This window comes from Frankia nepalensis (assembly GCF_016786325.1).
Taxonomy (GTDB): Bacteria; Actinomycetota; Actinomycetes; order Frankiales; family Frankiaceae; genus Pseudofrankia; species Pseudofrankia nepalensis.
In genome coordinates this window covers 1-57671 of record NZ_JADWYU010000204.1, presented here as the reverse complement: position 1 = coordinate 57671, position 57671 = coordinate 1, and the positions used below count along the sequence as shown (strand labels likewise).

The following is a 57671-nucleotide window of genomic DNA, read 5'->3' as shown; positions in this document are numbered from 1 at the left end:
CGGTGGAGCTGACCAGCGAGATTCCGCCCCGGCCACGGGCCACCATCTTCGGCGCGAAAAGGTTCAGCAGGATGAGTGGCGTCGCGCAGTTCGCCTGCACCGACTGCAGCTGTAACTGCAGCGGATGGGTCAGGAACAGCCCGATAGGCGCCACCGTCGCGTTGTAGATGAACAGCCCGACCTCCAGGTCGTCGGTCGCGGCCGCCACGATCTCGCCGATCTTCGGGTCGGTCAGGTCGGCGGCGAGCTCACGGACCTCGACCCCGTGCGCCGCGCGCACCTCGGCGGCCGTGGCGGCCAGAGCCTCGGCGCCGCGGGCGTTCATGACGACATTCAGCCCGCGCGACGCCGCCTCGAGTGAAAGCGCCCGGCCGATACCCATCGAAGCGCCGGCGATGAAGGCCCACGGCCCATACCTGTCCTGGAACATTCTCTGGTTCCCTCTCTGTATGTCGCTGTTACCCGCCGGGCAGCGCTCGGCCGGAGCCGGCGCCCGGCGGTAGGCCCGGCGGTCTCCGTGCCCGGGCACTGGATCGCTCAACCGGCGACCGCCGGTCGCTTGGCGCCCGGCGCCACGGTGCGCGCCAGAATCCCCAGGGTGGCCCGAAGAGCTGATTCCGGGATCACCGGGAAGGTGATGAATTGCTTGAGCTCGTCGCTGATCCCGGACCAGTCGTAGTACTGGGTGACCAGTGTGCCTCCCTGGATGGGCTCCAGCCGGTACCCGTAGACGTGGCCGAATCGCTGGTCCGCGGCCATTCCGACGGTCCACGCGATCTCACGGTCCTGCTCGTAGGTCAGGAAGGTGACTGTCACCTGGTACTCACCGAGATCGACGTCGCGAAGGGCATCTCGATCCATGTGCATCACAAAGGTGTCACCGGCCGCCCGGGCCGGCGATCCGGACGCCGCCATCAGCATCCCTGATGCGTCGATGGCCACGTGTCCGGTCGGGTCGCACAGCAGGGCGAAGATCGTCGCGGGATCGGCGGCGATCGCCCTCGAGACCTCGACGCGCTCCGAGAAGCCCTGTTCCGCCATGGGGGCACACTCCTTCCTCCGGGGCTCGAGTCGAGCCCGACTCTTGGTCTGGGGGAACTCGCGCAGCGAACGGCAGTTGCTCCCCGGGCGACTGCCAGGCGCCGTGACAGATCAAAGGCGTCCGCGCCTACGCGCCGCTGCCGGTCGAACGGCCCTGGCGGGAGCGCAGCAGTGCCAGGGCGGCGTCATACAGCGTGGAGGCGTCGACGAAGATATGGCGAGGCGATGACCGGTAGGTCGGCGTAGGTCACGATGCCGGCGGGCGCGGCGCAGACCGCTGGAATCGCGTTGACGACGGGGACCGCGGTGATCCGCATGCCGATGCCGTGCATCGTTTCTTTGGTGAGGTTCGCCAGGTCGGCGTCGGTGGGCCAGATATCGAGCTTGATCCGGATGTTGGGATCGCCCGAGACCTCGACGCTGTAGCCGTGCTCCACGGTCCAGGCCGGATCGACGAGGGTGCTCGCGAGCCAGCGCTGCCGGAGCTGCACGGCGTCGTGACCATCGACGACGCCTGTCCAGTGAACGTCCATCGCCGCGACATGGTTCTTCTGGATCACCATGCTGGTGAGGGTCAGGTCCTCGGTCGCGTGGGCGAACTCGACGTCACAACGCAGCTCGTCGAACGAGGTGCCGACCAGCTGGCCAAGCACCTCGACGGCCTCGGCGAAGACGGCGGTGCCAGCCCGGACGGCGTCCGCGTGGCCGGCGTCGCCGCGCGGGCGGCCCCAGCCCATGGCCTCGAAGTTCGCGTCGGCGACGAACTCGCTCACGTCCACGGACTCGCTGACGATGACCTTGCGTATGCCGGCGCTGATGCCGGTGGCGACGCCGGCGAGGAGCTGGGCGAATCCGGGGTTCATCCCGCTGCCGAACAGTGAGGCGTTCCCGGCCTCGGCCGCCCCTTGAAGCTCGGCTCGCGCCGTCGCGTCGAGGGTCGAACCGGTCATCAGCTCGGCCGTCGTCACGACGTTGACGCCGGCACGCAGGATTCTCGCCAGTTCCGCGACATCCAGGTGAAGGGGCGAGTAGATGACGCAGTCGAGGTCGAGGCCGAGCAGCTCGTCCACATCCGCGGTGGCCGTGATCCCGAGGCGGCGACCGAGACCGCACAGCTCCCCGACATCGACGCCGACCTTCTGGGGCGACCGGGCGAACGCACCGACGAGCGCGAGGTCCCGGCGGTCGAGGACGACGCGCGCTGCCTGGCGGATCACGTTTCCCGTGGTCCAGACGGCGACCCGGAGCGCCGGTCTCGCGGTGTTCACAGCGCCGTCCAACGTCCCCATGGTTCGCCGCGCCTCTCGTCGTGCCGCCGTTCGTCGTGGACGGGAGAACCATAAAGTCGTTTATGATCCGAGGCAAGAGTTGCACAGCCCGTATCCAGGTGAGGGTCTCCATGTCTCTGCGCGTGATCCAGTTCTCGACCGGCAACGTCGGGCGTCATGCCCTGCGCTCGATCATCCGGCGGCCTGGACTTGAGCTGGTCGGAGTGCACGCCAACAGCCCCGGCAAGGTTGGTCGCGACGCGGCGGAGCTGTGCGGCCTCGACACCGCGACCGGCGTCGTCGCCACGGACGACGTCGACGCGCTGGTGGCGTTAAAGGCCGACTGCGTCGTCTACACGTCGCAGGCCGAGAGCCGGCCCGACGCCGCGCTGCGGGAGATCACGGCGTTCCTGGCGGCCGGCACCAACGTGGTCGGTACGTCGCTGGTGTGGCTCATCTACCCGCCGCACGCCGACGCCTGGCTGCGTGAGCCGATCGAGGCCGCGTGCGAGACCGGTGGCACCACCATGTACGTGAACGGAATCGACCCCGGGTTCTCCGGGGACCTCCTGCCCCTGGCCGCGTTGAGCCTGTCCGAACGGGCCGACGAGATCCTGGTGCAGGAGATCTGCGACTACGGCTCGTACGACGATGCCGAGTTCACCGGCGCGAGCTTCGGGTTCGGCACGACACCCGACCGGGTGCCGCCGCTGTTCCTGCCCGGCGTGCTCGCGTCGATCTGGGGCGGCCCGGTCCGGCTGCTGGCCGACAGGCTCGGGGTGGTGGTGGACGAGCTGCGCGAGCGCCACGAGGCCTGGACCGCCACCCAGACCATCGACTGCACGATGATGACCGTCGCCCCGGGCGAGGTGGCGGCCGTCCGCTTCGCGGTCGAAGGCGTCGTCGGCGGACGCGCGGCCATCATCATGGAGCACGTGAACCGACTGACCTCCGCCGCGGCGCCGGACTGGCCCACCCCACCTGGCGGCCGGCCCGGCGTGCACCGGGTCGTGATCAAGGGCGTTCCCGGTGTCGAGATCAACACCCACGTCGGCGACGAGTACACCGACCACAACGAGGCCGGCGTCATCGCGACGGCGGCCAAGGCGGTGAACGCGATCCCGGCCGTGTGCGCGGCACCGCCAGGGCTTACGCACCTGTCCGCCCTCCCGGTGGCACAGGTGCAGGGCCTCATGCCGTGACCTCGGGCGCCACCGGTCGTCGCAGGTCCATCGCGCCGACCCGGCCTACCAGCGGGGCTCAGGCCCGGGCCGAGCGGACACGCGCCATGATCATGGAGGAGACCGTGCGGTGCGTGGTCGAGGAGGGCTTCGCCGCGGCCAGCGCCAAGCACATCGCCGAGCGAGCCGGCGTGACGTGGGGCGTCATCCAGTACCACTTCGGAGACCGCGACGGGCTACTGGCGGCCGTCGTCGACTCGTCCTTCGAGGAGCTGCGAACGCGCATGGCCGCGGTGGGCATCGCGCCGGGATCCCCGCGAGACCAGGTCAGCGCGCTCGTCGAGGCCGCCTGGGCCGCGTTCTCCACACCGGCATCCCGCGCCAGCCTCGAGATCCTCGTCGCGACCCGGGCCAACCGACTCGCCGAAACCTCAGGGCAACTCGCGCTGATGGCGGCCGAGCTCGCCCGACTCGGCCGAGACCTGATCGCGCACCGGCGACACCACACCGACGCCCAGGCCATCGGCGACCTGCTCTGGGCGGCACTTCGCGGACTTGTCTTCATCCAGATGGTCGTCGACGAACCGGTCGACACGGCCCGGGAGCGCGCGGCGCTCATCGACCTGCTCGTCGCGCGCCTCGACACGCACCCGTCAGACGCAGTCCACCCACCCACCGAAGGCTGACACCCGACCAAGCCTCCATCGGAGGTCGTACAGATCAGCCCAGTCTGGCTTGTGCCATGCCAGAGGTCGGTTTCGGGGCGTTGACCCGCGACTTCGCTGTCCGCCACGGCGGCGCATGATCGCGGTGCGGGCTGTCCGCGAACGCCGGTGGCCGTGCTACGAGGCTCGCGCGGTTCGGGATGTCCCCGCCAGGGCGGCGCTCAGCCGGCCGGCCACCTCGAGGAGCTGGTTGCCGAGCTCGACCACCCGGGCACCCGGCAGCGGCGCGGGCAAGCAGCTCAGGCTGAGCAGCAGAACCGGTTGGCCCCCTGGGCCGGGTACCGCGATGTTGATCGAGGTCGCGTCGTACTCGCGGTCGGGCTCGAGGTCCCCGACCAGGTAGTGGTCGTCACCCGTCAGTTCCTCCGCGAGCCGCTCCAACAGTTCGGGCAGGCCAAGGCGGCTGGCGAGGCGACGCAGCTGTTCCATGGGCTCGGGCGCCAGCTCGACGGCATAGCCCCGCGCCCGGACCGAGGCCAACGCCGCGGCGTAGCTCTCGCGGTGCGCGGCCGGCGCCTGCGCCAGCCAGCGGTCGGTGTCGTCGCTGGCGACGGCGGCGGCGCCGAACGGAGGACGAAACGGGACCGTGGAGCCGACCCGCAGGCCCCCCACGGGAGCCCGTGGATGGCGAACCTCGTCGACGACGGTCAGCTGGTCCCGGGTGATCGTAAACGCCAGGCAGTTCGCACCGGCGGCGGCGCTGAGGTCGGCCATGGCCGACCGGGCGAAGGCGAGCGCGGGAAAGCCGTCGTTGGCCACCCGACCAACCGCGACCAGGCCTGGGCCGAGGCAGTAGCGCTTGCGGACCGGGTCACGCAGCAACCAGCCCGCCGAGGTGAGGGCACTGAGCATCGAGTGACAGGTGGACTTGTTCACGCCCAAGCCGCGGGTGACTTCCGCCAGGGTCACGCCCTCGGCTGGCCGCAGCGCGATCAGCTCGATGAGCGCAACGACTCTGTCGGTCTGCGGCGAGGGACGGGCCATGGCTGCACTGTTGCCGGACTGGTTGCATATTTCAACCCTTGTGGCGCATCTTTCAACCGTGCGAGTCTGCCGCCATGCACGATCTGGTGATCCGGGGTGGGAGAACGCATGAGCCCTGAGTCCTCTGACCGCCCCGGGCGCACAGGCACCGCGGCCGGGCTGCTCGACGGGCGGGCTGGCACCGTCCGCACCTACTGCCGGCTCTGCGAGGCCGGCTGCGGAACGGTCGCCACGGTCGAGCGCGGCCACCTCGTCCGCCTGCGGCCGGACCACGATCACGCCGTCACGCGCGGCTTCGCGTGCAACAAGGGGCTTCGTGCCATCGACCTGCACCACGATCCGGACCGGCTGCGGGTACCGCTACGCCGGGAAGGCGACCGCTTCGTCCCCGTCTCGTGGGACGAGGCACTGGAGGAGATCGCCTCGCGGCTGCGGGACGTCATGTCCACGCATGGCCCGAGGGCCGCGGGCATCTACATCGGAAACCCGGTCGCGTTCAACGCCCTGGGCAGCGCTGCGTCGGGGCACTTCGCGGGCGCGCTGGGAACGGACCGGGTCTTCTCCGCCGCCACGCAGGACTGTTCCAACAAGTACGCGGTCGCCGAGCTGCTCTACGGCTCGCCAACCGCGAACCCGATCCCCGATCTCAGGCGCACCGAGCTGCTTCTCGTGATCGGCTCCAACCCGCGGGTCAGCAAGTCGTCGTTCATCAGCGTCGCCAACCCGGTCGTGGAGCTCCGGCGAATCCGTGACCGCGGCGGCCGGGTCGTCTTCGTGAACCCCGTCGACGTCGAACCCGACATCGGCCCGACGTTACAGATCCGGCCGGACAGCGACCCCTACCTGCTGGCCGCGCTCCTGCACGAGATCCACCGCACGGTGGGCTTCCGGCCGGGCGCCGCGCAGGGAGCGGTCACAGGTGCCGCGGAGGTCGCCGCCTTCGTCGCTGCGTACTCACCCGACGCGGTGGCCGACGTCGTGGGTCTGCCCGCCGAGGTCATCGCACAGCTCGCCCGGGACTTCGCGGCCGCCGAGGCCGCGGCGATCCACGTGTCCACCGGCCTGAACATGGGCAGGCAGGGCGCGCTCGCCTACTGGCTGGTCCAGATGCTGCTCCTGCTGACGGGAAACCTCGACCGGCCCGGCGGGAACTATTTCCCCGCCCGCGGGATCGGGGCACGCTTCGGACCCGTCGACAGAACCTCGGCCTCGTTCCACACGACACGATGGGGTGACTTCCGGCGCGCGATGGGCCTGCTCCCCGCCGCCCTGCTCCCAGAGTTCATCGGCGCGGCGGAGGAGCCGTTGCGGGCGCTGGTCGTCATCGCGGGAAACCCGGCGCTCAGCGTCGGCGGAGGCCCCCAGCTCACCGAGTCACTGAGATCGCTCGACCTGCTCGTCACGATCGACCTCTACCGCAACGCCACCGGTGAGCTCGCCGACTTCGTGCTCCCGGCCACCGACCAGTTCGAGCGGCCGGATCTCAACACCTTCGTCCAGGGCATTCAGGTGGAGCCCTACCTGCAGTGGACCCCGGCCGTGGTCGAGGCGGAGGCGCAGCAGCGCGAGGAGTGGCGCATTCTCGGCCAGCTGCTCCAGGCGATGGGCCGCAAGGCCCTCGTCGACCCGGCCGCGACCGACGCACTGCCCCTGCTGTTCGACCGGGCGCTCGCCCCGAAGGGCCTCGCCGTGTCCGCGCTACGCGCGGCGGGCGGCGTCGTGCCGTTGCGCGAACACGGACCCGAACGCTCTCGGGAACGGCTCGGGGCCGACAGCCCGCTCGAGTGCGTGCCTGAGGCGCTCGGCTCCACTCTCGCCCGGGGACATGCCCTGTTCGAGGACCTCCGCGCCGAGGAGCCCGGGCGCTTCAAGCTCATCACGAGACGAACCCAGGACGCGCTGAACTCGGCGATGGGAAACCTGCCGACGAAGCGCCCGGGCGACTGGCCGAACCCGCTCTGGATGAACCCGCAGGATGGTGCCCGCCTCGGTCTCACCCCTGGGTCACGAGCCTCGGTCAGCAACGAGTGGGGCGCGCTCGCCGCCGAGGTGCGGTTCGATCCGCGGCTGCGTCCCGGAGTGGTGGCGATGACCCACGGGTTCGGCAATGCCGAGACGACCGGCATGCCGGTGGCACGGCGGCGTGGCGGTGCGAACGTGAACGTCCTGACCCCGCGTGGACCAGGGGCCTTCGACCCCGTGAGCTGCATGTCCCAGATCACCGGGATTCCCGTTGACGTGCGCGCGGAGCCGGGCATTGCCCCATCGCCGGTCCGCTAGCGTTCCTCCGGCCAACACCAGGGAGCTGACCATGTCCGACACAACGGTGAGAGCAACCCCGAAGGAGATCGTCGCCGCGTTCCAGGAAGCGATGTACACACGTGACTGGGACCGCGCGCGCACGTTCTTCGGCGAGGATTCCGTCTACTGGGACGTGCCAACGGGACCGACCGTGGCGGCCAAAGGCCCGGAGGACATCATCGCCCGCGCCACGTCCGTCCTCGACGCCCTCGTCTTCTACGGCAACGACCACATCCGGACGGCCGCCGAAGGCGACACGGTCATGACCGAGCACCAGGAGATCTGGCGGTTCGCCACCGGGGACGAGATCGTGCTTCCCTGCGTCTCGGTACATGTCGTACGCGACGGCGTGATCGCCATCTGGAAGGACTACTGGGACCTCCAGGCCCTCATGACGAAGGCGCCCGCGTCCTGGGTCGCGAGCCTCGGCAAGGATCAGTCCTGGTTGTACGACGCCACGGGTGTCCGTTGACGCAACCAGGCGCGTCAGCGCTGTGATCCCTCGCCGCCCGAACCGTCAGCAGCCGCTTGGGCGCGACCTGGCCGGCACGGGAGACCCCGCCGCATGGAACCGGGAAGAACGAGCACAGCTATCAACGTCTGGAACGAGATCCTGCGGCTGACGCGACGCGGAGTCGTACGGCCGGTCATCGGTCAAAGCAGCACGCTCGCCGACGTCCCCGACTGGCTCGACGCCGTGGAGAACCGCCGGACCAAGGGCCGCACCGTCGTGACGCTGTGACGCGGGCGCCCGACCCACCACGACGTCCGCGGCCACTTCCGCACCGTCGCACCGTACAAGGAGCTGACCATGCCCGACACCCCGTCCGAGGCGAGCCCCGAGGTGCTCGTGGCGGCGTTCTGGGAAACGCTCTTCGCCCGCGACTGGGAGCGCCTCCACGTCTTCTTCGGCGACGACTCCCTGTACTGGGACGTGCCCGCGGGGCCCACCCTGGCGGCCAAGGGGGCGAAAGGAATCGTCGCTCGCGCGAAGTCCGTCCTCGACAGCCTCGCCGCCTTTGAGAATGATCATCTCAGGAGAGCCGTCGAAGGCGACACGGTGATGACGGAGCATCACGAGATCTGGCGCTTCGCCTCGGGCGAGGAGATTGTGCTGCCTTGCCTGTCGGTACAGGTCGTGCACGACGGCGTGATCACCCTCTGGAAGGACTACTGGGACATGCAGGCGCTGATGGCCCAGGCGCCCGCGGCGTGGCGCGAGGGTCTTGCTGGCGGCGACTTCTCCTGGATCTTCGACGCCAGCGGCATTCGTTAGTGCCGCGACCGCCAATGTCCGCCCGCTCCGCATGATCGCCGATTGTGCCCCGACGGGGTCGTGATGAGGCCCTGTTCACGACCCCCGGAGGGCAGAAACGGCGATCATGTCCGGCGTCGATACGGGGCGAACCTTGGCGGGGCCGGCACTGGCGGCCAGCCAGGGCGTCTGGTCGCCGGTCCGCGGTCCCGCCTCCTGGACGGCGCCCGGTGTTCCTCCGCCGCGCGTCGCCGAGGAAACCGGCCCCCGGTGTTCCTGGCGTGCGCCACCGGCCGCGGTGCGCCTACGACGAGGCGCGGAAGATCGGCGCCCGTTTCTCGAAGGCGGCGGTGACCGCCTCGACCTGATTAGGGGTGCCGACCAGCGCGCCGCTCTCCTGTCGTTCGAGCGCCATCTGTTCGGTCGGTGTGCGGTGGGCGGTGCCGCTCAGGAGTCGTTTCACCGCGCGTATGGCATCGGGGCTCATGCTCGCGATCTGCGTGGCGAGCTCACGGGCGGCGGAAAGCGGATCGGGCGCCGACCTCGTCGCCAGCCCGAGTTCTACGGCCTCCACACCGCCGACGACACGCCCTGTCCAGGCGAGCTCCATCGCGACGTCGGGTCTGACCAACTGGGCGAGGGCGAGACTTCCGCCCATGTCCGGGACCAGTCCCCAGCGGATCTCCAGGACGGCCATCGAGGCATCGGGCGCGACGATCCGCACGTCGGCGCCGAGGGCGAGCTGAAGGCCACCGCCGAGACACGGCCCGTGAATCGCCGCGATGACCGGCACCGGGAGCCGCGACCAGGCCGAGACCGCGAGCTGGCCGATGTTCATGCCCTTACCAGCCGCGAGAACCCTCTCTGCCAGCGCCGAGCTGGCCGCGCGGTCGCCCGCCATGGTCTGGAACGCCGCCATGTCCAACCCGGCACAGAACCCTCGGCCCGCGCCGGAAAGGACCACGGCCCTTACCGCGGGCTGCTCGCCGATCGCCGCGCAGGCGTCGACGAGGGCCTGATACATCGGCCCGTCAAGCGCGTTCAGCTTCTCCGGCCGGTTCAGGCGGACATCCGCGACACCGTCCTGGATCTCGACCAGAACACGCTCCGCCACGACGTACCCTTCGCATATATCAGTATCGACGTCGATGTCGACTATACTGTGTCACGTTTCCGTCGTCATGGGCTCGGCGCTCCGAGCGCGCGGACGACGTCCGGTGTTCCGCCTGCCGCCGAACGGCGGTCGGACTCGGCTGGTCGGACGTGAGTCCGACGCTCTATCCGACCTTCAGGTTTGAAGGTCTTGAGGGCTTTGGCGCCGCTGGCGACGACGGCTGCGCCAGGGAGCATGCCGGCGCCGGGGAGGGCGGCTTGGGCCCATTGGCCGTTGAGGGCATAGCCCACGGCCTGGGCACTGCCACAGACGGTGCCGACGACGCAGGGGACCTCATCGGATTCGGAGCAGTCATCGCTCTTGGAGAGTCCCTCCGCTGGAGGCGCTAGACAAACAGCCAGGCGACGATCGCCTGGTCACGCGCTCCGCATACGAGATGAGGAAGTCCCGACCTGACGCCGCCTCGCCGGCAGCACGTCGCCTTGCGAGGCGCCGTTGGCAGTACCTCGAGCGTGCCTTACGGTGCCTGAGCACTCGGGACCACCGGAGAGCCCGCCGAGAGGGCTGGCGCCTCGGCTGCCCCACGGTGTCGGGTGCGACGGCCGGCGGCGTGGACGGCGGCCGCGGCGACCATCGCGGCCGCACCGCCGAACCACATCCCGGCGCGGGCGTCGGCCAGCTCCGCGAGAAGGCCGACCAGCAGCGAACCGAGCGGCGTCGTACCCATCAGGATGGTCGAGTAGACGGCCATCAACCGCCCCCGGAAGGCAGGATCGCTGCCGAGCTGAATGCGGTGGTTCGCCGCCTGAGAGAAGAAGATCGCCCCGAAGCCGGTGGCGAACAGCCCTGCCGCGGCCGCGGCGAAGTTCGGTGCCCACCCGGTCACCAGCATCACCAGGCCGAATCCGAACGCCGAGCCGTTCACCAGACCGGCCGCCGGTCGACTGCGCCGCCCCGTCGTCGCCAGTGCCGCGGCCAGCGACCCGGCGGCGAAGGCGGCGGTGAGCAGCCCGAACATCGCCGCGTCGGCATGGAACACCGTCTTGGCCAGCAGCGGCAGCGTGAGCTGGAAGTTCATCGCGCACAGGCCGACGGCGGCGACCAGCACCAGGGGCAGGACCAGGTCCCCGCGGGCAACGACATACCGCAGTCCGTCCCTGACCCGGGCGCCGGTGGCCGATCGCGCGACCCGGTGCAGCTCCTCGGGCCGCATCCTGCGCAGCCCCACCACGGTCGCCAGGTAGCTCACCGCGTTGATCACCATCACCGGGCCGGTGTCGAACGCGGCGATCAGCACGCCCGCGAGCGCCGGCCCGGCCACCCGGGCGACGTTGAAATAGGCCGCGCTCAACGCCGAGGCGTTCGGCAGCAGGTCGGGGCCGACGATCTCGCTGACGAAGGCCAGGCGGGTGGGGATCTCGACCGCGTTCACCACGCCCAACGCCAGCGCGAACAGCTGGATGTGCCACAGCGCCACGCCACCGGTGAGCACCAGCGCCGCCAACGCCAGCGCCAGCGCGCCCGAGACGAGGTTGGCGACGGTGAGCAGCAGCCGCTTGTCGTACCGGTCGGCGAGCCGGCCCCCGATCAGGGTGAGCAGCAACGACGGAGTGAACTGCAACGCGGTCACCACCCCGAGCGCGCTCGCCGAGTCGTCCGTCAGCTCGAGCACCAGCCAGTCCTGCGCGACGACCATCATCCAGGTCCCGCAGACCGACAGGACCTGGCCAGAGGCGAAGAGCCGGAAGTTGCGGACAGACAGCGAACGGAACGGCCTCACGGTCATCCTCCGCCAGCGGTGGTCGATGCGGCCCCCTCACCGAACCACCGACGGTCCCTCGACTCTCCCCCCGCCGAACACAGGTGAGCCATGCCACTGCACCGCCGCTCGCCCTGTGGGTAAACCGCCCCGAAGCGACCGCGCTCACCGACTCCCGGTCGGCTCGCCGACCAGCCAGGGACCGTTTCGAGATCCGAGCACCCCCTCAGCCAGCTCGAGATCCAGACCACCGGCTGTCGCACGAACGGCTGCGGCTTGTCGACGAGGCGATACATCTGGCGTCGGCGTTCCAGCTTGCGGGCTACCGCCATGTGATCGCTACCCTGTGGCCGATCGGCGACCAGCATGCCGTCGCCGTCGCTGACGACATCTACGCTGCACTGGCGACGACCGGGGACGCAGCCGCCGCCGTCCACACGGCCGTGCGCGAACTCCGCGACCGTTGGGCTGCCGCGCCTTCGACGTGGGCGTCTCATATCCACGTCGGGCCCTGACCGCCATGCCTTACGAACACGACGGCCATCAAGGGACACGGAATGCAACTCGAGGATATGAACCCAGCTGGCGGTGAGGCCGGTGTGGTGGAGGCAGCGCGGGCGATCCGCCCCTACCTGGCCGATCTGATCGGCCCGCGGGCCGCGGCCGATCTTGATCGTCAACTCGCCGACGCGCTGGACGACCAGCGCGATATGCCCGGGCAGGTCCGCCAACTGCGGGATCTGCTCGACACCCGCGACACCACCCGCTGGTTTCTGACGGAGGTCCTCGCTGACTCGCCGGACTTCCGGCCGCCCTACGAGCAGACCCGCTACCAGCGCACCCCGCGCGGCGCCGACCCGATCGGGAATCCCGGTGCCATCCGGGCGGACCGTTACGCCTGCCCGCATGGTGACTACGTCTGGTACCGCCCCGACGTCGCGACCCCGGTGCCCGCCTGCCCGACTCACCACGTCGCGCTGGACCGGTCCTAGCCGTGCTGGGCTCGTTCTGGGAAGCGGTCGGGAACAAACTCGCCGACCGGGTCGCCGCGGTCTCCCTTCCCGCGCTCATCTTCTGGCTCGCGGGACTCGCCGCCTGGACCTGGCACGCCGGCGGCCTGCACACCCTGACCAGGCACACCGACTGGCTGAACAAACAGACCGGCCTCGTGCAAGGCGCCGTCATCCTCACCGCACTCCTCAGCATCGGCGCCTCCGGCATCCTCATCCACCAGGCCGCGACCCCGCTGCTGCGACTGCTGGAGGGCTACTGGCCCGCCTGGACCAACCCGCTGCGCCACCGCCTCGCCACCCGGCACGCCACCCGCGCCGCAACCGAGGAAACCGCCTGGCAGACCGCCTACGCCGCCGCATTCCCCACCCCACCCGCCACACCGAGCGTCGAGCAGATCGCCACCTACAACCGGCTCGAACAACGCCGCCGCCGACACCCACCGGCCGCCACCCCGGGCTACTTCCTGCCCACCCCGATCGGAAACATCCTGCGCGCCGCCGAACGCCGCCCCCACGACAAATACGGCCTCGACGCCATCATCTGCTGGCCCCGCCTGTGGCCCCTGCTCCCCGACACCCTCCGCCAGGACCTCCTCGCCGCCCGCGCCTCCCTCGACACCGCCGCCACCACCACCCTCTGGGCCCTGCTCTACTGCGCCTTCGCACCCCTCACCCTCTGGGCCATCCCCATCGGCCTCACCATCGCCACCCTCACCCTCACCCTCGCCATCCCCACCCGCGCACAAGCCTTCGGCGACCTCCTCGAAGCCGCCTACGACACCCACCGCGCCCTCCTCTACACCCACCTCCGCTGGCCCCCACCTACCGACCCCCAAGACGAACATGAGCAAGGCCGCCAGCTCACCACCTACCTCCTCCGCGGCTCCGACAACACCACACCCACCTTCACCCCACCGACCTAGCCGATTTTTCGGTGTTCAGAAAGATGGTGATCAAGATCTCTCGGGACGCGGCCCCGGTCACATTGGGTTAACTGACATGGGAGACGAGGTTGTCGCGTAAACGTGGAATCTCCGCCCCAAGTCCACGAGTGAGACTGCGAACTCCTACCTTCATCCCGCCCCTAGCCGCACCAATCCCTTCCTCACATGCCGACGTGGATATGGGATGCCCAGACCGAGGGGTGGCGGGCCCAGAGGCCGCGGAGCTGGCGGGTGGCGGTGTGGACGGCGGCGGCGGCGTCCCCGGTCGTGGCGAGGGTGGTGTAGATGTCGTTGGCGATGTCGACGGCGTGCCGGTCGCTGATCGGCCAGAGTGTGGCGATCACGTGCCGGTAGCCGGCGAGCTGGAACGCCGAGGCCAGATGGATTGCCTCGTCGGTCAGCCGCCTGCCTGGCCGGGCCGTTTCGCAGGCGGAAAGGAACGCCAGTTCCGCGTCGCGCAGGCGCAGCCGGGCCACGTCGAGGACGGTCAGCGGCCGGGTCTGGTGGTCGGCGAGCAACAGCTGGCTGGCGGACGGGTCGGCCAGGTTGACGGTGCCGTGGCAGGCGAAATGCGCCCATCGGGCGGTCGGTAGCCGGCCGAGCACCGCTTGCCTGGTTGCCTGCGGGCCGGTGAGCAGGTCGACCTGGCCGGAGAAGCGCGCCTGCAGGCTGGCGGTTTCGACCTGGGCACCGGGTAGGTCGGCGGCGTCGGGGGTGTGGGGCATGGCTACCGCGACCAGCCGGCCATCATCCTGGAGGCTGACACGGCTGCCGCCCGGTAGCGGGCTGGCGCGGCGGGCGTGGGCCAAAGCTCGGATGGTGGGGGTATAGGAGGCGATCGCCCTGTCCAGGACGGTCGCCGGGGACGGGTCGAACCGGGTGTGGTGATGGCCGGCGGCGTGCACCGGCAGAAACGACAGGAGCCCCGAGGTGCACCACCACAACCGTGGCCACCGGCCGCCATCGCGTGGCGGGCCGACGACGTCCAGACGGTCGAGCACCGGGCCGGCGAGGACATCCCACAACCAGCCGACGATCTCACCTAACCGCCCCTGCAGCGCCGGGGTGGTGTCGTCCAGCGCGCCGAGGAGGGCGATCACCTGGTCGTGCACTGCCTGCGGCGTCAGCCCGGCCAGCGGCACCGCCTCCACCCCTCCGCCTGTCAGCAGCAGCGCGTACGAACCGAACTCCGAGACCGCCACGACTACCACCGGGCCGTCCGTCGCCGTCGCCAACAGTTCCGTGACCGGCGGTGGATGGAGAAACCCCTCGAACCCGGCCAGCCCGCGAATCCGGGCGATCAGATCGTCGAACGCCGCGCCTGCCGCCCGGCGTTCCGCGCCGGTCGCGGCCGCATCCTCACCGACCTGGGACTGCGTCAGCCCGGGCAGGTCGTCGGCCTGGTCCAAGGCGGTACACAGGCCGATGAACGATGCCGCCAGGTCGGGATGCTGCTCGGCAAGAGCGGTCACATCGGTGCGGGTGTCCAACGCCTGACCCAGCAGCACCCCCCGACCCTGCTCGAACAACTCCACCGCCCGGCCGATCAGCCCCGCCCGCACGCAGCAGGCCGCCGCGTCCGCGCCCAGATTCCCGAGCTCGGCCAGCAGATGCTCCTGATCGCCGCGCTTCAGGCTGCGCGGCGCGACCTGCCCCAGCAGCTCGGTCGCCGCGGCATACCCCGCCACGGCTTCCAGCCACCGCCCTCCGCGTGCCGCGACCAGCCCCCAGCCATGCGCCGCACCTGCCCGTACCCGCGGCGCCACTCCGCCCATCCCAACCGCCGCCCGGTAGTCGCTGATCGCGGCGTCCAGGTCCGCCGGCTCACCGTCGCGATCGAATCGGCTACCCAGGGCGTTGCCAAGGTTGGCCAGCATCGCGGCGCGGGCCGGGTAGTCGACGGGAGTGGCGTCCACCGCGGCCTGCCCAGCCACAATCGCCGCGTCCAAGTCCGCCAGCTCCCCGACCCGTTCGAACCGGACGTGCAGGGCACCACCGAGGTTGGACAGCATCGCGGCGCGATCGGGGTGATCGACGGGGGTGGCGTCCACCGCGGCCTGCCCGGCCACAATCGCCGCGTCCAGGTCGGCCAGTTCCTCGCTCCGTTCGAACCGGCTACTCAGGGCGCTGCCAAGGTTGGCCAGCATCGCGGCGCGGGCCGGGTAGTCGACGGGAGTGGCGTCCACCGCGGCCTGCCCAGCCACAATCGCCGCGTCCAAGTCCGCCAGCTCCCCGACCCGTTCGAACCGGACGTGCAGGGCACCACCGAGGTTGGACAGCATCGCGGCGCGATCGGGGTGATCGACGGGGGTGGCGTCCACCGCGGCCTGCCCGGCCACAATCGCCGCGTCCAGGTCGGCCAGTTCCCCGATCCGTTCGAATCGGAGGTGCAGGGCGTTACCGAGGTTGGACAGGTACACGGCCTGGTCAGGGTGGCCAACGGGGGTAGCGTCCACCGCGGCCTGTCCCGCCGCAATCGCAGCCTCCAGGTCCGCCAGCTCCCCGAGCCGTTCGAACCGGACGCGCAGGGCGTCACCGAGGTTGGACAACCGCCCGGCGCGGACGGGCTGGTCAACGGGCGTGGCATCCACCGCGGCCTGTCCCGCCGCAATCGCGGCCTCCAGGTCCGCCAGCTCGCCGCCCCACCCGAACCGTCTGTTCAGAGCGTTGCCGAGGTTGGACAGCATCCCAGCGCGGCCGGGATGGTCAACGGGAACGGTGTCCACCGCGGCCTGTCCCGCCGCAATCGCGGCCTCCAGGTCCGCCAGCCTCCCGACCTGCTCGAACCGGGCGCGCAGGACGTTGCCAAGGTTAGACAGGTCCACGGCGCGGACGGGCTGGTCAACGGGCGTGGCATCCACCGCGGCCTGCACGGCACCGATCGCATCATTCAGGTCCGCCGGTCTCCCATCGCGCTCATACCGGAGGCTCAAGGCGGCGCCGAGGTTGGACAACCGCCCGGCACGGTCGGGGCAATCAACAGGAGTGGCATCCACAGCCTGCCGGAGCAGGTCGATCGCCTCGTTCAGCGTCGACGGGTTGCCGGTCAGCATCGTCTTGCCTAGCAGGTAGACAGCGCGGCCAGCCTTCCAATCGACCGCAAACGTTTCCAGCCGTGACCGCACCTGCCCGAGCAGACGCTCCCGCATCCTCCGCCCCCGTAACGCCCGTCGGGCCGCACTGTCGCGACAGCCACCGCTCCCCTGACGCTGACAGCATGAACAGTCACTCTCACGACGCAGCAGTCATACCAAGCGCCCGCCGAGAATACGCGAGCACCACCGCGCCACCTGATAGAACAGCGAAACCGCAGGTCACGCCCCGAATCGAGTTTTGGCACGCTGCACCCACTCCGGCCGCGCCCGCCGCGGCGACAGCTGGCTACGCGCAGCGCTCGGGGAAGCCGCCTCCTCAGCCGCCCGGTCGAAGTCCACCTACCTGTCCGCTCACTACCGGGAAGTCCTGCTCCCCGTTGCTGGTGACCACGACGATCGGGAACTGGCGGGCACGCACCACCCCACCGCGCGCGAGCGCCGTGCCTCCCCAGTCCGCGGGTAGGCCCAGGCCGCTCCGTCTCACGCACCCGGATGAGCTCGAGCAGGTCGAACTCGGCGTCCTCGAACAGAGTCAGCAGGTCGTTGGGCAGGTCGTAGTCGCTCTTGTCGAACTCGTCGACCAGCAGGCCCGCCATGTACCGCGAGGTGCCGCGTGCCAACCAGAAGCGCCACCACCGAGAGATCCACCGCCGACGCCACAAGGAACGCGACATACGTCGGCCCCAGACGGATACCGGACGTCGCCGCGTTCCCTCTCCCTCAAATGACGGAAATTCACTACCAAATGTGCGACAAAGCCCCGACCTCATCGACACGGTGTCGCCACCTGTGCGCGGTGGTACTCGACTTCAGCGACAGATGGTGCTCGGCCCCATCGGCATAGCCAGTCGCTAGATTGCGGGGAGAGGACCACAGCTACTAGACCAGCGGGCGGAGGGGTGCGATGACTTCGGACATTGACTATGCAGCGCTGTTCGCCGCCACGGCCACCCCGTACCTGGTACTGGACCCGGATCTGATAATCGTGGGCGTAAACCAGGCCTACCTGGCGCTGACCGGGCGGACTCGGCAGGACCTCGTCGGACGGCACATCTTCGAAGCTTTTCCTGACAATCCTGGTGACCCGAACGCCGACGGAGTGCGGAGGTTGACCGCCTCTCTGCGCTGGGTGCTGGATACCAGGCGGCGGGACACGATGGCGTTGCTGAAATACGACATCCCGGTCCTGGGACATCCGGGTATGTTCGAGGAGCGCTGGTGGTCGCCGGTCAACACTCCGGTACTCGCGCCGGACGGCTCGGTGAGGTGGATCCTTCACCGCTCCGAGGACGTGACCGCGTTCGTCGAGGCCCACCGCGCCCAGCGCCTGACGACTGACCAGGACGAGCGGGACCAGATGCGGGCCCTCCAGGCGGAACTGTACGCACGAGCGGTGGAGTCGCAGCAGCGCAACGAGGAACTCCGCGAAGCTCACGCCCGCGCCCACGAGGTCGCGCTCACTCTCCAGGAAGTCATGCTCCGTACCCCGGACCTGCCCGCCCACCGCGATGTCGCCGTCCGCTACCTGCCCGCGTCGACCTCACTCAATGTCTGCGGCGACTGGTACGAGATCGTCGACCTCCCGCACGACAACACCGCGGTCGCCGTCGGCGACGTCGTCGGCCACGGGCTGGGGGCCGCCGCGGTCATGGGCATGCTCCGTAGCGCCCTGAGCACCGCCATCCGCGCCATCCCAAGCCCCGCGCCGGCACTGGAGATTCTCGGGCTCTATGCCCGGTCCATCGAAGGCGCGCTCGGCACGACCGTGGTCTCGGTCCTGATCGACAGACGCAGCCACCTGATCATCTACAGCAACGCCGGACACCCGCCACCCGTGCTCGCCCACACCGGACGCGGCTCCTACGAACTCCTGGACCAGGCCACCGACCCGCCGCTGTGCGTGCGCCCGCTGCCTGTCCCCCGGCCCCAGGCCAGCGGGACCTACGCACCGGGCGACGTCCTCGTGCTCTACACCGACGGACTGATCGAACGCCGAGGAGAGGACATCGACAGCGGCCTGGGCCGCCTGACCGACGCCGTCACCGAGTGCCGCGAGCTGGACGTCGAGGTCCTGGCCGACACCCTGCTCACCCGCCTCGACGTCAGCAACGGCGGCCCCGACGACATCGCCCTGGTCGTCGTCAGGCTCTGAAGATGCTCGCGATGGACCTTGAGGTCCTGGTCGTCGTGGTGAGCCAGCTCAACTTGTGCTGAGGCGGCACCTGGTTCCCCCGCGGGCCGACTACGGCTGTGCCGCGAGCTTCCGTCGGTGCGCGGCCGGGCCGGCGGGCTGGTTCGGGCGGCCCGCGGAGGCTCCCTCACAGCCTTACGATAGCCAGCCAGGAACGGCAGCCGGACCTGCCGGCATCACCAGTGCTGCGCGGGGGCGTCGCGGCCACAGCACCGGCACCTCGCCGAGCCCGTCCCCTGACCACCCGGCCGACCACGAGTACAAAGGACCAGGGAGCAACCCCGTGCCCCCGACTGGCGAAGGCCCGTGCTCGCCGCCCCCGCCCGCGACCGGCTGTTATTCGTGCGCGCAGAACGGGGCCGACCCCGCGACGCTCCCGCCCAGAGAACGGATCCTCGTCGCGGACGGCTGGCGGGTCGCCCACGCGCTCACCGCGGCCATGCCCGGCTGGCTCGTCGTCGTCTCCCGCCGCCACATCCTGTCGCTGGCGGACCTCACGCCCGCCGAGGCAGCCGAGCTCGGAGTGGTGACCTGGCGGCTGAGCAACGCGCTCGCCGCGGCGCTCGGCTGCCAGAAGACCTACGTCGCGTGCTTCTGCGAGGCCACCGGCTTCGAGCATCTCCATATCCATGTGATCCCACGGGCCCCGGACCTGCCCCCAGACGAACGCGGCCCCGCCGTGTTCACTCATCTACAGCGACCAGCCCATCACCGGGTCCCCACCGCGGAGATGGACCGCCTCGCCGGCCTCCTGGCTCGCCACCTCCCAACCCCTGACGCACCGACACCGACGGGACCATCAGAACCTCACTGACCAGCGGTCCTGGCTCTCGACCCGCCGACCGCGGCGCCGGCTGGGCCAGACCGCGGGCCGTCCCGCGACGACCTCTGAAGGGTGGACGGTCTGCTCGGACCAGATCCACTGGTCCGCGGGGTTCCACCGCGGCCTGGTGGTGTGCCCGAGGCCGACATCCTCGACATCGAGGAGAACCTCGCCCTTACGCTGGCGGTTCCAGACCTGCCGGATTTCGGTCAGGTGACCCGGTAGAAGTCCAGCACCACCCGCCGTGCCTCGCGCTGGCCGACGGCGAGCGCGAGCGTCCTGTTGAGGTGCAGCCAGGCTCGCGCGCCGGTGGTGAAGCGCACGGTGGTGCGAAAGAAGTACTCCTCCGCTGGCACCGCCTCACCACGCGCCAGGCGTGCCATCACCTCGGGCGGACCGTACCGCAGGCCGTCGCTGCGGACCTCGACCAGCGCGCCGTCGTCGAGCCGGAGGACATAGTGCGCGGAGATGTCCAGCGCGCCGTCGGACCGCGCGATCTGCCAGTCGACGCCGCCCTCGACCAGCGCGCCGTTGAGTTCCGGCCCGCGGACGCTTCCGTCGCCCAGCGACACGTACCGGCGCTCGCCGTAGGTGGCCGGCCCGAGCGAGACGACCGGCCCGACGTTGCAGCACACCTGCGCCATCGGCACCAGCGAGGGCGGGGGCGGCATCGTCACGGGCCGGTCGTCCACCGGATGTTTCACCTCCTCCAGTCCGGGCGGTCTCAGTCCTCGATGGGCGAGGCGCCGGCTGTCTGGTACTCGGCGGGCTGACCCTTCGCGTCCAGGGTGGTGATCAGACCGCCGCGGACGCAGATCGCGGGCTCCGCCGGGCTGGCCTTGCCGTTGCAGCGGAATTGCAGTCCGCCCGCGCCGGGCAGTTCCTTCTCCGGCATCGCCCTGATGGTGGAGACGATGGCCTCCGAGGTGATGGCGTCCGGCGAGATCCCCTCGGTGGCCGCCTGGAAGCCGGCGAGCGCGATGAACATGCTGACTCCGGCGGCGGTGCTGGTGTCGATGTCTTTTCCGTAGGTCTCCGCGACGGCGTTGTACAGGCGGGTCGAGGGGTTGTCGGTTCCGATCGGCGTCGCGGCGGCCATCGCGATCCCCTCGAGCACGTCTCCTGGTACCGCCTTACGGGTCGCGTCGGTGATGCACTGCGCGATCACCGTGATCTTCCCCTGGTAGCCGACCGCCCGCAGGCCGTTCAGCGCGCTGATGCAGAACGCGTCATTCCCCACGATCTGCACGACACCGGCGCCGCTGGCGGCCACGTTCTGCATCTGGGGCGTCATGTCGGCGGTGCCCGGCGGGACCCGGACGACGTCGAGCTCGACGCCGGCCTCCTCGAACACGGGCGGCGCGATCGTGTCATAGAGGCTCAGCGCGGCGGGCACGTCGATCACGACGGCGGCCACCTTGTCCGTGCCGGCGTCCTTGGCGAGCTCGATGGGCAGCTCGACACGACCAAACAGCGGGTCACCGAGAGTGAAGGTCGAGGCGGCGTCGGCCAGCAGGGTGGCACTGCTCGCGCCGAAGAGCATCACCGGCATCTTGGCGTCGTGCAGCGTCTTCCACACGTCGTCCGTCGCCGTCAGCTCGGGCAGGACGACGGCGACGACGTCTTCCTCGATCATGCGGTTCGCGCAGTCGACGCTCTTGCTCGGGTCGGCCTGGGCCTCGCACGTGACCAGCTGGATGGGCCGGCCGCCGATGCCGGAGCGGTGCTCGTTCAGGTACGCGGCGGTGGCGTCAGCCACGGCGAACTGCACGGACATGTCCCCGAAGGCCCCCTTGCCGTCCGAGATCACCCCGATCCGGACCGGCTCGCCCTGGGCTGGGGCCTTCGGCCCGAGCACCCCGGCCGCGTTCGAGGCGCTGGCCGTCGGCGGGTCCTCGGCGCCGTCGCCGTCACCGCCTCCGCATCCGGCGGTCGCGAGAAGACTCGCGGCGGCCAGGGCGGCCAGGGCGGCCAGGGCGGCCAGGCGCGTACGCGCGGGCCGATGCCACGTCCGCCTGGGCGATAACTTGTCGAGCAGGATTCCTGAGTGTCGCTCGCGCGTCGTCCGCATCGGCGGTGGGGCCGCCGCGATAGCGGTGATTTCGGGATCGGGCCGGTGAGCCATCGGGTACTCCTGGAATGTCAGGGGAATGTCACGGGAAGACGAGACACGTCGGGCGCTGGAAAGGCGGAATTTCGCGTCCTGGCGGCCGCAATGGTGTCAGGACCGCGCTCAGGCCGCGTTGTGTCGGCCAGTTCTCGGGATATGGCCATCGGGTCGTCTTGGCGGCCGCGGCCATGGCCGCCTTCGACTCGGTGCTACGGGACGAGCAGGGGCAGGGCGGAGAAGACGTGGTCCCGCCACAGCGCCCGGGATTTCTCCTCTGGATAGGGGGTGACGGTCGGGGGCGCGTCGAAGACCTGGGTGAGTCGCCGTTCGGGGTCGTAGGCGGGCCAGCCCGGGTCGCCCGTGCTGGCGAAGTCGGTCCAGGCGCCGCGGATCCGGGCGGCCAGCGTTCTCGCTTCGGCGGGCGGCTCGGGGCCGAGGAGCAGGGGGCCGAGGTGCGCGGCGAAGGTGCCGAACACCAGCGGGCCGTCGAGGCCGTGGCAGGCGCCCAGCACCCCGTCGCCGCCGGGGGCCGGCCAGGTCAGCTCGTAGAGGTGGGCGCGGCCGCCGCCGGCGTTCTGCGCGTCGGCCAGGTGCAGGGTGGGCATGCGGAACAGCCAGTCGGTCTGGACGAGCTCGTGCAGCTGCCCGGCCGAGGCGTCCGGGAAGGCCGCGCGGTAGGCCCGCTCACCGTCGGGACCAGGGCCGAAGGCGCGCAGCGCGACCGCCGCGTCGTCCTGTCCGACGTGGCCGTGCTGACCGGCGAGGACGGTGAACAGCCGGCACTCGTCGCGGTTGTGCCCGATGATCAGCTCGACGTCCCGCGCCGACCCGGCGGCCAGCGCCTCCCAGGGAGCGACTGGGAGCACGTCACCGTCGACGACCGGGGCGAACGGCGAGATCGTGTGGGCCACCGGTCCCCACCGGTCCGCGTGCTCGCGCATCTTGGTGGTCACGACAGCGCCGGCGTCCACCAGCTGGTAGGGATCCACCAAGGACAGGTCCTCGACCGTCGCCCGCTGTCCCGCGGCCGCGGCGATGGCGGCCGCGATGTCGGCCGCCAGCGCGTCCGAGAAGAAGATGCCGGCCGGGCTCTGCAGGATCGCCCGCCGGAACAGGCCCGCCGCGCGCGGCATCGCCAGCAGCGCGGCGATGGACCCCGCCCCCGCCGACTCACCGAAGACCGTGACCCGCTCGGGGTCACCACCAAAGGCCGCGATGTTGTCACGCACCCATTCGAGCGCCGCGACCTGGTCGAGCAGCCCACGGTTCGCCGGCGCGCCCGCGATATGCGCGAACCCCTCGATGCCAACGCGATAGTTGAAGGAGACCACGACGACGTCGCCGTCCGCGGCGATCTGGTGGGCGTCGTAGCCCGGGCTGCCCGAGAAACCGAGCTTGTACGCCCCGCCGTAGATCCACACCATGACCGGGCGCCGGGCCGCCGGGTCCGGCTCCGGCGACCAGACGTTGACCGTCAACCAGCCGTCGCCCGCCGACGCCTCCAGAACACCGCTCCGCCCGGGAATCCCCACATCCTGGGGAGGCGGCGGGCCGAAGGCGAACGCCTCCCGCGCGCCGTCCCACGCGGGGACCGGCCGCGGCGCCGCGAACCGGTCCTCCCCCACCGGCGGCCGCGCGAACGGAACACCCCGGAAGACGGCCAGCCCGCCCTCCCAACGGCCGCGCACCGCTCCGGGGGCGATGCGCGCCTGCACCTCGCCTGAGCGCCCCACCCCGGAGGTCTCCTCTAAGTTCATCGAACCGTCCTCTCGGTTTGATCACCAGCACCAGAAAGCCTGACCACTCCTGCCACGTATCGGTCCACGCGGGACCGACGGCGCCGCATCCCCTTCCGCGGCGGCGAGCGCACCGCGTCGCGACCAGTGAGCACGGCCGCCGCACGGAGTTCAGCCCACGCGCCGGGACCGTCGCTGGACGTCACGGGACCGCCTCGCCACCGGCCGCGTGCCTCGCGAGCAGCGCGTCCACGACGACGGACACCATCCGGGTGAGCCGGTCGGCGAACTCCTCCGGATCGAGCGGATCATCCCCGTCGATCAGCCAGGAATAGACGAAGGCGTGCCCGCCGCCGGTCAGGTACGTCGCCAGGTCGTCGACCGTGCGCGCGTCCAGCGTCCCGCCGAAAGCCTCGTGGAAAAGCCGCCGGTTGAACGGGACGAGCAGGCCCTCCAACGCCCTGCTCAGCGCGAACGCGGTCGACCCCGTCATCACCGCCCGGTAGAACCCGCGGTACTCCGCGAAATGCCGCGCCAGCGCCAGCGACCGGGCCCGGCCCGGGACCGTGGCCGCGGGATCTCCGAGCCGCGGCATCAGATCACGCCGGGCGAGATCCAGCGCCGCCTCGAGCAGGAGCGCGTCCCGGTCCCCGAACTGCTGATAGAGCACCTGCCTGCTCACGTCCGCCGCCTCGGCGAGCTCCGAGATCGGCACCGCGGCCGTGCCCCGCTCCGTCACCAGCTCGATCGCCGCCCGCAACAGCGCGGCCCGCGAACGACGCACCCGGCGGTCCCGGACCTCGACCGACGGCGGCAGGCTGAACGTCACGCGACAGATAATGGACAGCTGTACGTTAATTATCAAGCGTCGGGAGGCGAGGACTCAGGATCGCGCGCCGCGACCCACCACGACGGAAGCGGACGGCCCGCCCTACCGCGCCGACGCGGCGTCAGGCCAGCAGCCCAGGCCCTGGGCGCCAGGGTGCCGGCGGCGGTCCGATCGCTTGTTCCGAGCTTGCTGCGGACGCCGCGCAGCCAGGCACTTACTCGTGCCGGTCACGGAGGGCGATCCAGGAGAGGTCAAGGGCGTCACGAAAGGCCGCGACCTCGTCGGCCGCGAGGTCCGACACCATCCGCCGGGCGATCTCGTCGGCGGCGTCGGCGTACTTGCCGAGGAGCCGTCGGCCGTCGTCGGTGATGTACACGAGGCGCTCCCGTTTGCTCTCCGGGTTGGCGGCGCGTCTGATCAGTCCGCGATCCGCCAGCGCTCGCAGCATGTCGGCCATCGCCTGTGGGGTGACGAAGGAGTCCCGCGCGAGCTTGGCGGCCGAGACGCCGTCCCGGTGGTCCAGCACCGTGAGCGCCGTGTACTGCGGCGTTGTCACGCCGGAGCCCAGGAGCATGACGTCCAGGTGCGACCGGATCACCAGTTCGAGGCGCTTGACCGCGTACAGCAGGGACGGGCTCTTCCGCGGCTCGCTCCCGGTCATGACGGGCTCCGTCTACCAAGATTGACAGGAAACCTGATGGTATCGCACCATGCAACCATCAAGGTTCCTGATGGTTTCGGTCGAGGCAAGGAGACGCTCGATGAGCCTCACCGCGCGGGAGGAGGCCTCGTCGCTGATCGTCGAGCGACGAGGCCCGGTCGCTGTGGTGACCCTGAACCGGAGCCACAAGCGCAACGCCCTGGACGACCGGACGATCCAGGAACTCGGGTCGTTCTTCGGGACGCCGCCGACCTGGGCGAAGGTGGCGGTCATCGCCGCCGCTGGCAGGCACTTCTCGGCGGGCCTGGACCTCAACGCGCTCACCGACGGCGACGCCGTCGCCGGGCTCCACCACTCCCGCATGTGGCATGACGCCTTCCGAAGCATCGAGTCCGGCGCCATCCCCGTGATCGCGGTGCTGAAGGGCGCCGTGATCGGCGGTGGGCTGGAGCTCGCGGCCTCGGCTCATCTACGCGTCGCGGAGGACACCGCGTTCTTCGCGCTGCCCGAAGCGCAGCGTGGTCTCTTCGTCGGCGGCGGCGCCTCGGTCCGGGTCCCGAGGCTGATCGGCGCTCACCGCGTGGTCGACATGATGCTGACCGGCCGGGTGCTGGACGCGGACGAAGGCGCCCAGGCCGGACTCGCGCACTACCGCGTATCCGAGGGGGCCGGCCTCGACAAGGCGTTCGAGCTCGCGGAGAAGATCGCCACGAACTCGCCGGTCAGCAACTTCGCCGTGATCCACGCCCTTCCCCGGATCGCCGAGGCATCGCCGGAGACCGGGCTGCTGCTGGAGTCGCTGATGTCCGCGGTCGCGCAGAGCAGCCAGGACGCGAAGGACCGCATGACGGCGTTCCTCGACGGGCGGGCCGCGAAGGTCGTCGCGGGGGGCGACCGATGACCGCGCCTGCCGGCCCCGAACTGCTCTACGACCCGCACCCCGACCAGGTGGCGAAGGCACGGGTCCGCGGCTTCCTTTCCTGGCTGGCCGCGACAGGCCGCGCGGACGTCTCGTCCTGGGAGGATCTTCGCCGGTGGTCGGTCGCCGACCTCGCGGGGTTCTGGGAAGCCGTCTGGCGGTACTTCGACGTCAAGGCCCACGCGCCGTACACCGAGGTGCTGGCCGATCGCGTCATGCCGGGAGCCCGGTGGTTTCCCGGCGCCACACTCAACTACGCGGAGCACTGCTTCGGCGCCCCGGACGACGCCGCCACGACGGCGGTCCTGGCGTACTCCCAGACCCGTGATCCGGTCGAGCTGACCTTCGGCGAGCTCGCCGAGCAGGTCCGCCGTGTCCGCGAAGGCCTGCGACGCCTCGGGGTGGGACGCGGCGACCGCGTCGCCGGCTATCTGCCCAACTGCCCCGAGGCCTTGATCGCGTTTCTCGCCACCGCCAGCCTGGGGGCCATCTGGGCCGGATGCGCGCCCGAGTTCGGTCCCCAAAGCGTGATCGACAGGTTTGACCAGATCGGACCGAAGGTGCTGCTGGCCGTCGCCGGCTACACCTACGGCGCCAAACAGATCGACAAACGTTCCGAGCTCGTCGAGATCCGCGCCGCCCTGGCGACGGTCGAGCATGTGGTGCATGTTCCCTACGGACCGCTGGTACTCGACGGCACGGTGGACTGGTCCGCACTGGCGGCTCCGACCGACGAGCAGCTCTCCTTCGAGCCCGTGCCGTTCGCGCACCCGCTCTGCGTCCTGTTCTCCTCCGGGACGACGGGCAAGCCGAAGGCGATCGTCCACGGGCACGGTGGCCTCCTGCTCGAGCACCTGAAGAACCATTCCTTCCACTGGAATCTCGGCCCCGGCGACCGGCTGCTCTGGTTCACCACGACCGCCTGGATGATGTGGAACACCCTCGTCTCGGCGCTGTTGGTCCGTAGCGCGATCGTGATGATCGACGGCAACCCGCTGTACCCCGACCCGCGGGAGCAGTGGCGGCTCGCCCAGGAGACCGGCGCGACCCTGATGGGCGCCAGCCCCGGTTACCTGATGAGCTGCCGCAAGGCGGGCCTGCGCCCCGCCGAGGAGTTCGGCCTTTCCAGGCTCCAGCAGATCGGCGTCGCCGGGAGCCCCTTCCCGCCCGAGGGCTTCCGGTGGGTCGCCGAGCAGTTCGGCGGCCGGGTGCTTCTCAACGTCGGCAGCGGCGGCACCGACGTCTGCACCGGCCTGGTCCAGGCCTCCCCGCTGCAGCCGGTCTGGGCCGGCGAGATGTCCGGCGCGAGCCTCGGCGTCGACGCCCGGGCCTTCGACGAGGAGGGCAACGACCTCGTGGGAGAGGTCGGTGAGCTGGTCATCACCGCCCCGATGCCGTCGATGCCGGTCGGGTTCTGGGGCGACGAGGACGGCGGCGGGCTGCGGGCGGCCTACTTCGCCCAGTACCCCGGCGTGTTCCGGTTCGGGGACTGGTGCAGGTTCTCGACTGTCGGGTCATGCGTCATCACTGGCCGTTCCGACGCGACCCTCAACCGCGGCGGTGTGCGGCTCGGGACCGGCGAGTTCTACCGCGTGCTGGAAGACGTGACCGAGATCGTCGACAGCGTGATCGTTTACCTGGAGGACCCCGCCGGCGGCACGGGTGAGCTGATCCTGTTCGTGGTACCCGCCGCGGGTGTCGTCGTCGACGAGGCGCTCCGGCACCGGCTGGCAAAGGAGATCCGCGCCGCGCTCTCGCCGCGCCACGTCCCCGACACGATCGTGCCGGTGGTGGCGGTGCCGTACTCCCGCACGGGCAAGAAGCTGGAGGTGCCGGTCAAGCGGATCCTGCGCGGCGCCGCGCCCACCGACGTCGCGTCACCGGGCGCGCTGCTCGATCCCGGCGCGCTCGACGCCTTCGCCGCGTACGCGCGCGAACGCGGGACCTCGTGACGGCGGCACCCCCGCCCGTCGCCGTGGTGGGAACCGGCGTGATCGGCGCGGGGTGGACCGCGCTGTTCCTGGCAAGGGGCCACGACGTGGTCGCCTACGATCCCGCGCCTGGCGCGGAGCCGGCCCTGCGCGGCGCGGTCGGTGAGGCGTGGCCCGCGCTGACCCGTCTCGGGCTGGCGCGGGGCGCGTCCATCGATCGGCTCACCTTCACGGCGAGCGCCGGCGAGGCGGCGGCGGTCGCCATGTTCGTCCAGGAGAACGGCCCCGAGCGCCGCGACCTCAAGCAACGGCTGCTCGCCGAGCTGGACGAGGCGGCGGTGCCCGAGACCCCGATCGCGAGCAGTTCCTCGGGACTGATGCCGTCCCAGTTGCAGGCGATGTGCGGGCGTCACCCGGAACGCGTGCTGGTCGGGCATCCGTTCCATCCCGCCCACCTCATCCCCCTCGTCGAGGTCGTCCCCGGGGAACGCACGGACGACCGGGTCGTCCGCGCGGCGATGGCGCTCTACACCGCGATCGGGAAACGCCCCATCCTGGTGCGCCAGGAGCTGCCCGGTCACGTCACCAACCGGCTGCAGGCCGCGCTGTGGCGCGAGGCCTATTCGCTGGTCGAGCGGGGTGTGGCCACCGTCGCGGACATCGACACCGCGATCTCCCACGGCCCCGGCCTGCGCTGGGCGCTGCTCGGGCCGCTGCTCAACCAGCATCTGTCCGGCGGCGCCGGGGGCCTGGCGCACGTCCTGGAGCACCTCGGTCCGCCCACGCAGGAGTGGATGGACGACCTCGGCCAGCCGCGGCTGACCCCCGCGCTCGCGGACCTTCTCATCCGCGGCGTCGACGACGCGCTGGCCGGAGTCGACCAGCGGCGCCTGGTCACCGAGCGCGACGCGCTGCTGGTCGACCTTCTTCAACGCAAGGCGCAAGGGACCGTACTGCCGTAACCGGAGGAAACACGGAGATGGCCATCCGCTACACCCCCCGCATCGACGTCGAGCGCATCGTGGCGCTGGACGTGCACGCCCACGTCGAGTGCGACGCCCACGGCCACCTCTCCCTCGACCAGGAGCTGATGGACGCCTCCGCCAGGTACTTCCGCGCCGACCACCCACGCACCCCGACCATCGACCAGCTCGCTGACTACTACCGCGAACGCTCGATGGCCGCGGTCGTCTTCACCGTCGACGCCACGACCAACCTCAACCGTCCCGCCCTGTCGAGCGAGGAGATCGCCGAGAAGGCCGCGGAACACGCCGACGTCCTCATTCCCTTCGGATCGGTCGACCCGCTCCAGGGAAAGGCCGCGGTGGTCCAGGCCCGGCGGTTGGCGGAGGAATACGGCGTCCGCGGCTTCAAGTTCCACCCCAGCCTGCAGGGCTTCGCGCCCGACGAGCCGGCGCACTATCCGCTCTGGGAAGCCCTGGCCGAGCTCGGCACGGTCGCGCTCTTCCACACCGGCCAGACCGGGATCGGGGCCGGACTGCCCGGTGGACGCGGCATCAAGCTGCGCTTTTCCGACCCGATGCTCCTCGACGACGTCGCCGCCGACTTCCCGAGCCTGACGCTCATCCTTGCGCACCCCTCGGTCCCGTGGGTCGACTCCTCGATCTCGATCGCCACACACAAGGAAAACGTCTACATCGATCTCTCCGGCTGGTCCCCCAAGTACTTCCCACCCCAGCTCGTCCGCCAGGCCAACAGCCTGCTCAGGCACAAGGTCCTCTTCGGCTCGGACTTCCCCGTCCTGGCACCCGACCGCTGGCTGGCCGACTTCGAGAAGCTGGATCTCAGACCGGACGTGGTGCCGCTCGTGCTCAAGGAGAACGCGGTGCGGGTGCTTGGCCTGGTCGGTTAGAAACCCGCGGGCCGCAAGAAGAAGCCCAAGGGGCGCGAGCGCGCGTCGCGGCGACCAACTGGTCCGCCCGGACCCGAATGCGGGTGGCATGGACCGCCGGCGATGGCAGATCATGTCACCCCTGTCATGACTTGACAGTCCTCGGGTGATCCTTTACGGTTCCATTTCATCCACGTTTCGTCCGCGAGTGGCAACGGCCGCACCGACCACCCCGCGCCGGTCGTCGCTGCTCAGGAAAAGCAGCACGATCAAGGAGTGCGATCGGATGAAGAAACGGCGCCGCATTGTCTTATCTGTGGTGGTCACATCGTTGGCGACAGCCCTTGCCACGGTGCCGGTCACGGTGTTCGGCACGGCCGCGGCGACCGCCGCGACGCCGAGTCCGACCGTGACCGGTCCGGTCGCCGGCGGGACTCCGTCGGAGGTCATGTTCTCGACCACCTTCGACCTGGCCACCATCGCCTACCAGGAGAAGGAGTTCTTCCTCTCGGGCACCGCGAGCAGCTACACGTCCGCCAGCCCCCTGACCAGCGACGGCAAGTGGACCGTGACGCCGAACGGCACCGCGCCGTACACGACGCGGGCGGTGGTCCGGCGGCCCGCCAACCCGAAGAAGTTCAACGGCAGTGTCATCGTCGAGTGGCTCAACGTAAGCGGCGGCGTTGACGCCGCGCCGGACTGGACGATGAGCCACACCGAGCTGGTCCGGGAAGGCTACGTCTGGGTCGGCGTCTCGGCCCAGTGGATCGGCGTCAACACCGCCAAGGGCAACAGCCCGGCCATTCCGGGGAACGCCGCGCGCTACGCGCCGCTGTCCCATCCCGGTGACAGTTATTCGTACGACATCTATTCGCAGGTCGGCCAGGCGCTGCGCACCAACTCCGCGCAGCTGCTCGGCGGCCTGAAGCCGCGCAAGCTGATCTCCATCGGCGAGTCGCAGTCGGCGGCCCGCCTGATCACCTACATCGACGCGGTGCACCCGCTTGCCCAGGTCTACGACGGGTACCTCGTGCACAGCCGCGCCGCCACCGGCTCGGCCCTCTCGCAGGTGGCGCCGCCCGCCGCGACACCCATCGTGCCAGCCCCCGCGGCGACCCTGATCCGCGACGACCTCAACGTCCCCGTCTTCGTCTTCCAGGCCGAGACGGATGTCGCCTTCAGCAACCTCGCCGGCCGCCAGCCGGACACGAAGCGATTCCGCTCGTGGGAGGTCGCGGGCACGGCGCACTTCGACGACTACGGGCTGGAGATCGGGCGCACGGACATCGGTGACGGGCAGGGCGCGATCCGCGGCCTGGCATCCATGCAGAATCCGCCCACCAACACCTCAGCCGGCGCGTGCGACCTGCCGGTCAACACCGGGGGCGCGCACTGGGTGCTCGACGCGGCCATCCACTGGCTCAACCAGTGGGTCACGAACCGCGTGGAACCGCCGCGCGCGCAGCCCCTGCAGACGACGGGCGTCTCGCCCGTGGTGTTCGCCAAGGACGCCAACGGCAACACGCTCGGCGGCGTGCGGTCCCCGCATGTCGACGCCCCCATCGCGGCGCTCGGCGGGGTCGGGAACACGCCCGCGCTCTGCGTGCTGTTCGGAACGACCGTGCCGTTCACCGCCGAAAAGATCGCCAGCCTCTACAAGAACCACGGCGGTTTCGTCGCGCAGTGGGGCAGGGCCACCGCCGCCGGCGTCGTCCGCGGCTTCCTGCGCCCCGCGGACGGGGTGGAGCTGGTGAACGCCGCGGCGCGTTCACAGATCGGAGGGTAGGAGACGCGACGTGCTGGCCCGGACGCGTCGGCGCGTCCGGGGCCAGCACGTCCTTCCGAAGGCCCTGTGGCTACGGCGGAGCATGCGCCTGCTGACACCGGGCAGGACCGTCGCTGGTGCCGTCGTCGCTGATCCGTCCAAGGATCGTGTCCGCGCCACCACCGGCCTCGAGGGCCTGGACGATAGGTGGCGAGCCCGCGGTCCACCCATGCGATCGTCGATCCTCCCCGGCCGGCGCAGTATGCGATCGCCGATCGCGTACTGTCAAGCTGGCGTTTCGCCTGGCGAGGTGGAGCGGAGATCACTCGCGGAGAGCACCGCGGCCGGATTCACCGAGTCGAACCTCGCGGGCAGCCGCCCCTCGAACATGTTCGGTGGCTCGACCAGGTGGTCGTCGACGCTGATCAGGATGAGGTCTTCAACGTTCATACCGAGCCTCCGCTCACAGACAGGATTGCCACAGCCGGGCGTCCGCCTCGGGCCTTGCCGGAACCGGTGGTGCTGGGGGGTGAGGGCCAGAGCGGTGGCCGCCCCGGCCGTGGGCGGAAATGCCGCGTCCGCCCGGGTGGCCGGCTCAGTTGTCAGCGCCGCCGGGCCGAGCGGTGGTGACGGCGAAGCCGGCAATGTATTCCGGGATTGGGCGGTAGTAGCGATAGGTGGCCTCGTAGGGTCCCGCCGCGTCCAGCGCGGAGTAGGCAGCGATCCAGGCGCGGATCTCGTGCGCGCCGCTCCCGTGCTGACCGATCTCGTCGTTGCTCCAGCCGTCCAGCTCTGTGAGCGCGCCGCTGGTGACCAGGGAGAGGAACTCGGTGTCCCATGCGGGGCTCAGTGGCCGGCGCTCGCTGGAACCGTCGGCGAGACGTAGGCCTTCGGCGATGGCGCCCGTATGTTTGCGCGCCGCCTCCTCGATCGTCAGGGGACGACCGGACACGAGACGTTCGGCCATGGCCGCGGGCGCGCTGTCGAGGGTGGGCACCGGAGGGTCGTGCGAAAGCCCACCGGAGCCGACCAGCAGCACTCGCTCGTCACGTCGTCCGAAGAACCGTCCGATGGCGGCTCCGAGCTGGCGGGTTCGTGCCAACGGTCCGAGGGGGGCGGCGGCCGCGTTGATGAACACCGGGATGACCGGCCGGGCGTCGAGCGCGCCGAACAGTTCACGCAGCGGCTGCGCGCTGGAGTGGTCGAGCTTCATCCGATGGGAGATCGACAGGTCGACACCGTCCGCGAGCACGGCCTGCGCGCAGGCCTGCGCGAGGCCGGTCGGCACGTGGAGGGTGCCGGCCAAGCTGCCGTAGTCCCCTACCGTCGTGGCCGCCATCCCGACGCAGAACGGCGGCATGAGGCGATAGAAGAAACCGTTGAAGTGATCGGGTGCGAAGACGACGACGACATCGGGGGCAAAGTCCTCGGCGAACGCGCGGGCGGCGGACAGCGCCGCCCGAACGTCGGCCTCGAGCTCGGGGCTTTGCTCGGTGATATCGAGTAGCGGACTATGGGACATGCAGCAGAGCGCCAATGGCATCGCAACCTCCGATTATGCGGCGGAGCCGGGCGGCGCCCGGGCGGGTTTGGGAGCCCGTGAGGTCGCCTCGGCCCGTCCGGTCCCCCGGCGCGGCGACGGCTGAGTGTGGTCTACGGGTCGGCAAGAATCCTGCGCATGGTCGCGCGAGATTCGAGGGATCCGTCCAGTACGCGGTTGTAGCGCTCTGTGATGCGCCAACCGTCGGCGGTACGTGCCAGCGCCCAGTGGTTGATCGCGGCTCGCCAGAGGTACCAGTGGTCGTCCTCCCGCCGGATCACGAGGGAGTAGCCGACCGCGTCCGCCGTCTCGCCGTGCAGGGTGATGTGGGGCCTGGCCGTGAGGTGAGCCACGCCCGTGGCGACCAGGTCCGTGTGCACGTCGGTCTGGTACAGGGCGGCCAGTCCCCGCGGTGCCTCGACGCGGGTGCCATCGCCGGTCACGCCGGTGAAGTCATAGCCGCCGCCGGCGACCCACAGGTCGGCCGCTTCGGCGGCCGACCCGCTGTCGACCAGCGGGCCGTAGCGGTTGAGCAGGCGGAGGATGTCCAGCTGATCCTCCGCCGCGCGCAGCCGGGCCGCCAGCTCCTCGAGCTTCTGTTCCACGTCCCCGCGCGCTCGTCTCCTCGCGCGCCAGGTCCGGCCTCTGTTCGCCACCGCCGGCAGCCCTCCTCGACGCTTCCTACGGTTCGATCACGACCCGGATGGCGCCCGATTTCTTGTCACCGGCGACCCGGAACGCCTCATCGGCGTCCTCGATCGGAAAGCGGTGGGTGATGAGCGCCCGGGTGATCTCGGGGTCGTCGGCGAGCATCGCCGCGGCGTCCGCCATCTCGCGTCCGGTGCTGTAACCGCAGTAGCCGAGGGAGGGGATGACCCGTCCCTCGCGGAAGAACAGCGTGGGCCAGTCAATCTCGATCTTGCCCATGTAGACGCCGACGACGACGACCGTGCCGCCGGGGGCGACGAGGTCGATCGCGCGGGCGAGCGCGGCCGGGTTCCCGGCCGCTTCGACCACCACGTCGTACAGGCCGTCGGGGCCGGCCTTCGCGCCGAGGCGCTCCGCCGCCTCGATCTGGTGCGGGTAGCGCGCCTCGACGGCGACGTCCTCGGCTCCCTGCCGACGGGCGCCGGCGACGGCGAGCAGGCCCAGCGCGCCGGCGCCGACGACGGCGACCCGGGTGTCCGGTCCGGTGCCGGCGAGCCGTAAGGCGTGCCAGGAGACCGACGCCGGCTCGACGATGGACGCGTCGCGCACGTCGAGGCCTGCCGGCAGCGGGACCAGCCGGGTGGCGGGGGCGCGGAACTGCTCGGCCATGCCGCCGTCGACACTGAAACCGAGAGCGCGCTCGCCGTGCGTCGGGCAGCGGTTGTAGAGGCCGCGCTGGCACTGGTCGCATTCCCCGCAGCCGTAGAGGGCCTCGACGATGAAGGCGTTGCCGCCCGCGTCGACGCCGGCGAGCTCGTGGCCGAGGATGTAGCGCAGGCCGTAGGAGATGTACAGCAGGTCGGAGCTGCAGATGCTCGCCGAACGCATCTGAAGGAGCTCGCCGGTGCCGGGTGGCTCGGGGAGATCGACGACCTGGACGCCGCCTTCCGCGGCACGTACGGCTTTCATGACTCTCCTTTGTGGTCCGTTGGCTGGCGACTGGTCGGGGCATCGCGGTTCGGAGCGGAACCCGGTGACATGACCGGCTGGGCGCGGACCGCGCAATCCAGGCGGTTCCCGGCCCGAATCCCAGGGACTAACGACAGGGACTAACGACGGGGACCGATCACCGGGTGAGCCGCGCGACCGCCGGTGTCGGTGGCACCGGTCCCGGCCACGGGGGCGGCGTCCTCGGCCGCCGGTCGCTCGCGAGAACCGGGCGGGACATCGCTGATGCCGAGGTACGACTGGACCAGCAGGTCCGAGTCGACCTGGGCGGTCCGCCGTTGCCAGGCCACCCGCCCGACGGCCATGAAGGCGATGCTGTCGGCGAGCGCGACCACGTCGTGCGCCTTCTCCTCGACCAGCAGGATCGCGGTACCGGCCGCGCGCAGTTCTCGCAGCGCCGCGTAGACCTCGGCCACGATGAGCGGGGCCAGGCCGAGCGACGGCTCGTCGACGATCAGCAGGGCTGGCGGCTTCACGAGGGCGGGCGCCAGCGCGAGCATCTGCTGCTCGCCGCCGGACAGCGATCCGGCGAGCTGGCCGCGGCGTTCGCCGAGCACCGGGAACCGGCGGTAGGCGGATTCCCGGTCCCCTTCGGCTGGCAGCCACAGCGAAAGGTTCTCGTCCACGGTCAGGGCAGGGAAGATGCCCCGGCCCTCGGGGATGAGGAAGGCGCCGTGGCGGACCCGCTGGTGCGGTGGCAGGCCCGTCACGTCGGCGCCGCCGAGCCGGATCGTTCCCCGCGTCGCCGGCACGCCCCCGGTGACGACCGAGCACAACGTCGACTTGCCGGCGCCGTTCGCGCCGATCAGGGCGAGCACCTCGCCGGCACGCACGGCCAGGTCGACCCCGTGCAGCACCTCCACGGCGCCGTATCCCGCGCGCACGCCCGCGACCTCGAGCACCAAGGGCTTGTCAGAGGCATCCATGGCGCCCGCGGCGCCCGACGACGACGAAGCCTCGGCCGGCAGGGCCTCGGTGGGCACGGAGGCCGGGGTCACGGGCGGTGCGGCCGCGGCTGTGCCGGCCTCCTTGCGCAAGGCGCGTTCCTCCCGCCGGCGCCGGCGCTCGAACCGCTGCTGGGCGGTGAGAGCGAGGATCCCGTCGGGGTTCTGCGCGAGGTTGATCGCGGCCAGGCCGGAAAGCACCTGCGGCAGGTACGAGGTCTGCGCGACGTGGCTGAGTAGTTCGGGGCTGACCGCCGCGCCGAAGGCCGCGATCACCGCGCCGCCTGGCCGGCGCACCCCGAACACGACCACCGTGGCCAGCCAGAACAGACCGGTCTCGACCGGGTAGTCGAGGTGGGTGACGCGGCCGGACGACACGGCGAGCAGCACGCCGCCAAGGCCGGCGATCGCCGCCGACAGGGCGAACACCGCGGTCTTCGTGCGGGCGGCGGAGACCCCGATGGTCACCGTCCCCGGCTCGGTGGCCCGCAGCGCCGCCATCGCCCGGCCCGAACTCGACCGGATCAGGTTCCGGACCAGCAGGACGACGAGGCCAAGCACGATGGCCAGAAAGATGATCATAGACCGGGAGTCGGCGAGATCCACGGGCCCCAGCGCGGGTGGCCGCAGTACCCATCCGCCGACGTCGTTGCGACTCACGCCGCGCAGCTGGAAGAACAGGTTCTGGCAGATGTAGGCCAGCGCCAGTGTCGCCAACGCCAGTGGCAGCCCGCCGAGTCGCCGCGCGGGCAGCGATACCACCACGCCCATCACGGTGGCGACGAGCGTTCCCAGCACCAGCGCGACGGCGAAGGGCCAGTGGTGGCTGACCACCCAACCGGCCGTGATGCCGGAGGCGGTGACGAACGCCGCCTGCGCGAGGCTGACCATGCCCCCCACGCCGGTCACCACGGTGAAGGAGAGCAGGACCACGGACAGCGCCAGCCCTCGGATGATCAGCGACTGCCAGTAGTCGTCCGCGAAGAACAGCGCGTAGGCCAGGACGGCGACCGACCACGCGGACCACACGATCGCCTTCCGCCGTCTCGACTCCTCGCCGTAGGACGGCGCGGGCGGGTCGTCGTCGGTCTGGGTACCGGCCCGGCGGCCGCGGTCGACGGCGAACACGACCAGCAGGAGAAACAGCAGGATGAACGGCACCGACGTCGAGAACCCGGTGATGTTCTCGGCGAAGTGGGCGTAGCCGACGACGAGGTTCTGCAGGACCCCGATCAGCAGGCCGCCGGCCAGCGCCAGTGGGATCGATCTGAATCGAGCGAACACGACGGCCGGCGTCGAGATCAGCACCACGGTCGTGAACACCGGGGTGTTGAGCGTGAAGATCGGAGCGAGCAGCACCCCGGCCAGCCCTGCCAGGAAGCTGCCGAGCATCCAGGAGATCGCGGACGTCCGGTCGGGGTCGATCCCGCGCAGCGCGGCCAGGCCGCGCCGGTCCACCACCGCCCGCATCCGCAGGCCCAGCCTCGTCCGCCGCAGCAGCAGCCACAGGCCCGCCGCCGTCAGGACGGCCGCGCCGAAGACGGCGACCTGGTTGCTGTCCACCAGGACGGTGCCGACCGTCCACACCTTCTTCGGAGTCGGCCCGAGCCCCGGGATCAGGAACAGCTCCTCGATCCCGGCGATGTGCCAGCCGAACCACAGGTTGAACCGGTCCGAGACGAACAGGCAGATCCCGGGCACCGCGATCAGCAGGCCGACCGGAACCACTATCTTCACCGCCACCGAGGACTGCGTGAGCCGCCGGTAGATCAGCCGGTCCAGCACGAACCCCAGCAGCGGCGCGAAGACCAGGACGGCGATGACCGCCGCCGGGACGACTGGGATTCCAGCGGTCACGTTCAGCTGCACGAACAGGTACGCGGTGGCGAAAGCGACCGCGCCGTGCGCGAAGTTGAAGATGCCGGACGTCTGGTAGGTCAGGACGACGCCGGCCGCCAGGATGGCATAAAGACCGCCGGCGACGATGCCGCCGACGACCAGGTTGAGGAACTCCTCCACTGCTTTGCCCTTCGCCGCAGATCCGGTCGGCCGTTCAGTCGGTCGGTCAGATCAGTCAGATCAGTCGCCCGGTCAGCCCAGGTAGGCCGCTCGGACCTCGGGGTGCGCCTGAATCTCGTCCGGCGTCCCCTCCGCGAGCACCGCGCCGAGGTTCAGCACGACCACCCGGTCCGACTGGCCCATGACGAAGCCCACGTCGTGCTCGACGAGAAGTACCGCCACCCCATCGGAGCGCAGCCGTTGGATCTGCTCGCCGAAACGTTCCGTCTCCTGTGCCGACAGCCCCGACGTCGGCTCGTCCAGCAGCAGCAGCCGGGGCCGGTCGGCGATCGCCCGCGCCAGTTCGACCAGCCGCGCCTGACCGATCGGCAGCGAGCCGGCCGGCCGGTGTCGCAGGTCGGCCAGCCCGCACGCCTCGAGCACCGCGGTCGCCCGCTCCCGCCGCTCGGCCTCCCGCCGTCGGCGGCTGGGCGCGGCGACCAGGTCGGCCACCAGACCGCCGCCGCCCCCGCGCCACTCCATCGACGCCAGCACGTTGTCCTCCACCGACAGCCGGCCGTACAGCTGGGTGCGCTGGAACGTGCGGCGCACCCCGGACCGCGCCCGCCGTTCCGGCATCTGGCGGGTCACGTCGGACCCGTCCAGGTGCACGGTCCCCGACGTGGGCGGGGTCAGCCCCGAGATGATGTCGAACAGGGTGGTCTTGCCGGCGCCGTTCGGGCCGATCAGGCCGCGGACCTCACCCGCCTCCACCCGCAGCGATACCTCCCGAATGGCCGTCAGCCCGCCGAAACGCTTGGTCACACCGCGGACCTCCAGGGCCGGGCCCGCTGTGGCCGCGACGGCGTCGCGGCCAGGCCTGGTCGCAACCACACCCGCTCCTTCTTCGGCCCGTTCAGGCCTGTAACGGTCGAGGGGTGCCGCCGGGTTTTCCCGGCCCGGCGCTCCCGCCGACACAGGTTTCGCCAGGTGGGTGGGAAAGGCTTCCGCCTTTCCCACCCACCTGGCCCACGGGACGGACTAGTCGGCGTAGGGGTCGTTGCAGACGAGCGGGACGGCCAGGGCGTACTTTCCGTCCTTCAGATTGGTGGCGGTGGCGCACGGCGCCGCGTAGTAGTGGTTCTCCGGCCAGGCGGTCCGCCCGAGGAAAATGCCGTCACCGTAGTGGAAATCGGGGCCGTTCAACGTGCTCAGAAACTTGTCGACGGTGAGATCCTTGCCGGTCGCCTTGAGGCCCGCGATCACCATGTCGGCCGTGATCCACCCCATCGCCGTGGTGATCGACAGCCCCGCGCCCTCGCCGTACTTGGCGATGTCATCCGTCATCTGCCGGACCACCGCGTTGTCCGTCGTCTGGAACGGCAGCCACTGGAGATACGTGTAGGTGTCGTCCAGGGCCTTCAGACCGGCCAGCCGCGGGTCATAGCCCACCGCGCTGATCTGGATGCCCTGGTAGCCGGCCGCGGTCAGCGTCTGGACGAGCGCGGTGACGTTCACGAAGTCGGTGACGTGGTAGATCATCGCCGGCGGCTTGCCGCTGTTGGCGGTCATGATCTGCCGAACCAGCGTGGACGGATCCGCGGGCGGCTGCCCCAGTTGCAGCGTGTTGCTGGTCATGACGACCTTCAGCCCGGCCCGTTCCAGGGAGCGCTTCGTGTCCGCGACCCCCTGCCTGGCGGAGGCGTTGTCGACGCCCAGCAGCACGACGCTCTTGTCGGACTTGTCGGCCAGCAGCTCGACGTAGGGACCGACCTGGATCGAGTTGTACTTGTCCGGGAGCAGGCAGCCGGTGATGCCGAAGGTGTTCGCCCGGTTGCACAGGCCGTTGTTGAACGACCAGCCGAACGCCGGCACCTTGTTCGCGCACAGCGAGTCCGCGTAGGCCGAGATCGACGTGGCCACCGGGGCCACCGCGAAGACCTTCTCGTTCTCGGCCAGCTTCTTGCCGACGTCGGCGTTCTGCTGCGCGCTGAGCCCGTCATCGGACATGCCGATATAGTCGATCTTGCGGCCGAAGACGCCGCCGGCGGCGTTCTCCCGGGCGAACCGGGCCCGCGCCCCCAGGTCCGTCTCCTGGTAGGTGGACGTTCCGGAGTTGCTGAGCGTCCCGAGGCCGCCGATCTTGATGCTGGTGTCGGTGATGCCCTGGGTCGGGTCGGGGGCTTGGCCAGAGCACTGCAGGTCGCCCGAGACCGGGATCGACGTCCAGGTGGCGGGGCTGCTGGCGGTGGAGCGCGACAGCGCGACCGTCGTGCCGGCGCTCGAATCCGCCGAGGCCGCGCCGTCGGTGCCGTCGGCGCCGCTGCCGCCGCAGGCCGCCGCCAGGACCAGCATTGTCGCTAACACGGGTAACAGACCGTTCCGGAACCTCATGCTTGGATGACCTTCCCCTTGGTAGTCACTGGGTCGTCGCGTTGCCGGCGACCTGGCCGCGGCGGCCGCCACGATGCCGGCGACGCGGTTTCAGACCGAAATCGCGGCATGCCGCGCGGAATCCGTAGAATGGGAGGTCGCTAAAACAGCCCGAACGCCATCACGTTGGCGCGGGAAGCTTCCGCGACGGGTAGCGAAACGCACCGAAGGCGCGTTTCGCTCACAGTGGTCAGAGAATCCGGCCACTCACCGAGGCGTCTGATGGCCGGGTGGCCACGACCGCCCCGGAAGCATCCCGGTTCGCAACCGTTCTGTCGCCGGCATGCGTCGGTCCATGACGTCGTCCGGCTAGGTGAGCACGCCCGCTCGACCCGACTGGCCAGAACGTGAGGAACAGTCACAGCTCTCTATGTCAAAGTCAAGACCCAGACGTCGATCACCTTCCGCCCACGTTCGGTCACAATGCATAGCGAACGGGTGTGAGGCGCGCACTCGCCTGACCCGCGCCGCGCCGCGCCGGAGCCGGCGACCCGCACGCCCCGGCCGGTCAACCCGGCCGCGGGCGCGGCCACCAGTGACGCCCGCGCCGCCACCGCGAGGTGTCGTGACCGACCGCGAAGTGCGTCCGTCATCGAGCCAGTCGTCGCCCCTCCGAACCGGACGGCGACTCGCGACCGGATGCATGGGTCCGTGACCGGGCCCAACGAGTCCCAGCGGGGCAGCAGGCGCTTGCCGACCCGTCGAAGACCGTCTACATTGACGTCAACTTTTCCAGACATGATCGTCAAACTTTTTTCACGATCATGTCGACTTCATCAGGCTGCGGCCCTGGAACATCAGGCTTGCGGCAGGAGCCGCCTGACGACTGCCAGGCGGCAACAGCACCTGGGCGCAAAGAGCGGGTGAGCGGTGATGGAGACACCAGAGGTCGGACGCGAGCAGCGAGTGCCGTTCGGCGACCGGCTGATCGAGGCAGCCCCAGGCGGGAGATCCCGCGCCCCCGACACCGCCGTCGAGGAGGTTGTCGGCAGGGGTCGCCGCGCCCGGCGCCGTGGTGCCACGCGCCGAGTGTCCGTCGGAACGCGCCCGTCGGCCAACAGCACGCCTCGCGGACCTGGGACCGTCGCGTTTCTGGCATCGTCCGGTCCGAGGTATTCGCGGCCGGGCGTGGGCAGCGACGCAAGGAGGTGTCTCATGGGTCAGCCGCCCCCGCGGCCGACCCACGGTCAGCGGGCCGTCGGGCCCTCCCCACGTGTGCGTTCCTGCCCGACCGAGCCGATCACCGCGTCAGAACCAACGACGGACCAGCCCGCCCTATGGAACCGCCGCCGCGCCGTCGCCTGGCGGCCCTGAAGGAGCAGCAGATGGAGCCCCTCCCCCAGCCAAGCCAGGCGACGGCGTCGCCCGCCGTCTCCGGCGCCGATGCTCGGCTCCGCGCTCAGCGCTGGGACGACGACGGCCCGCGCTCGCGCCGGGGGGCCGAGACGAGGGCGCGCCTGGTAGAGGCCGCGAAGGCGGTCTTCGAGGAGAAGGGCTTCCACGAGGCTCGGATCTCGGACGTCGCCGAACGGGCCGGCCTGACCCACAGCGCCTTCTACCACTACTTCGACTCGAAGGAGGACATCCTGCGTGAGGTGGCGGCGGCGCTCGATCACACGCTGAACGCCGGCGTGGACATCATCCTGGACCCGACTTCCACCGCCACGCCGCACGAGCGCGTCGCCGCGGCCATGCGTACCCGCCTCGAGGCCCACCGCAAGGAAGCGCGGATCATGGGCGTGATCGAGCAGGTGTCGCGCCACAACGAGCAGATCCGGGTGCTCTGGACCCAGTTCTACCAGCAGCATGTGAAGGAGATGGCGCATTCGATCGAACAGCTGCAGCAACGTGGTCTCGCGGACCCAGCCCTCGACCCTGTCATCGTGACCGACGCCCTGGCCGTGATGACCATACGGTTCGCCGAACAGTCCCTTCTGCAGGACGACTCGGGGTACGACTTCGACACCGCCGTCGAACAGATCACCAGAATCTACATCAACGCGCTGCAACTGCGCGAGCCCAAGAAGCCACGCCGCCGACGGGACGACACCGGCTAGTACCGCGCCGGTCGATCAGCAACGCCGGGGCCGGCACCCGCGCACTCCACCACGGGACTTCCATCCATTCCGGCCGAAAACCCGACGGCGGGACGCGCGTGCCGCGGACCCGGTCTGAACGCGCGCCGACAACGAGCCCGAACACCGACACCAAGCTGAGCGGCAGGGGAACCGTGCCTGAAACCCGGAAGATTGGCTCCGAAACGAGGATTCTCATCGATGGAGAGCTCGTCGAGGCAGACTCGGGCAAGACGTTTGACAACATCAATCCAGCCACCGAGGAGACATTAGGCCAGGTCGCTGACGCGTCGAACACGGAGATGCGGCGGGCCATCTCCGCGGCCCGGCGCGCGTTCGACGAGACGGACTGGTCGACCAACCGGGCGCTGCGCAAGCGCTGCCTCGAACAGTTGCAGGACGCGCTGGAGGCTGAGCAGGCCGAACTCCGGGAGGAGCTCATCCTCGAGGTCGGCTGCCCGCGCATGGTGACGAACGGCCCGCAGCTCGACGATCCGCTGGCGAGCGCGCTCCGCTACCCGGCGAAGCTGATCGAGGAGTTCCGGTGGGAGGCCGAACTCCCGGATGCCCCCGCCATGGGCGTGCTCACCCAGCGACGCGTCTGGAAGGAGCCGGTCGGCGTGGTCGGCGCGATCGTGCCCTGGAACTTCCCGTTCGAGGTGGCGCTGAACAAGCTCGGCCAGGCGCTTGCCACTGGAAACACAGTGGTGCTCAAGCCCGCTCCGGACACACCCTGGAACGCCACCAGAATCGGTCGCCTCGTCGCCGAGCGCACCGACATCCCGCCCGGCGTCGTCAACGTCGTCACCTCCTCGGACCACCTGGTTGGCGAGCAGCTGACCCTGTCGCCGCAGGTCGACCTCATTTCCTTCACCGGATCGACCGCGGTGGGTCAGCGGATCATGGAGAAGGGGGCCGCCACGCTGAAGCGGGTCTTTCTCGAACTCGGCGGCAAGTCGGCGACGATCGTGCTGGACGACGCCGACCTCCCGGCGGCGGTCACGACCGGCCTGGGGGTCTGTTACCACGCCGGGCAGGGCTGTGCCATCCAGACTCGGATGCTGCTTTCCCGGTCGCGCTACGACGAAGGCGTCGAAATCCTGAAGGCCGCGCTGGCGGCGGCGCCCTACGGCGACCCGCAGCGTCCGGACGTGATGATGGGCCCGGTGATCTCGGCGAAGCAACGCGACCGCGTGCTCGGCTACATCGAGCGCGGTGTCCGGGAAGGCGCGACGCTTGCCCTCGGCGGCGGGCGCCCTCGGCACCTGTCGAAGGGCTGGTACGTCGAGCCCACCCTGTTCACCGACGTGGACAACTCGATGACGATCGCCCAGGAGGAGATATTCGGACCGGTTCTCGTCGTGATCCCCTTCGACGACGACGATGACGCCGTCCGGATCGCCAACGACAGCCGCTATGGGCTTTCGGGCGCCGTGTTCTCCGGCTCCCTTGAGCGGTCGCTGGCCGTGGCTCGCCGCGTCCGCACCGGCGACCTGGGCATCAACGGCGGCACTCCGTATGGCGCCGACCTGCCCTTCGGCGGTTACAAGCACAGCGGTATAGGCCGGCAGAACGGCGTCGAGGGGTTCGAACAGTACCTGGAGACGAAGGCGCTGGCCTGGCCGAAGGTCTGAGCATCGAACCGCCGCGCCACCGCGGTCGGCGCGTGGCCGGGCGCGCGCCGTGACACCTGGCGCCCTCAGTAGGCCGACAGAGCTTTGGCGTGGCTCCCGGTAACTGACACGCACGGCACTCCCGCGCAAATACGATCTTTCCGGCAACCGTCGCCGCCGTGGACGCGCCGCCACAGAACAGGCACCCCATTCACCAGAAGAAAGAAGTCCTGATATGCCAGTGACGACCCCCGACAGCGACCTCTACTACGACCCTTATGACTTCCAGATCGACGCGGACCCCTATCCAACATGGCGACGGATGCGCGACGAGGCGCCGCTCTACTACAACGACAGGCACGACTTCTACGCGTTAAGCCGATTCGAGGACGTCGAGCCCTGCCTGAGCAACTGGCAGACCTACCGGTCAGGCAGGGGCACCCTCCTCGAGCTCATCAGGGCTAATGCTCCGATTCCACCGGGGTCGATCCTTTTCGAGGACCCGCCCGTCCATCAGGTCCACCGCGGCGTCATGGCCCGGGTATTCACGCCCAGGAAGATGAACGCGCTCGAACCAAAGGTCCGCGAGTTCTGCCGCCATTCCCTCGACCCCCTCGTCGGATCAGGAGGATTCGACTTCGTCGCCGACCTGGGCGCGGCGATGCCCATGCGTATCATCGGCTATCTCCTGGGAATTCCCGAAGAAGATCAGGAAGCGATCCGGACCCTCTTCGACGACAATTTGCGCCTTGAGGAAGGCGACGATCTCGCGCCGCCGGACATGAGCCTCACCGAACCGTTCGCCGCCTATATCGAGTGGCGGTCCAAGCACCCCTCCGACGATCTCATGACGGAACTCCTCAACGCGGAGTTCGAGGACGAGACCGGCACCACCCGCACCCTGAACCGGGAAGAGGTGCTCAACTACGTCTACCTGCTCGCCGGAGCCGGCAACGAAACGACAGCACGGCTCATCGGCTGGGCCGGGAAGCTGCTCGCCGAGCACCCGGACCAACGCAGTGAGCTCGTCGAGGACCCATCGCTAATTCCCAACGCGGTCGAGGAACTCCTCCGTTACGAGTCCCCCTCGCCCGTGCAGGCCCGATACGTCCTCCATGACGTCGAGCACCATGGTCGGCCCGTTCCCGCGGGCAGTGTCATCCTGCTCCTCAACGGCTCCGCCAACCGGGACGAGCGCCGGTTCTCGGACCCCGACCGTTTCGACATCCACCGCGACGTCGGCCGCCACCTCTCTTTCGGCTACGGCATCCACCACTGCCTGGGCGCGGCGCTGGCTCGCCTCGAGGGCAGGGTGGCGCTCGAGGAGGTGCTGCGCCGATTCCCCACCTGGGAGGTCGACTGGGACAACGCCGTGCAGGCCCGCACGTCAACGGTACGCGGCTGGGAGAAGCTACCCGTCCATATCCCGTGACCACACCCGCGCGCCCGGCCAGGCCGCACCATCCAGTTCCTGGTCCCGGCGGCCTCATGCCGTGATCCGCGGGTTGAGAGCGAGATCCGCGAGAGAACGACCGCCCGTCGTCGTGTCCGGCGGCCAGGGCACAGGCAGCCGCCCCACCCCATGGACTCAGCCGACCCATGGACTCAGCCGAGGACCAACCAACCGCAGGAGGCACTGATGCGCCCACACCCCGGCTCAGCTGTCGCGCCGGCCGTTCTTCCGGGAGCCGTGCGCCAGATCGGCTACGTCGTCCGCGATCTCGATCAGGCCCTGGCCAGCTGGCTCGCGCTGGGGGTCGGGCCCTGGTATGTCATGCGTGGGCAGTCGCAAAGCGGGAGCTACCGAGGCCGGCCCTGCACGGTCCCCCTGTCGATCGCCTTCGGTAACACGGGTGACCTGCAGGTAGAACTGATCTGCCAGGAGGACGACACACCCAGCATCTACACCGAGTTCCTCGAGTCCGGGTCGGAGGGGTTCCACCAGCTGGCTTGGTGGACCACCGACTTCGATGCCACGATGCGATCCGTCGACGCCGCCGGATGGCCCGTGGTGTGGTCGGGTGACGGGGGCGGCGCCGCTCGTTACGCCTATGTTGAGCCTCCCGCCGGGCCTGCGACGATAGTCGAGATCATGGAGGTCACAGCCGCCACGGACGGCATAGCGACTCTTGTCCACCAGGCCGCGTCCGGCTGGGACGGCCGGAAGCCGCTTCGTACCTTCGAGCAGATCTGACGCGGTTCCGTCCGCGGCCGCCTGCCTGCGCGCCGCGGCTCGAAGTGGCCTGACAACGTCTGACAGCCGAATCTCGCCAAAGGCTCGCGCCCCGTGCCAGGCCGGTTGCCGCGGTTCCCGCTGTCAGGGATCCACGGGAGGCGACGTGCCGGACCCGCCGGCGGCGGACAGCTCACTGGCGATGCCGTCGAGGAAACGGGCCATGCCGTAGGAGAAGACCTCCTCGGAGGGCACGGACACATATGCCGCGCCGGCCGCGCGCAGGGCGGCGAACTGGTCGGCGGGCAGCCCGGAAAGGAGTTGGTCGAAGCCGTCGGCGCCGGCGGCGCCGCGCGATCCGCGACCGGCGGCGCCGCGCTCGATGTCGACGACCCCGGCCACGAACTGGATCCGGCGGCAGCCCGTCCTGGCAGGCGGGCGGATTCTCGTCTTCAGCGGTTTCCCGATTCTGCAACGACTTTGGGTATGTCCTTGTTGTTTGTAGTGGCGGCGTCGGGCCTGGTGTTGGCGGCGTCGGCGCCAGTCCGACCAGGTCCAGACGAAGTCGGTGGGGTGGACGCGGTGGAGCAGGGCGGCGATCAGCCTGCGGATCTCGGGTACGGCCATGCCGAGGGCAGCGAATCGGGACGGGGCGATCGGCCAGTGGCGCACTCCGCCGTGGTTCAGAGAAGTAGCCGCTGAGCCGGCGCCGAATCCGCGACGGAGCCGTCTGTAGACGACTCAGCCGGAGAAGCTGTCGAGGTCGCTACCGTCAGGATCGACGGTGCGTGCGATGCGGCGCCCGATGTCGCCCAGCTGCCGCTGCTGCACGCGAGTGAGCGGATCGAAGACCAGGGCGCGGACCGTCTCGACATGCCCGGGAGCGGTCGCGGCGATTTTCTCCCAGCCCGCGTCCGTGAGGGTCGCCAAGGTGCCGCGGCCGTCGGCGGGGTCCGGTGTGCGGCGTACCCAGCCCGCCCTCTCCAGCCGCCCGGCCACGTGGGAGAGCCGGGAGGCCGATCCGCCGGCAAAGACGGCCAGGGCGCTCATACGCAGGGTGCGCTCGGGTGCCCCGGACAGCATCGCCAACACCTGGTACTCGAAGTGGCTGATCCCGGCGTCCCGCTGGAGCTGGTCGTCGAGCGCGGCCGGGAGCCTGATCAGCACCCTGGCGAGGGCCAACCAGGTCTGCATCTCCTCGTCGGTCAGCCAGCGCGGCTGCTGCGCGTCCACACCGCCAGCCTAGCTTGAAGCATCAACAAAACCAAGATCGCAAACTACTTGACACGTCAAGCATTTGCGCCTAGTTTTTTATTGAAGCTTCAACTTGATGGCGGGCTGCCGGAGGGCGCCTGGCGGCCGCGCCGCCCGCTCATCACCGGTGTCGTCATCGATCCGATCCCCCAGGGAGCACCCATGCGCGCACTGAACGTCCCGGCTGCGGGCGAGCAGCCCCGCCTGTCCGACCTGCCGGTCCCCGCACCCGTCGAGGACACCGTGCTGGTCCGCGTGAAGGCGGCTGGTCTCAACGCCCTCGACAACGCCCTGGCCGCCGGGATGATGGCCGAGATGCTCCCGCATGTGTACCCGCTGGTCCTCGGCCGTGACGCCGCCGGCGTCGTCGAGGCCGTCGGAGCCGGCGTCGACCACGTCGCCATCGGCGACGAGGTGATCGGCCACATGCTGCTCGTTCCACCGATCCAGGCCGGCACTCTCGCCGAGTACGCGCTGCTGCCCGCCGCCGCGGTCACCCGCAAGCCGACCGGCCTCGACTTCACCGCCGCCGCCGCGCTCCCCCTCGCCGCGGCCGCCGCCAAGGCCGCCGTCGACGCTATCGAACCGCGGCCCGGTCAGACCGTCCTCGTCGTCGGAGCCGGCGGCGGCGTCGGTTCCTACACCGTCCAGCTGCTCGCCGCCCGCGGCGTCACCGTCGTCGCCACCGCCACCGCCGTCGACACCGACCGGCTGACCACGCTCGGCGCGACCACCGTCATCGACTACACCGCCGGCCCGGTCGCCCAGCAGGTGGCCACCGTCTACCCCGACGGCGTCGACGCCCTGATCGACCTCGTGGCCTACACCCCCGACACCGCGCCCCTCGAGTTGGTCCGCAAGGGCGGGAAGGTCGCCAGCACCCTGGGCGCCGCCGACGAACAGGCCCTCGCCGCGCTCGGCCTGACCGGAACCAGCGTCATGGCCACCCCCGTCCGCGAGGTCATCGCGGAACTCGCCGAGCAGGTTACCGCCGGCACCCTCAAAGTCGACATCACCACCGTCCTGCCCCTCGAGAACGCCACCGACGGGCTAGCCACCCTCGCCAGCGGCACCGCCCGCGGAAAGATCGTCATCGAGATCGGCGACTGACAGCACAACGCACCGACCGCTGCCGCTGACCAGAACGTCCGGGGATACACACCGAAGCGGCCGCCGACCCGGCTGGTACCCACCCACAACGAAACGGCGCGGGTACCAGCCGGAGTCCACCCGGCAGGGCCGCAGAGATCTTCCATCACAGATGGCGCCGGCGCCCTTTCCCCGTCGTCCTGTCAGCGTCCGCCATGAGGTCGGACACGAGCGCGACAGCTTCCTGGTGCGGATCCCCGCCACCGCGGACGTCAGCGCATGGTGTGCCCGCTTCTCCCAGTCCGCTGGTAAACGGATCACTCGGCCACTTGAACCGTCAGGAGACCTGACATGAAGATCAAGGAACTCGGACATCTCGTCCTGTACGTGAGGGACATCGACCGGTCGGCCGCCTTCTACCGGGACGTCCTGGGCTGGCGCCAAGTCCTGCCCGACCCCTTGGCCCCGGCGCCGGCTTCGCGCCGCATCCCGGCCGCGGCGTTCTCGGCCGGCCCGAGGACACACCACGAGCTGCTGCTCATCGAAGTGGGCGAGAACGCAAAGCCGATTCCAGCCGGACGCCGCGTCGGGATGTACCACTTCGGGCTCAAAGTCGGCGACAACGACGACGAGCTGCGCGAGGCACTCGCCCACATCACCGCGGCCGGTGTGACGATCGCCGGCGCGTCCGACCACACCGTCACCCACAGCCTCTACATCCACGACCCGGACGGGAATGAGATCGAGCTGTACATCGACGTCCCCGACGCCGACTGGAAGACCGACCCGACCCTGGTAGGCGCACCGATTCGCCCACTTCACCTCTAGCCTCGGGATTCACCGCCGGGCATCTGCGCTGGTCACAACTTTGATCGTCAGCAAATAGACAAAGAAAGCTTCATAACAAGGCACCTTCCGCGAGGCCCTTAGAAGGTGACTCGCACGCGGCCATGAGTCCGGCTGATGATAATGTCGTCCGCGCTGGCCCGAGCACCACAGCAGGAGGACATGATGGCGACCTCGGCGAGGACAGCCCGGACGAGACCGGGCTGGATGTTCGCGCTGGGCGGCCTGAAGACATTCGTCGAGACCGGAGCCCCGCTGGTCGGCGCCCGATGAAGCTCACCAGCTACACGCTCGTCACCTTGGTGCGCCCGGACGGCTATCCGGCCGCTGGCCCCCGAGGAGGAAACGCGTGTCCGAGACGCACACTTCGCGGACATGGCCGACATGAACTCGCGGGGCCTGCTGCTCGCCGCTGGCCCGTCACGCGGACGTGACGAGAACGTCCGCGGCTTCGCGATCATGCTCTGCGACGCCGCGACCAGCGAGAAATTGTGGGCCAAGAAGGTGGCGGCCCGGTTGCCCCGGCTGCGGGAGCGGATCGAGAAGGACCTGCGGGCGCCGACGCTGAGCCGGGAGCGGGTGCTGGCGGCCGCGGCGCGCTTGCTCGATGTCGGATTCTTCCGCATCGGCGGTGAGGAGTATGCCGATCGCAACGACTCCTACGGTCTGACGACGATGCGGCGCGAGCATGTGGAGATCGACGGCGACCAGATCATCTTCGACTATCCCGCCAAAGTGGCCGGCGACGCGTGCAGGCGGTTGCCGACCCGGAGGTGCTGGCTGTGGTCGTGGCGCTGTTGGAACGCCATGACGACAGCGCGGACCTGTTCGCCTGTGAGGATTCGGCAAGTGCAGGTTCAGGTACGTGCTGGTGGCTGGGTCAACAGGACGGCGGTGTAGCCGCGCAGGACGAAGGTGGGGCGCTGGACCGGTTCGGCGGCCAGCGCCCAGGTCGGGGCGTGGTCGAGGAGCGCGGCCAGGGCTGCCTGCAGCTCGATGCGGGCCAGCGGCGCGCCGAGGCAGAAGTGCAGGCCGGCACCGAAGCCCACATGGGGGTTGGGGTCGCGGCCGGCGTCGAAGGAGTCCGGGTCGGCGAAGACCGCGGGGTCGCGGTTGGCGGCGCCGAGCAGCGCGGCCACCTCGGCCCCGGCCGGGATCGTGACGCCGGCGACCGTGACGTCCGCGGTGGCGGTGCGGATGAACAGGTGCAGCGGCGGGTCGTAGCGGATCATCTCCTCGACCGCGGCCGGGATGAGCCTACGGTCGGCGCGCAGCCGGGCCAGCTGGTCTGGATGCCGCAGCAGGGCCACCACTCCGCCGCCGAGTGCGTTCACCGAGGCCTCATGGCCGGCGTTGAGCAGCAGGATCGCCGAGGCGACCAGCTCGTCGGCGGACAGACGGTCGGTGCCGTCGCGCGCGGCCACCAGGTGGCTGATCAGGTCGTCGCGCGGGTCGTCGCGGCGGCGCGCGGCCAGCGTGCGCAGGTAGCCCGCGAACTCGCCGGCGGCCGTGACCGCCGCGGCCTCGGTAGCGGGTGACGGCGCCACCTCGTACATCCGCACGATCGCGGCCGACCACGGCCGCAGCCGGTGCCGGTCCTCGCGGGGCACGCCGAGCAGTTCGGCGATGACCGTGACGGCGAGCGGCTCGGCGACGTCGGCGAGCAGGTCGAAGTCGGGCCCGGCCGCGGCCAGCAGCGCCGTGGCCTCGGCCGCCACCGCCGGCCGCAGGCGTTCGACGTGGCCGCGGCTGAACGCCTGCGCGACCAGCGACCGCAGCCGGGTATGCGCCGGTGGCTCGTTCTCCATCATCTGGTTGCGGTGCAGCAGGTTGAAGGGCGCGAAGAAAGCCGCGGGCTCCTTGTCCCGCCACAGCCGGCCGAGGCGGCGGTCGCGCAGCACCGCGCCCACCGCGGCGTGGCTCGCCGCCAGCCACCGGCCCGTGCCGGCGTGCCAACTCACCGGGGCGTGCTCCCGCAGCCGGGCGAGCGTCGGGTATGGGTCCCGCAGGAACCCCGGATCGGCGAAGTCAATCTCCAATCGTGGTCCTCCTCCACACCCGCCACGGTCGGAGCCCACTGTAGAACGACCTCCGTGACCCACCGGAGGAGATCAGGTGAAGATCAGGTCACCGGTGAACAGCACCCGCTCGTCGGGCAGCCAGGCGACCACATCACCGGTTGTGCGGGCGGTGAAGCCCGGGTGGCGCAGCTCCACCCGCCGGTCACCGGAGTGCGGCGTCAACTCGGAGCACATGGTGATCGATGGCACCCGCCGTGTGACGTTCCCCCAGTCCGGCAGCGGCTCCCAGGCAGGCGGGCAGGCGATTCAAGATCGCCATGTAACAACGAGCGCAGCGGTGGCCATGCCGCCAGAACAGCGGACGGTCTAGCCCAGGGCTTTCATGCTGGCGTCTGCTGCCGCCTCCAGGCCCGCCTCCGAGCTCAACTTGCGAGTCGACGAACGATCAGTACTGGTCGCTTGACATCTATCGGAGCACATCCGAGACCGTCCGAGCAGGGCGATGACATTTTCGGCAGCCACCGGGTCAGCTAACGGGGAGCCGCGCCACTCCTCCGCAGAGGTTGGCGTGGGAGTCGGCCAGTTCGGCCTCGGCTAAACTTTCCGGGCGCCAGCGGTGTACATACACGAAACCCGGGTCGACCAGGTGCAGACCGTCGAAGAATCGCTCGACCGCTGGGAGGGAACGCACGCACACCTTGAACCCGCGCTGCCGGTAGACCTGGGCACCCTGTTCCGACTTCTCTGGCGAGGCCTCCGGATTGCCGTGGGTTATCGTAAGAAGACCACCGCCGGGGAGCGCGTCCAGATACCGGCGGACGAGACCGTAGGGGTCGTCGGAGTCGGGAATGAAATGCAGGACCGCGGCCATCGAGAGCGCGACGGGCTGGGTGAGGTCGAAGGTGTCGCGAACGACGGCAGAAGCGAAGATCTTCTCTGGTTCACGCAGGTCCGCGTCCAGCAGCTCCGCGCGGCCTTCCGGTGCGCTGGCCAGCAGGGCTCGCGCGTGGGCGAGCACGACCGGGTCGTTGTCGACATAAATGACCCGGCACTCCCGCGCGACGCTCTGAGCCACCTCGTGCATGCTCGGGCTGGTGGGAATGCCCGATCCTACGTCGAGGAACTGGCGGACACCCGAGTTCGCGGCGAAACGGGTCACCCGTCGCAGGAAAGCACGGTTCTCCTGTATCGTGAGAGCGATGTCCGGATACACTTTCAGGAACTGTTCGGCGGCCTCGCGGTCCGGCGCATAGTTGTCCTTACCACCCAGATAGTAGTCGTGCATGCGGGCCGAATGCGGCGCGTCGGTACGCAGTTCGATCGGCGTGCCGCCAGCTCGGAACTCGTCGCCGGCCACGACCGATTCGAAATTCCAGGGCTTTTTACCCGTGACGCCGCTCTCTGCCACCGACGCTCATCCCTTCCGCTCCGTCAGCCCTCGTGACGAAGGCTCGAAGACGGCACGCGCCCGCGTCACGATCAGATCGACCACGACGCAGACCATACTGGACCGGCTGATCCCCGACAGGGGCGACGCGTTCACCTGTCGAGACCCGTACTCGTGGTCAGCCTGTGGTGGCGGGTGACGTCGTTGGCGAGCGCGTTCTGGTTTGCGCCCGCGGGGATGACCTGCCGGGGCGGCGGAGCGCCTACCGCTCCAAGGCGTCGGTCTGCATCATGATTCGTCCAGCTGGATGTCGCGCGGGTCGGTGACACGGGCCCGCGGGGCGTCGCCGACCTGCACCTCGTGCCGGAACCGGTGACGCAGGAGAGCGGCCAGCGCCTCCAGGTGGACACGATGCCGGTCGCCGGCCGGCTGGGCGAGCCAGCTCTCGACGCCGGTGAGGTCGGACGGTTTCGCCTCCGACAGGGGCCGCCAGATGACGGCTGGGAACAGCGCCCAGTTCGAGAACCGGCCGGACGACCCGGCGGAGAGCAGGCCGCCGTCCGGAGAGACCGTGAGTGTGTCGACGTGCTCGGCCCTGACCTGGTCCACCAGCTCGCCACCTGGCCAGGAGCGCACCTCGACGCGGTGTTCGCGGGAGATGACCACGACGCCATGTTGTTCCACGACGGCGAACGCGGTGACCGGCTTCTCGGCGTCGGGCCAGCGGACGGCGTCGGCCTGGTCTGGCCGGCGGTTGACCGGATACCGCACCAGGCCGGTGTTCCGGTGGACGGGAGGATCGAGGTCAGGCAGGACGTGGTCGGCGAGGAACAGGACCTCCACGCCGTCGGGCGTGAACGCGACCTCCTTCGACCTGGCCGGAACGGTGCCGGCCAGCGGCGGCCCGCCGTCCCGCAGGTCGTAGAGAAAGACCTGCCTTCCGGGACCGGGGGGTCCGTCGAACACCACCCTGCCTGAAATTCCGCAGTTCTGGTCCAGTAGGCAGAGCACTCTCCCGGCCGCCGACAGCGCGGCCTTGACTCCCCACCGCCCGCCTTCCCAGAACTGGTCGGCCTGGTGTCCCGGGTTGACCACGTCGCCGTCGCGCGACCAGGTCGTCACCCGGCCGGACGTATCCACGATGACCGCGGTGCCGTTCGGGCCGGGGACGGCCGCGGCGACGTCGAGCGGGCTGGACACCACACGGCGGCTCGTGCCATCGAGAACGACCAGGTGCCCGTCGACCTCCCCGCGGCCGCTGCCCTGGAAGGCGAACACCTCGCCACCCGTGCTGTGGAACAGGCGCAGAACGTTGAGCTGGTTCACCGCCCACAGCCGCTGCCCGGTGACCACGTCCCATCGGCTGACCGCGTGTCCCTTGGTCATCAGTCGACTGGCGATGGTCAGTTCGGCGCTGTCGGCGGCCAGGACCAGGGCGAGCGGGTAACCCGGATAGACGACCCCCGTGTCGAAGGTGCTGAGGGGCCGCAGCGCCGGCGGCAGCACGGACAGGTGGTCCGGTCCCGGCCGGGGCTCGCCGGTCGAGCCTTCCGCGGGAGGCTGGCAGGCACGGACCAGCATCCCGAAGACCTCGGCCTCGTCGGCTTCGCTCGGGGACCAGCCGGCGGCGCGCAGCCGGGCGACGGCGACCAGCGACCCGACGAACGGCAGGCCGGCGCGCGCGAGGTTCCACAGGTCGCCGTGCCGGCCGGCGGCGATCAACGCGCGGGCGAGGTCCGCCGCCTCGGCGGGCGTCGGCGCCCGGGACGCGTCCGCGGGGTGGCTGGTGCTCGTCGTGGCGGCCGTCCTGGTGAGGGCTCCGGGGGCTCCGGTGAGCATCGCCCGCAGGATGTCAGGGCGCCCGGCGCCGCGGGCGGTGTCTCGGAGGCGGGCCTGAAGCTCCGGGCGGGCGAGGCTGTAGGCAAGGCGGGCGAGCCGGCCGTCGATGTCGAGCGCGTGGTAGCGGTCCCACTGGCCGGTGGCGATCAGAAACGCGGCCCGGTCGGGCTCGGCCACGGGCAGGTAGCCGGCGTCGAGGGCGACGGCCATCGCCTCGGAGTCGCCAGCGGCCGCCAGGGCGCAGACGCGTTCCCGGGCGGCCGGGTCGGTGAGCGATCGCAACGCCTCGCCGATGGCGGCCGCGAGCGCGGCCGGCGCGGAGCGCAGCTGCCCCAGCAAGGCGGGCACCGCATACGCGCCGAACTCGGCGACCGCCTCGTGGCGGCGCTGGAGCGCGGCGACGGCCAGCCACGCGGCGGGCGCGCCTGGGAGTGTCGGATTCGCGATGAGCAGTGCCATGCGGGTGTCGTCCGGGTCGGCCAGCCACGCGGCGGCGAGCGCGTCCATCGCGTCCGGCGCGGTGGTTGCCCGTAGCAGGTCGGCGGCGGCCGCCCGGACCTGGCCGTCCGGGTCGTCCAACGCCTCCACCAGGGGTGCTGGATGGCTGGCGGGGATGATGCCGGAAAGCGGGCTCGCCCGGTCCGACGCCGCCAGCAGGAGCAGGAGCGGGACCCGCGCCGCCTCCCCGGTGTCCGGGAACGCGCGGGCTGATCCCTGCGCCGGCCCCGCCGCTGACTCGAGCAGCGCGAGCAGCGCCGGAGACCTGGCCAGCGTCCAGTGATCGGCGAGCACCTCGATGATGAGCTCCCGCGCCGCCGCGCCGCCGACCGCCCGGCGCGGGTCAGCGGGCGCCTCCAGTGCCGCCGTCAGCGCCCGGGTGGCCGCCACCGCCAACTCGTGGCCGGGCCACGCGACTGTCAGCAGTGCCGCGAGCGCGGAGGCCGCTCCGGGGTCGCCGTCCTGGACAGTGGCCCGGGTGAGCGCCCCCGCCGCCCAGGTGCCGCGCCAGCCGAGTCCTCCGTCGGCGGTCGTCAGCCCCCAGGCGGTGAGCCGTATCAGGCTTCGAGCCCGCAGGCCGGGCGCGAGCCCGTTGTCGAGCGGCCGGGCATGCGCGCGCAGCAGACGTCTGACCGGCTCGCCGACCCGGCTCATGTCACCCCCACCTGGATGGCGCGCGGACCGGTGGCACCCGCGGACGTCCCAGCCACTCGGACTCCGCCCGACCGGTACCGGGCCTCAGGAACCCCGACGTGCCCGGCTTCACCAGTGTTGCTCTTCGCGGCCCAGTCGCCGACCCGGCTGTCCTTCCTGGTCGTCAGGTGCGGGGAGAAGTCGTGGGGCCTTCAGTTGCCGACCGCCGCGGCCACCAGTGTTTCGAGCTGCGCGGCGACGCGGTCGAGCGGTCGTGTGGTGCGTTGGGCCCGGCACATGGCGACCGCCCCTTCGATCGCCGCGATGACGAGGGTCGCGAGCGACGCGGCCGTGGCCGGGTCGGCGCCGTGGAGCCGCATCGCCTCGGCGAGCTGCGTCTCCCAGCCGCCGAACACCTCCGCCGCCGCGGCGACGATGGCCGGTCGCGTGTCGTCGGCGGGCTCCTCGATCGAGACGGCGAGGACGGGGCACCCGGCCTGGAAATCCGTGCTGGTGAGAATCTCGCGCCAGAGGGCGAGGAAGGCGCGCAGGCCATCGACCGGCCCGGCGCGCAGCATCGCGCGCAGCATCGCGGCCACGGTGTCACCCGTGAGGCGAACCGCTTCGACAGCCAGCTGCTGCTTACCTCCGGGGAAATAGTGATAGGTGGAGCCCAACGGTGTCTGGGCGTGCCGGGCGACCTCGCGGATGCTGGTGGCGTTGAGGCCGCGGCGCCGGATCATATCGGCCGCTCCCGCGACGATCCGCTGGCGTGGCGTCGGGCCTGGCTCGGCCATCCTGATCCTTTCCTGGCTATAACGATCGTCATAGCGTAACGTCGACCTCGACTATAACGACCGTCATACACCTACTGGACGGTGCCGAGCGTCGCACGGAGAGGCCTGTCGAGGACGCGGCCAAGCGGCGCGCGGCCGGTCTGGCCGAGGTCGACGCGCCGCGGATGGGCGTGCTCCTTCACCGAATCGAGGAACAGTCATGCGCCAGCTCGTCTACGACGCCCCCGGCAGCTACACCTGGCACGACGCCGCCGATCCCGAACTCGCCGCGCCGGAGCAGGCGATCGTGCGCCCCGTCGCCGTCGCCTGCTGCGACCTCGACGTCGCGGTGGCCCGGTCCCGCGCACCGCTGCCTGCCGGCTATGCCCAGGGCCACGAGGGCGTCGCCGAGGTCGTCGCGGTCGGCGAGGCCGTCACCACCGTGCGGCCCGGCGAGCGTGTCATCGTCCCGTTCCAGCTCAGCTGCGGCCACTGCCGCGAGTGCCGGCGCGGCGTGACGGGCAGCTGCCGCTCCGTACCACCCCAGGCGATGTACGGTCTGGGGTCGATCGCCGGCCTCGACGGCGGCGGGTTCCTCGCCGACCTCGTCCTGGTGCCATACGCCGACGCCATGCTGATTCCGCTGCCAGCGTTCCTGGACCCCGTCGCCGTGGCGTCGCTGTCGGACAACATCCCCGACGGGTGGCGCACCGTCGGCCCCTACGCCGACGAGCTCGCCGCCCTCGACGAGATCGACCGACGCGTCCTGGTCACCGGCGGGCTGTCCATCGGGGTGTACGCCGCCGCGTTCGCCGCCGCCCTGGGCGCCCATGTCGACTACATCGACACCGACCCGAGGCGCCTCGGCGCCGCCGAGAAACTCGGCGCCAACCCCGTGGACGCCAAGCTGCCCGACCCGAAGGCCGAGCCGTACCCGATCACCGTCAGCACGTCGGCCAACCCGGCCAGCCTGGACGCGACGCTGAAAGCAACCTGGCCATACGGGGTCTGCACCGACACCGGCATCTACTACGGCGGCGCCCTCGCCCTACCGATTCTCAAGCTCTACACCAACGGCATCCGTTTCGTCACCGGACGCGCCAACGCCCGTGCCGACATTCCCCAGGCACTCGATCTGCTCGCCGCCGGGCTGGACCTGCGCCCAGCCGTGGAAACCGTCGCCGACTGGGAGTCCGCGCCACGGACGTGGGCAGCGCTGCGCGGCAAGACCGTCATCACCCGCGGCTAGAGCCGTCCGCGCGCCGCGAGAACCCGCGGCGACCGCCGGCCGTCGCCCGGGCCATGCAGGGGGACCGGGGAGAATGCCTGTCGCCGGTCGTCTGGCCGACCCGTGGCTACCTGCCCGTTTTCGCCGCAGAGGGGAGTGACAGTCTGCCGG

52 protein-coding genes and 1 pseudogene (1 of these 53 running past the window's edge) are annotated in these 57671 nt (G+C 70.4%); 26 read left to right on the top strand and 27 right to left on the bottom strand.

Annotation, left to right across the window (positions count from 1 at the left end; all coding sequences use genetic code 11):
• The 3 genes from I6A81_RS32430 to I6A81_RS45850 form a co-directional block, all read right to left on the bottom strand.
• Positions 1-430: the 5' portion of an SDR family NAD(P)-dependent oxidoreductase gene (locus tag I6A81_RS32430; RefSeq protein WP_203000087.1), read on the bottom strand. The gene continues 428 nt to the left of window position 1, outside the view; 430 of the gene's 858 nt are visible here — the first part of the coding sequence; its start codon is at positions 428-430; the stop codon falls past the left edge of the window.
• A 107-nt stretch (positions 431-537) separates the two neighbouring features.
• Positions 538-1041: an SRPBCC family protein gene (locus tag I6A81_RS32425; protein ID WP_203000085.1), complete on the bottom strand. Its 504-nt coding sequence runs from the start codon at positions 1039-1041 to the stop codon at positions 538-540.
• Between the two features lie 185 nt (positions 1042-1226).
• Positions 1227-2309, bottom strand: a complete 1083-nt coding sequence (locus I6A81_RS45850; protein WP_307875067.1) for an NAD(P)H-dependent amine dehydrogenase family protein — start codon at positions 2307-2309, stop codon at positions 1227-1229.
• 131 nt (positions 2310-2440) lie between these two features.
• Between I6A81_RS45850 and I6A81_RS32415 the strand changes: the two genes are divergently transcribed.
• Positions 2441-3511, top strand: a complete 1071-nt coding sequence (locus I6A81_RS32415) for an NAD(P)H-dependent amine dehydrogenase family protein (protein WP_203000083.1) — start codon at positions 2441-2443, stop codon at positions 3509-3511.
• Positions 3512-3597: 86 nt separating this feature from the next.
• Positions 3598-4176 (top strand): TetR/AcrR family transcriptional regulator, encoded by a 579-nt coding sequence (locus I6A81_RS32410; protein WP_238428286.1) that lies wholly within the window; start codon positions 3598-3600, stop codon positions 4174-4176.
• Positions 4177-4332: 156 nt separating this feature from the next.
• Here I6A81_RS32410 and I6A81_RS32405 read toward each other — a convergent pair whose 3' ends face one another.
• Entirely contained in the window at positions 4333-5199 is an 867-nt protein-coding gene (locus I6A81_RS32405) for an IclR family transcriptional regulator (protein WP_203000081.1), read from the bottom strand.
• 108 nt (positions 5200-5307) lie between these two features.
• Between I6A81_RS32405 and I6A81_RS32400 the strand changes: the two genes are divergently transcribed.
• The 4 genes from I6A81_RS32400 to I6A81_RS32385 all read left to right on the top strand — a co-directional run bounded on the left by I6A81_RS32400 (position 5308) and on the right by I6A81_RS32385 (position 8776).
• Positions 5308-7479 (top strand): molybdopterin-containing oxidoreductase family protein, encoded by a 2172-nt coding sequence (locus I6A81_RS32400; RefSeq protein WP_203000080.1) that lies wholly within the window; start codon positions 5308-5310, stop codon positions 7477-7479.
• A 31-nt stretch (positions 7480-7510) separates the two neighbouring features.
• Positions 7511-7972 carry a nuclear transport factor 2 family protein gene (locus I6A81_RS32395; protein ID WP_203000079.1) on the top strand — a complete coding sequence of 154 codons (462 nt, stop codon included), beginning with the start codon at positions 7511-7513 and terminating at the stop codon, positions 7970-7972.
• Between the two features lie 93 nt (positions 7973-8065).
• Complete coding sequence (locus I6A81_RS32390) at positions 8066-8242, top strand: hypothetical protein (RefSeq protein WP_203000078.1); 177 nt, start codon at positions 8066-8068, stop codon at positions 8240-8242.
• A gap of 69 nt (positions 8243-8311) precedes the next feature.
• The gene (locus I6A81_RS32385) at positions 8312-8776 is read left to right on the top strand and encodes a limonene-1,2-epoxide hydrolase family protein (RefSeq protein WP_203000077.1); all 465 of its coding nucleotides are present in this window, start codon (positions 8312-8314) and stop codon (positions 8774-8776) included.
• Between the two features lie 283 nt (positions 8777-9059).
• Here the strand turns inward: I6A81_RS32385 and I6A81_RS32380 are convergent, their stop codons facing one another.
• Entirely contained in the window at positions 9060-9869 is an 810-nt protein-coding gene (locus I6A81_RS32380) for a crotonase/enoyl-CoA hydratase family protein (RefSeq protein ID WP_203000075.1), read from the bottom strand.
• A 517-nt stretch (positions 9870-10386) separates the two neighbouring features.
• Complete coding sequence (locus I6A81_RS32375; protein WP_407661413.1) at positions 10387-11655, bottom strand: MFS transporter; 1269 nt, start codon at positions 11653-11655, stop codon at positions 10387-10389.
• 77 nt (positions 11656-11732) lie between these two features.
• Here I6A81_RS32375 and I6A81_RS46370 point away from each other — a divergent pair, with 77 nt between their 5' ends.
• From I6A81_RS46370 to I6A81_RS32360, 3 genes are read left to right on the top strand one after another with little or no spacing between them, the layout of a single operon-like run.
• Positions 11733-12143, top strand: coding sequence for a CHAT domain-containing protein (locus tag I6A81_RS46370; RefSeq protein ID WP_203000071.1), 411 nt, complete (start codon positions 11733-11735; stop codon positions 12141-12143).
• Between the two features lie 42 nt (positions 12144-12185).
• Positions 12186-12620 carry a hypothetical protein gene (locus I6A81_RS32365; protein ID WP_203000070.1) on the top strand — a complete coding sequence of 145 codons (435 nt, stop codon included), beginning with the start codon at positions 12186-12188 and terminating at the stop codon, positions 12618-12620.
• A 2-nt stretch (positions 12621-12622) separates the two neighbouring features.
• Entirely contained in the window at positions 12623-13564 is a 942-nt protein-coding gene (locus tag I6A81_RS32360; RefSeq protein ID WP_203000069.1) for a hypothetical protein, read from the top strand.
• Between the two features lie 182 nt (positions 13565-13746).
• On the opposite strand, the gene I6A81_RS32355 is transcribed toward I6A81_RS32360, so the two are convergent.
• Entirely contained in the window at positions 13747-15867 is a 2121-nt protein-coding gene (locus tag I6A81_RS32355; RefSeq protein WP_238428285.1) for a CHAT domain-containing protein, read from the bottom strand.
• On the opposite strand from I6A81_RS32355, the gene I6A81_RS44195 reads away from it, so the two are divergent.
• Entirely contained in the window at positions 15838-16650 is an 813-nt protein-coding gene (locus tag I6A81_RS44195) for a hypothetical protein (RefSeq protein WP_238428284.1), read from the top strand. The genes I6A81_RS32355 and I6A81_RS44195 overlap by 30 nt on opposite strands.
• Before the next feature lie 346 nt (positions 16651-16996).
• On the opposite strand, the gene I6A81_RS32350 is transcribed toward I6A81_RS44195, so the two are convergent.
• Positions 16997-17164, bottom strand: coding sequence for a hypothetical protein (locus I6A81_RS32350; RefSeq protein ID WP_203000067.1), 168 nt, complete (start codon positions 17162-17164; stop codon positions 16997-16999).
• 420 nt (positions 17165-17584) lie between these two features.
• Here I6A81_RS32350 and I6A81_RS32345 point away from each other — a divergent pair, with 420 nt between their 5' ends.
• A complete protein-coding gene (locus I6A81_RS32345) occupies positions 17585-18832 on the top strand; it encodes a PP2C family protein-serine/threonine phosphatase (protein ID WP_203000066.1) in 1248 nt (415 codons plus the stop codon).
• Between the two features lie 322 nt (positions 18833-19154).
• A complete protein-coding gene (locus I6A81_RS32340) occupies positions 19155-19685 on the top strand; it encodes an HIT family protein (RefSeq protein WP_203000065.1) in 531 nt (176 codons plus the stop codon).
• A 218-nt stretch (positions 19686-19903) separates the two neighbouring features.
• Here I6A81_RS32340 and I6A81_RS32335 read toward each other — a convergent pair whose 3' ends face one another.
• From I6A81_RS32335 to I6A81_RS32315, 5 genes are all read right to left on the bottom strand, one after another.
• Positions 19904-20386: a DUF3237 domain-containing protein gene (locus I6A81_RS32335; RefSeq protein ID WP_307875066.1), complete on the bottom strand. Its 483-nt coding sequence runs from the start codon at positions 20384-20386 to the stop codon at positions 19904-19906.
• A 32-nt stretch (positions 20387-20418) separates the two neighbouring features.
• Positions 20419-21819 (bottom strand): ABC transporter substrate-binding protein, encoded by a 1401-nt coding sequence (locus tag I6A81_RS32330; RefSeq protein ID WP_203000064.1) that lies wholly within the window; start codon positions 21817-21819, stop codon positions 20419-20421.
• Positions 21820-22013: 194 nt separating this feature from the next.
• On the bottom strand, positions 22014-23561 hold the full coding sequence (locus I6A81_RS32325; protein ID WP_203000063.1) for a carboxylesterase/lipase family protein: 1548 nt from the start codon (positions 23559-23561) through the stop codon (positions 22014-22016).
• 181 nt (positions 23562-23742) lie between these two features.
• Positions 23743-24369, bottom strand: coding sequence for a TetR/AcrR family transcriptional regulator (locus tag I6A81_RS32320; RefSeq protein WP_307875065.1), 627 nt, complete (start codon positions 24367-24369; stop codon positions 23743-23745).
• Between the two features lie 214 nt (positions 24370-24583).
• Positions 24584-25030, bottom strand: a complete 447-nt coding sequence (locus tag I6A81_RS32315; protein ID WP_203000061.1) for a MarR family winged helix-turn-helix transcriptional regulator — start codon at positions 25028-25030, stop codon at positions 24584-24586.
• A 100-nt stretch (positions 25031-25130) separates the two neighbouring features.
• Here I6A81_RS32315 and I6A81_RS32310 point away from each other — a divergent pair, with 100 nt between their 5' ends.
• From I6A81_RS32310 to I6A81_RS32290, 5 genes are all read left to right on the top strand, one after another.
• Complete coding sequence (locus tag I6A81_RS32310; protein ID WP_203000060.1) at positions 25131-25931, top strand: crotonase/enoyl-CoA hydratase family protein; 801 nt, start codon at positions 25131-25133, stop codon at positions 25929-25931.
• Positions 25928-27901 carry an acetoacetate--CoA ligase gene (locus tag I6A81_RS32305; RefSeq protein WP_203000058.1) on the top strand — a complete coding sequence of 658 codons (1974 nt, stop codon included), beginning with the start codon at positions 25928-25930 and terminating at the stop codon, positions 27899-27901. The genes I6A81_RS32310 and I6A81_RS32305 overlap by 4 nt, the downstream gene beginning before the upstream one ends.
• On the top strand, positions 27898-28842 hold the full coding sequence (locus I6A81_RS45845; RefSeq protein ID WP_203000056.1) for a 3-hydroxyacyl-CoA dehydrogenase NAD-binding domain-containing protein: 945 nt from the start codon (positions 27898-27900) through the stop codon (positions 28840-28842). Before I6A81_RS32305 ends, I6A81_RS45845 begins: the two co-directional genes overlap by 4 nt.
• A gap of 17 nt (positions 28843-28859) precedes the next feature.
• Positions 28860-29753, top strand: coding sequence for an amidohydrolase family protein (locus I6A81_RS32295; RefSeq protein ID WP_203000054.1), 894 nt, complete (start codon positions 28860-28862; stop codon positions 29751-29753).
• 145 nt (positions 29754-29898) lie between these two features.
• Positions 29899-31518: an alpha/beta hydrolase domain-containing protein gene (locus tag I6A81_RS32290; protein ID WP_307875064.1), complete on the top strand. Its 1620-nt coding sequence runs from the start codon at positions 29899-29901 to the stop codon at positions 31516-31518.
• A gap of 264 nt (positions 31519-31782) precedes the next feature.
• On the opposite strand, the gene I6A81_RS32285 is transcribed toward I6A81_RS32290, so the two are convergent.
• The 7 genes from I6A81_RS32285 to I6A81_RS32255 all read right to left on the bottom strand — a co-directional run bounded on the left by I6A81_RS32285 (position 31783) and on the right by I6A81_RS32255 (position 40002).
• Positions 31783-31947, bottom strand: coding sequence for a hypothetical protein (locus I6A81_RS32285; RefSeq protein WP_203000124.1), 165 nt, complete (start codon positions 31945-31947; stop codon positions 31783-31785).
• 145 nt (positions 31948-32092) lie between these two features.
• Complete coding sequence (locus I6A81_RS32280) at positions 32093-33040, bottom strand: 3-carboxyethylcatechol 2,3-dioxygenase (protein WP_203000051.1); 948 nt, start codon at positions 33038-33040, stop codon at positions 32093-32095.
• Positions 33041-33150: 110 nt separating this feature from the next.
• Positions 33151-33642 (bottom strand): nuclear transport factor 2 family protein, encoded by a 492-nt coding sequence (locus tag I6A81_RS32275; protein WP_307875063.1) that lies wholly within the window; start codon positions 33640-33642, stop codon positions 33151-33153.
• Positions 33643-33718: 76 nt separating this feature from the next.
• A complete protein-coding gene (locus I6A81_RS32270; protein WP_203000047.1) occupies positions 33719-34654 on the bottom strand; it encodes a zinc-dependent alcohol dehydrogenase in 936 nt (311 codons plus the stop codon).
• Between the two features lie 140 nt (positions 34655-34794).
• A complete protein-coding gene (locus I6A81_RS32265; RefSeq protein WP_203000045.1) occupies positions 34795-37656 on the bottom strand; it encodes an ABC transporter permease subunit in 2862 nt (953 codons plus the stop codon).
• A gap of 72 nt (positions 37657-37728) precedes the next feature.
• Positions 37729-38529 carry an ABC transporter ATP-binding protein gene (locus I6A81_RS32260; protein WP_203000043.1) on the bottom strand — a complete coding sequence of 267 codons (801 nt, stop codon included), beginning with the start codon at positions 38527-38529 and terminating at the stop codon, positions 37729-37731.
• 147 nt (positions 38530-38676) lie between these two features.
• Positions 38677-40002: an ABC transporter substrate-binding protein gene (locus I6A81_RS32255; RefSeq protein WP_307875062.1), complete on the bottom strand. Its 1326-nt coding sequence runs from the start codon at positions 40000-40002 to the stop codon at positions 38677-38679.
• Positions 40003-41393: 1391 nt separating this feature from the next.
• Between I6A81_RS32255 and I6A81_RS32250 the strand changes: the two genes are divergently transcribed.
• The 4 genes from I6A81_RS32250 (at position 41394) to I6A81_RS32235 (ending at position 45950) form a co-directional block, all read left to right on the top strand.
• A complete protein-coding gene (locus I6A81_RS32250) occupies positions 41394-42125 on the top strand; it encodes a TetR/AcrR family transcriptional regulator (RefSeq protein WP_203000040.1) in 732 nt (243 codons plus the stop codon).
• 173 nt (positions 42126-42298) lie between these two features.
• Entirely contained in the window at positions 42299-43777 is a 1479-nt protein-coding gene (locus tag I6A81_RS32245; RefSeq protein WP_307875061.1) for an aldehyde dehydrogenase family protein, read from the top strand.
• A 214-nt stretch (positions 43778-43991) separates the two neighbouring features.
• Positions 43992-45188, top strand: coding sequence for a cytochrome P450 (locus I6A81_RS32240; RefSeq protein ID WP_203000039.1), 1197 nt, complete (start codon positions 43992-43994; stop codon positions 45186-45188).
• Positions 45189-45395: 207 nt separating this feature from the next.
• Positions 45396-45950: a VOC family protein gene (locus tag I6A81_RS32235; protein ID WP_203000038.1), complete on the top strand. Its 555-nt coding sequence runs from the start codon at positions 45396-45398 to the stop codon at positions 45948-45950.
• A gap of 123 nt (positions 45951-46073) precedes the next feature.
• On the opposite strand, the gene I6A81_RS32230 is transcribed toward I6A81_RS32235, so the two are convergent.
• Both I6A81_RS32230 and I6A81_RS32225 read right to left on the bottom strand, forming a co-directional pair.
• Positions 46074-46331: a hypothetical protein gene (locus tag I6A81_RS32230; RefSeq protein WP_203010396.1), complete on the bottom strand. Its 258-nt coding sequence runs from the start codon at positions 46329-46331 to the stop codon at positions 46074-46076.
• A 339-nt stretch (positions 46332-46670) separates the two neighbouring features.
• Positions 46671-47162 carry a MarR family winged helix-turn-helix transcriptional regulator gene (locus tag I6A81_RS32225; RefSeq protein ID WP_203006979.1) on the bottom strand — a complete coding sequence of 164 codons (492 nt, stop codon included), beginning with the start codon at positions 47160-47162 and terminating at the stop codon, positions 46671-46673.
• A 183-nt stretch (positions 47163-47345) separates the two neighbouring features.
• Between I6A81_RS32225 and I6A81_RS32220 the strand changes: the two genes are divergently transcribed.
• The 4 genes from I6A81_RS32220 to I6A81_RS32205 all read left to right on the top strand — a co-directional run bounded on the left by I6A81_RS32220 (position 47346) and on the right by I6A81_RS32205 (position 50018).
• Positions 47346-48293, top strand: coding sequence for an NADP-dependent oxidoreductase (locus I6A81_RS32220; RefSeq protein WP_203006978.1), 948 nt, complete (start codon positions 47346-47348; stop codon positions 48291-48293).
• Positions 48294-48623: 330 nt separating this feature from the next.
• Positions 48624-49100 (top strand): VOC family protein, encoded by a 477-nt coding sequence (locus tag I6A81_RS32215; RefSeq protein WP_203006977.1) that lies wholly within the window; start codon positions 48624-48626, stop codon positions 49098-49100.
• Between the two features lie 135 nt (positions 49101-49235).
• Entirely contained in the window at positions 49236-49391 is a 156-nt protein-coding gene (locus tag I6A81_RS32210; RefSeq protein WP_203006976.1) for a hypothetical protein, read from the top strand.
• 102 nt (positions 49392-49493) lie between these two features.
• A complete protein-coding gene (locus I6A81_RS32205; protein WP_203006975.1) occupies positions 49494-50018 on the top strand; it encodes a site-specific integrase in 525 nt (174 codons plus the stop codon).
• On the opposite strand, the gene I6A81_RS32200 is transcribed toward I6A81_RS32205, so the two are convergent.
• The 5 genes and pseudogenes from I6A81_RS32200 to I6A81_RS32180 form a co-directional block, all read right to left on the bottom strand.
• Positions 49976-51157 carry a cytochrome P450 gene (locus I6A81_RS32200; RefSeq protein WP_238430783.1) on the bottom strand — a complete coding sequence of 394 codons (1182 nt, stop codon included), beginning with the start codon at positions 51155-51157 and terminating at the stop codon, positions 49976-49978. The genes I6A81_RS32205 and I6A81_RS32200 overlap by 43 nt on opposite strands.
• Positions 51158-51235: 78 nt before the next feature.
• Positions 51236-51439, bottom strand: a pseudogene (locus I6A81_RS32195) (MBL fold metallo-hydrolase); the annotation flags it as partial.
• A 226-nt stretch (positions 51440-51665) separates the two neighbouring features.
• Positions 51666-52547, bottom strand: coding sequence for an SAM-dependent methyltransferase (locus tag I6A81_RS32190; RefSeq protein ID WP_203006972.1), 882 nt, complete (start codon positions 52545-52547; stop codon positions 51666-51668).
• Positions 52548-52814: 267 nt separating this feature from the next.
• Positions 52815-55517, bottom strand: a complete 2703-nt coding sequence (locus tag I6A81_RS32185; RefSeq protein WP_203006971.1) for a hypothetical protein — start codon at positions 55515-55517, stop codon at positions 52815-52817.
• 191 nt (positions 55518-55708) lie between these two features.
• Entirely contained in the window at positions 55709-56293 is a 585-nt protein-coding gene (locus I6A81_RS32180) for a TetR/AcrR family transcriptional regulator (protein ID WP_203006970.1), read from the bottom strand.
• Between the two features lie 199 nt (positions 56294-56492).
• Here I6A81_RS32180 and I6A81_RS32175 point away from each other — a divergent pair, with 199 nt between their 5' ends.
• Positions 56493-57521, top strand: coding sequence for an alcohol dehydrogenase catalytic domain-containing protein (locus I6A81_RS32175; protein ID WP_203006969.1), 1029 nt, complete (start codon positions 56493-56495; stop codon positions 57519-57521).
• Positions 57522-57671 lie beyond the last annotated feature (150 nt).

What these genes read in the sequence shown, in the direction of transcription:
- I6A81_RS32425 (WP_203000085.1), bottom strand. Translation starts at nt 1,041, where the DNA reads ATGGCGGAACAGGGCTTCTCGGAGCGCGTCGAGGTCTCGAGGGCGATC.
- I6A81_RS32415 (WP_203000083.1), top strand. Translation starts at nt 2,441, where the DNA reads ATGTCTCTGCGCGTGATCCAGTTCTCGACCGGCAACGTCGGGCGTCAT.
- I6A81_RS32410 (WP_238428286.1), top strand. Translation starts at nt 3,598, where the DNA reads ATGATCATGGAGGAGACCGTGCGGTGCGTGGTCGAGGAGGGCTTCGCC.
- I6A81_RS32405 (WP_203000081.1), bottom strand. Translation starts at nt 5,199, where the DNA reads ATGGCCCGTCCCTCGCCGCAGACCGACAGAGTCGTTGCGCTCATCGAG.
- I6A81_RS32400 (WP_203000080.1), top strand. Translation starts at nt 5,308, where the DNA reads ATGAGCCCTGAGTCCTCTGACCGCCCCGGGCGCACAGGCACCGCGGCC.
- I6A81_RS32395 (WP_203000079.1), top strand. Translation starts at nt 7,511, where the DNA reads ATGTCCGACACAACGGTGAGAGCAACCCCGAAGGAGATCGTCGCCGCG.
- I6A81_RS32390 (WP_203000078.1), top strand. Translation starts at nt 8,066, where the DNA reads ATGGAACCGGGAAGAACGAGCACAGCTATCAACGTCTGGAACGAGATC.
- I6A81_RS32385 (WP_203000077.1), top strand. Translation starts at nt 8,312, where the DNA reads ATGCCCGACACCCCGTCCGAGGCGAGCCCCGAGGTGCTCGTGGCGGCG.
- I6A81_RS32375 (WP_407661413.1), bottom strand. Translation starts at nt 11,655, where the DNA reads ATGACCGTGAGGCCGTTCCGTTCGCTGTCTGTCCGCAACTTCCGGCTC.
- I6A81_RS32365 (WP_203000070.1), top strand. Translation starts at nt 12,186, where the DNA reads ATGCAACTCGAGGATATGAACCCAGCTGGCGGTGAGGCCGGTGTGGTG.
- I6A81_RS32355 (WP_238428285.1), bottom strand. Translation starts at nt 15,867, where the DNA reads ATGCTGTCCAACCTCGGTGGTGCCCTGCACGTCCGGTTCGAACGGGTC.
- I6A81_RS32345 (WP_203000066.1), top strand. Translation starts at nt 17,585, where the DNA reads ATGACTTCGGACATTGACTATGCAGCGCTGTTCGCCGCCACGGCCACC.
- I6A81_RS32330 (WP_203000064.1), bottom strand. Translation starts at nt 21,819, where the DNA reads ATGGCTCACCGGCCCGATCCCGAAATCACCGCTATCGCGGCGGCCCCA.
- I6A81_RS32325 (WP_203000063.1), bottom strand. Translation starts at nt 23,561, where the DNA reads ATGAACTTAGAGGAGACCTCCGGGGTGGGGCGCTCAGGCGAGGTGCAG.
- I6A81_RS32315 (WP_203000061.1), bottom strand. Translation starts at nt 25,030, where the DNA reads ATGACCGGGAGCGAGCCGCGGAAGAGCCCGTCCCTGCTGTACGCGGTC.
- I6A81_RS32310 (WP_203000060.1), top strand. Translation starts at nt 25,131, where the DNA reads ATGAGCCTCACCGCGCGGGAGGAGGCCTCGTCGCTGATCGTCGAGCGA.
- I6A81_RS32305 (WP_203000058.1), top strand. Translation starts at nt 25,928, where the DNA reads ATGACCGCGCCTGCCGGCCCCGAACTGCTCTACGACCCGCACCCCGAC.
- I6A81_RS32295 (WP_203000054.1), top strand. Translation starts at nt 28,860, where the DNA reads ATGGCCATCCGCTACACCCCCCGCATCGACGTCGAGCGCATCGTGGCG.
- I6A81_RS32285 (WP_203000124.1), bottom strand. Translation starts at nt 31,947, where the DNA reads ATGAACGTTGAAGACCTCATCCTGATCAGCGTCGACGACCACCTGGTC.
- I6A81_RS32280 (WP_203000051.1), bottom strand. Translation starts at nt 33,040, where the DNA reads ATGCCATTGGCGCTCTGCTGCATGTCCCATAGTCCGCTACTCGATATC.
- I6A81_RS32270 (WP_203000047.1), bottom strand. Translation starts at nt 34,654, where the DNA reads ATGAAAGCCGTACGTGCCGCGGAAGGCGGCGTCCAGGTCGTCGATCTC.
- I6A81_RS32250 (WP_203000040.1), top strand. Translation starts at nt 41,394, where the DNA reads ATGGAGCCCCTCCCCCAGCCAAGCCAGGCGACGGCGTCGCCCGCCGTC.
- I6A81_RS32240 (WP_203000039.1), top strand. Translation starts at nt 43,992, where the DNA reads ATGCCAGTGACGACCCCCGACAGCGACCTCTACTACGACCCTTATGAC.
- I6A81_RS32235 (WP_203000038.1), top strand. Translation starts at nt 45,396, where the DNA reads ATGCGCCCACACCCCGGCTCAGCTGTCGCGCCGGCCGTTCTTCCGGGA.
- I6A81_RS32220 (WP_203006978.1), top strand. Translation starts at nt 47,346, where the DNA reads ATGCGCGCACTGAACGTCCCGGCTGCGGGCGAGCAGCCCCGCCTGTCC.
- I6A81_RS32215 (WP_203006977.1), top strand. Translation starts at nt 48,624, where the DNA reads ATGAAGATCAAGGAACTCGGACATCTCGTCCTGTACGTGAGGGACATC.
- I6A81_RS32210 (WP_203006976.1), top strand. Translation starts at nt 49,236, where the DNA reads ATGATAATGTCGTCCGCGCTGGCCCGAGCACCACAGCAGGAGGACATG.
- I6A81_RS32205 (WP_203006975.1), top strand. Translation starts at nt 49,494, where the DNA reads ATGGCCGACATGAACTCGCGGGGCCTGCTGCTCGCCGCTGGCCCGTCA.
- I6A81_RS32185 (WP_203006971.1), bottom strand. Translation starts at nt 55,517, where the DNA reads ATGAGCCGGGTCGGCGAGCCGGTCAGACGTCTGCTGCGCGCGCATGCC.
- I6A81_RS32180 (WP_203006970.1), bottom strand. Translation starts at nt 56,293, where the DNA reads ATGGCCGAGCCAGGCCCGACGCCACGCCAGCGGATCGTCGCGGGAGCG.
- I6A81_RS32175 (WP_203006969.1), top strand. Translation starts at nt 56,493, where the DNA reads ATGCGCCAGCTCGTCTACGACGCCCCCGGCAGCTACACCTGGCACGAC.